Here is a 57,671-nt window from a genome sequence, read left to right as displayed (position 1 = left end):
CCATGACAGGGCATGAATGCTGGATGGCCGGCGCGAGCGAAATCGTATATTCCCTTCTGATGATGAAAGAAGGCTTTGTGGCACCCAATATCAATTTCGAAAATCCGGACGAGGAGTCTGCAAAAATCAACATCATCGCAGAAACCAAAGAACAGAATATCGATTGTTTTCTATCAAATTCTTTCGGTTTTGGAGGTACAAATTCTACATTGATAATAAAAAAAATCTAGTAAGAGGCAGGGGTGAAACGGATAGTTTCGGACAATTGCCCGGAACGCTGTCAGACTATGTGATCATTATAAATACTAATGATTGTAATTGTTACTGACCGGCTCAATGTTACAATGTAAATTTTGACATTTTTGTAGTTATAAAATTGCGTCTTAACGTTTTACGTATTGAAAAATTATAATCTGTGTGAAATTTATATGAATTAATGGATTATATGTTAAAAATTAACGTCAATTTGAAAACTATAACCAAAGAATAAATTAATTTTGTAGTCATGAATGAAACAATTGTTACAATGGGATTGGGAGATATCATCGAGGATACCAGGAGTTTTTTGTCGGAGGAGTTTGAGGTAGATAGAAATCTTATACTTCCCGAGAATAGTTTGAAAGAGACTTTGGATCTGGATAGTCTGGATTATGTCGATCTGGTTGTGCTGATTGAAGAAAATTTGAATATTAAAGTTACCGGGGAAGATTTTAAAGAAATTGAAACTTTCGGAGATTTCTACGCACTTATTCAAAAGAAACTATCGCTGTAACGAATGAGCCGTTGGGATGGTAAAACCAAAGGATCATTATTTGGCTATAAAATTTTCCTTTTTCTGATTAATGCCCTGGGACTTAATTTTGCCTATGGGCTATTAAGGATAGTATCGTATTATTACTATCTGTATGCTGCAAAACCGAAAGAGTCTCTCCTTGATTTTTATAGTAAAACACTACATATTTCGGGCAAACCTGCTCTAAATCTGGTAAGAAAAAACTTTTTTATTCTCGGTCAGACTTTGCTTGACCGGGCCGCTTTTCTTCTGGGAAAGGATAAAAATTTCACCCATACTTTTGAAAACGAGCAATACTTACTCGACATAAGAGATCAGGGAAAAGGCGGAATTTTACTAAGTGCCCATCTGGGAAACTGGGAAACTGCCGGCAATTTGCTCAAAGGAAGAGTTACTCCCACAATCAACATTGTCATGCTGGATGCCGAGGTTGAAAGCATTAAAAAATTCATGGATCTTTCCACGGGCGGTTCCAGATTTAAGATTATTCCTATCAAAAATGATTTATCGCATATTATCTCAATTCGTAATGCTTTGATAAACAACGAGTTTGTGGCCATTCATGCGGACCGGTATCTGGAAGGTGCAAAATTTATCGAACTTGATTTTCTTGGAAGAAAGGCGAAGTTCCCATTTGGTCCTTTTGTTATTGCATCGAAATTTGATGCGCCTGTAACCTTTGTTTTTGCTCCAAAAGATGGGAAGTTTAGTTACCATTTAAGTGCTACAACGCCGATTGAAGGCAAAATGAAGCCAGAAGAGATTGCTAAATTATATGTGGCGGAGTTAGAGCGTAAAGTCCGGCAGTATCCCGAACAGTGGTTTAACTATTTCAATTTTTTTCAGGAATGATCATTACAAAAGAAAATATTACGAATTTCATTCCTCACAGAGCACCATTTTTGATGATCGACAATCTGATTCTGGCAAACGCGGAACGTTTTGAATCAGATTTTTTTATTGAAGAAAATAACATTTTGGTCCGTTCGGGTCAGTTTGAAGAATCCGGACTAATAGAAAATATTGCACAAACATGCGCTGCCGGTTTCGGATTTATAGATCAGGGGAATGGCACGGAACCTAAGATCGGTTTTATTGGCGCTGTGACGAAACTGGAAGTTTTTGAGCTTCCTTTTGTTCATTCAAGAATTGAAACTGTGGTCACGCCCACGCATCAGTTAGGGAATATTTTTCTGGTAAAAGGGGAAAATTACTGTAATGGGCGTAAATTGCTTGAATGTGAAATTAAAATTGTAGTTACTTAAATCGTTTTAGTTAACGTTTTACGTAACTGATTATAAAAAATATGCTTTCTTCTGAAATAGAAATTGATATACGGTTTAGTGAAACAGATGCCATGGGCGTTGTCTGGCATGGTAACTATCTCAAATTTTTCGAAGATGGAAGAGAGGCTTTTGGCAGAGAATTTGGGCTGGAATATTTAACAATTTTTGACAAAGGATATTTTACTCCAATTGTAAAATCGGAAATTGATCACAAGGCTTCGGTTTTTTACGGACAAAAGATTAAAGTAATTACCAAATTTGTTTCTTCCAAAGCAGCCAAGATCATGTTTGAATATCAGGTAATTAACTTGTCAACAAACGAGATTTGCGCTGTTGGAAAAACAATGCAGGTATTCCTGGATCGTGAAACCCGCCTGCTGGAATTGTTGACACCAGAGTTTTACCGGATTTGGAAAGAGGATCATTTAGTCTGAATCAAGCATAATAGTGAATTGCCTTACCGACAGAATTAATAAAGAATGATTTTTATAGGTGCTGAGGAAATAATAAGTCCGTTGGGACAAAACATTGAAGAAAATTTCCAGGCGGTTTGCGAAAACCGGTCAGGTATTTCTTTGATACCCCATGCCGGCTTTAATGATGACTCAATGCACTTATCAAAAATAACCGCAATTTCGGATCGGAATAAATTTGAAATGCTGCTTATTAATATCCTTGAGAAAGTCTTAAAACAGATTGATCCTGAAATCGCTTTATCAAAAAAAACGATCACAATCGTAAGCTCAACGAAGGGTGATTTAGATAGAAATATTTCTAGTCCATTTACGGATTCGATAAATGCTTTTGCCAGGCATTTTCAGTTGGCAAACGAGCCGGTGGTGGTTTCAAATGCCTGTATTTCGGGGGTTTTGGCGATCAATGTTGCAGGTAATTTTATCAAAGCAGGGATGTATGATCACGCCATTGTATTAGGTTGCGATCTCATTTCTAACTTTGTTTTGTTTGGTTTTCAATCCCTTTTCGCTGTGAGCAACGCGCCTTGCGCGCCCTTTGATGCGGACAGAAACGGAATCACTTTGGGAGAGGGTTGTTCGGCGGTTGTATTATCAAATTCAAAAGAAATATTTAAGAAAACTGCCTTTCAGCTCTATACCGGCACATCTGCCAATGATGCAAACCACATTTCCGGTCCTTCCAGAACAGGTGAAGGGTTGTTTAGAAGTGTAAAGAAAACGCTTGAACAAAATCATATTTCAGGGAATGAGATCGATTTTATTTCTGCACATGGGACGGCCACTGTTTTCAATGATGAAATGGAGGCTATCGCCTTTGACCGTTTGGAAATAAATGAAAAGCCGTTGAATAGTCTAAAGGGATATTTTGGACACACCCTGGGAGCTGCCGGCGTCATCGAGACAGCCATTTCAATGCAAATGATGCGAAATAATTTACTGGTCAAGAGCCTTGGGTTTAAAGAATCCGGGACTTCAAAAACCTTAAACATCGCCACAGAAAATAAATCTTCCGAATTAAATACAATTTTAAAAACTGCGTCAGGTTTTGGAGGTTGTAATGCATCCTTAGTTATTCGGAAATTATGAATTCTATTACCGCCTATTGTCATATTAAGGACAACGTTTGTTCTGTAAACGGAGAAATTTTTTTACAGAAAAATGAGGAATCTGCTGACAGCTGGTTCAAGCAATTGTACAAAGAGCTCGCTTTGGAATATCCGAAATTTTACAAAATGGACATGCTTTCCCAGGCTGGTTTTCTGGGATCCGAATTGATAAAAAAAACAAATCCGGGTTTGCTCACGGATTACGCTGATGACGAAATCGCTCTTTTGTTTGCGAACAGTGAATCGAGCGCAGATACAGATATTCGTTTCAGAGAATCTTATCTGGAAAAGAAAACGCCAAGCCCATCCTTGTTTGTTTACACGCTGCCAAACATCGTTCTGGGTGAAATTGCGATCAGAAATAAATGGTTTGGTGAAAATATGTTTGCCGTTTTGCCTAAATTCACACCTGATTTTTTTATTCAATATGGTTCTGTTTTATTAAATACTGGTTCAAAAGCTGTATTAGCAGGATGGCTCGGAATTTTGGAGGGGCGTGTTGAAGTTTTTATGTTTTTAGTTGAAACCGAAAACAAAAACGGCTATCCGTTTGATGCAGAAAACATTAGAAAATATGCCGGTTTTTAACCAGCGTTGGAAAAGATACTCATAGCAAGCTGAATAAACGATTTATCACAAATGGATTCATTAAAAGAAGATTTAAAAAAGCATATTATTGAACAATTAAATCTGGAAGATTTGACGGTTTCGGATATCGATGACGATGCTTTGCTTTTCAGCGCTGATGGCATTGGACTTGATTCCATCGACGCACTGGAACTGATTGTATTGATGGAAAAATATTATGGAATCCAGGTTACTAATCCGGATGAGGGAAAAGTTGCGTTCCTGTCAATCAATACCATGGCTGATTACATAGAGAAAAAAAGAGCATAATTATCATTGACTTCTGTAATTACACTTTCAAATTTCCACTTCAATTTAAAAATGTCCGTTCGAATTACAGGTATTGGGATTGTTTCAGCAATAGGATTAAATGTTGCTGAAAATCTGTTTTCGCTCAAAAACAGCAAATCTGGCATAGGCAGAATACAATATCTTGATCAAAATGGAGATTATCTGGTTGGAGAAGTGAAATCCTCAAATCAGGAACTGGTAAGCAGGGTAGGTGTAAAATCCCAGCCGATTTCCCGGACATCGTTATTGGGATTAGCGGCAGCCAGAGAAGCCTGGGGCGAAAATAAACATTCATCCGGATTAAGAACGGGTATCATTTCTGCCACTTCGGTTGGAGGAATGGATCAAACGGAACATTTTTACCGGGATTTTCTGGATCATAATAATCCCGATTTTCAGGTTTTAAAATGTCATGATAGCGGTAATACTACCGAACGCATTGCGGCTGAATTGGGTATTTCAGGATACATTAACACACTTTCCACCGCTTGTTCGTCTGGCGCCAATGCGATTATGCTGGGTGCACGGTTGATCGAACAGGGCAGACTTGACCGTGTTCTGGTTGGTGGAACAGATGCTTTGACACAATTTACGCTGAATGGTTTCCGCTCTTTAATGATTTACGACGATCAGTGGTGCAGACCTTTTGATGAGTCAAGAAGTGGTTTAAATCTGGGAGAAGGGGCGGCATTTTTGCTCATGGAAAACGATAAAAGCGTTGATTTTTCAGGTAATAAAACACTTTGCTGTTTGACAGGCTGGGCTAATGCGGCCGATGCATATCACCAGACGGCATCTTCTCCTGACGGAAAGGGCGCGACGATGGCAATTCAAAATGCCATACAGGTTTCCGGTTTAAGTGCGCTGGATATTTCTTATATCAATGCGCATGGTACAGGCACTAAAAATAATGATCTTTCCGAATCGGTAGCTTTGCTGAATATTTTCGGGGATAACTGCCCTGATTTTAGCTCTACCAAGCCTTTTACAGGACATACGCTGGCAGCTGCTGGTGCGATTGAAGCGGTTTTTTCTGTGCTTGCTATTCAAAATGGTATAATTTTTCCAAACCTGAATTATAGTGAGGCAATTACTGAAACGGGTCTGGTACCCATTACCGAATTTCAATCTGATCAGCCGGTAACCTCGGTATTATCCAATTCATTTGGATTTGGAGGAAATAATTCTTCACTGGTCTTCTCCGTTAATAATTCATAAACACGGCGTTTTCGCCAACGATTTTTCATAAAAGTCAAATGTATATAACTGCCGCTTCAACGATTTCCCATCAGCCTACATTCAAAAACGCAGGTTTTTCGAAATTGATTGAGCCTTTAAAAACTGATTCAGAACTGATCAGTCCCAATTTTAAAGATTACATTGACGCAGGGTTGCTTCGCCGGATGAGTAAGATTTTACGGATGTCTGTGACTGCGGCAAAGGATTGTTTGCAACAGGCAGGTGTTGACCAGCCCGGTGCCATCATTGTGGGAACAGGCTTGGGTTGTTTGCAGGATACAGAGAAATTTCTCAATAATTTCCTGACCATTGAAGGACTTTTACCGCCAACTTCATTTATTCAATCTACACATAATACCATCGCCGGGCAGATTTCCCTGAGTATTGGGAATCATGGCTACAACATGACGCATACCCAAAATACACTTTCTTTCGAACATGCATTGATCGATGCAGGTTTACTTTTGGTCGAGGGGAATGACAATATTATTGTAGGTGCCGCGGATGAATATATCGAAATTCTAGGCGAAATAGGAGAGAAACTGAGTGCTAATCCAGCTATCAATCTGACTTCCGGTGCCTCGTTTTTTGTAGTATCAAAAGACCAATCGGGTAATTCAATCGCAAAAATTAAAGATGTTGTAACAGTTGGATTGGTTCAGGATATTAATGTATCAATAGAAAATTTTCTAACAAATAACACTTTGGAAGAGTCTGAAATCGATCTGGTACTTTATTCTGATTTTGTGGATTCTGGCTTGGTTTCGGACGTTGTTAAACGTTTTGAAAACAGTTCAGAGGCAATAAATTATACAAATCTTGTTGGTATTTACCCCTCGAATTCCTCGTTCGCGTTACATTATGCGGCTGACAGGATTCAGAATAACAATAAGATAAAAACGGTTTTAATCATTAACGGATTAAATAGAATAAATTTGGGCTTAACATTGATCCAATCCATTGAAGCATAATATTGTCACCACCATATCCGTTATCGCCTTCGTTTTGTGTGGGTTTGCCTTTTGGGAGACAGGTTATGTTGAGATAATTCTCGGTTTGATCCTGATTATTTACCTGGCCAGTACGACCTACGGATCTTTTCAGATCAAGGCCAATTATTTTGTTAAATCCATCCACAAAGGAAAAAAAAAATCAATAGCGCTCACCTTTGACGACGGTCCGGATCCGAAGTTTACACCTCGGATTTTAGCTGTGTTGAAAGAAAAGGGAGTCAAAGCAACTTTTTTTGTAATTGGGAAAAATGCCGAGAAATATCCGGATTTATTAAGGCAGATTGATGAGGCGGGGCATATTGTGGCCAATCATTCATATAGTCACAATCACCTGATCGCATTTTTCTCCCGGAACAGGTTGTATCAGGATTTGACACATTGCAATGAAGTTATCACGGCTGCGTTGGGTAAATCACCCATATTTTTTCGTCCGCCTTTTGGAGTAACAAACCCACGATATGCCAAAGTTTTAAAAGAACTGAAAATGCAGTCAATAGGCTGGTCGCTGCGTAGTTTTGACACCCGCGCTAAGAACAAATATCAGTTGATTGAGAAGGTCATATCAAATTTAAAAAGAAGAGATATCGTTTTGCTGCACGACAACCGCGCCGTAACCGCCGATGCGCTGGAAGATCTTATTGAACATTGTTTCAATAAAAATATTGAAATCCAGCCTCTTTCAGTAATCATTAATAAAGAACCGTATGAAGCCGTTTAGGATATATTTTATCTTGTTTTTTAGTTTATTCAGTGGTCCAATATTCGCACAGGAATTTAAACCGGCAGCTAATCCGGATAAGATACTGGCTGATTTAAAGAAATCTTCGCTTGCCACATCTTCTATACAGGCCGATTTTAAGGAGGAAAAATATTTATCTTTTATGAAAGAACCTGAAAAATCGTCGGGGGTTTTCTATTACAAAAAAGAAGATCAGATGCGCTGGGAACAGCAGTCGCCTTTTAAATATATAATCCTGATCAACGGTGAAAAACTTCGGGTTATGGATGGTGGAAAAGAGAAGAATTTAGGTTCTGCCGGAAAAATGGCAGGACAAATAAAACAGGTCATGCTGGGATTGGTCAACGGTGATTTTCAGCAAAGTAAAGCGTTTACGCAAGTTTGTATGGAGAATGCAGAATATTACCAAGTGACATTGACGCCGACAAACAAGCGGATGAGAAATGTATATGCGAAAATTAATCTTATGTTTTCAAAAAGCACTTTACGTTTGAAGGAAATGACGTTTTTTGAAAAAGGTGGCGATAAAAGTATCATGAAATTCCAGAATGAAAAGTTTAATCAGCCTATTGCCGCAACTGTTTTTACCAATCTATAAGGCGTATTTCATTCCCGGATATACCCAAATCTGACCTCACAAATGTTTCCTGACAGTCTTTATAAAATAACCGGTTTTGATGTTACGCCGGATACTATCTTTGCCACGATTTCTTTAAATCCGGATCATATTATCTTTGAAGGACATTTCCCGGATTCGCCCGTACTACCCGGGGTTGTGCAGCTGCAAATCGTGAAAGAATTGCTGGAAAAGTATTTGGGAAGAACTTTGAAAATGAAAACTATGCGATCTGCTAAATTTCTTCAGGTAATAAATCCAAAAGAAACGCCGGACGTATATATTGACATAAAATTGAAAAGCAGCGAATTTTTAGAAGTTGTTGCCTCCGGAAGTTGGGGAAACGTAACTTTTTTTAAGACTCAGGTTTCGTATACTTAGCGTAATTGCTGAAGCGCAAAATTGTTTCACTTTCAAGAATTTCAGTTTCATCACCCTGACCTAATGACTTTAAAAGACATAAATTGCTGCGTTCTGATTCCTACGTATAATAACCAGAATACGTTAAGACGTGTTATTGACGGAGTTTTGGCTTATAGTGTCGGTGACGATGTGATTGTTATCAATGACGGCTCTACGGATGAAACTGCCAGTATTTTGTCTGAATATGGAAGTCAGATTTTCGTGATCCATAATGACAAAAATCGCGGGAAAGGATTTTCCTTACGTCGTGGATTCAAAGAGGCGCAAAATAAGGGTTACAAAAATGCAATTTCTATTGATTCGGACGGGCAGCATTTGCCATCGGATATTCCTCTTTTTATTGAAAAATCCTATCAAAATCCCGGTTCCCTGATCATGGGCTCCCGTAATATGGAGCAGGAAGGTGTGCCTGGGAAAAGTTCTTTTGGGCATAAGTTTTCTAACTTTTGGTTTAAGGTGGAAACCGGTCTGGTTTTGCCGGATACGCAAACTGGTTTTCGGTTATATCCGCTTGAAGAGGTTGCTAAAATCAGGCTTTTGACCACAAAATTTGAAACAGAAATTGAAGTTATCGTGAAACTTGCCTGGCGGAATGTCAGAATTTTACCGATTGATATTCAGGTGATTTATGATAAAAATGAGCGCGTAACACATTTTCGCCCATTTCAGGATTTTACGAGAATAAGTATCCTAAATACATATTTTGTCATCCTTACTTTGCTGTATTATCTTCCAAAACGACTTTTTCTATTTATAAAAAAAAAAGGACTTTGGAAGATTATAAAAGATGAGGCGGTTAAGCCTGAGGAGAGCAATTACAGCAAGGCGATTTCCATTGCTTTTGGTGTTTTTATGGGAATTATTCCAATCTGGGGATTTCAACTTTTGATAGGTATTCCACTTTCGGTTTATTTCAAAATGAATAAGGTCCTTTTTCTTACAGCGGCCAACATCAGTCTTCCGCCGCTGATTCCCCTGATTATTTTTTTCAGTTACAAATTTGGCGGTTTGTTTTATAAAAATGGCGTTCAGTTAGATACTATTGAAAAACTTACTCTGGATTCTATCAATAAAAACTTCGTCCAGTATTTTCTGGGTGGATGTTTACTGGCCATTTCAGCAGGTTTATTAGCTTTTGGTATCTCTTTAGTTCTTTTTAAAATACTAAGAAAAGATTCTAACTTAACGCATTTGTAATTCAGGACACTCCATAATTAACAGATTTCATAATGAATACACCAATCACTACTGCTGAGGATCTGAAAAATTATTATCAGAATCTTTTCAGAGCCGCGCGTTTAAGGGCTATCGGCTGGGAAATGGGGGTGATGATTTTGTTTGGTTTGCTGGCTTATTTTAGTCACCAAACAATTTTGTATCTGGCTGGTTTTCTGGTGGTGGGCATAATCGCCATTATACATCGCCGGTATCATAACAAGTCGTATAAAAGACTGGCAGTTTTTAAAACGCAATTTCCAGTTGCGTGGTGTCAGATGCTTGAAAAACATTCGGTTTTCTTTAAAAACCTGGATGCTCAGAAGCAGACTTTGTTTGAAAAAAGAGTGCAGTTGTTTATGCTTGGAAAAAGGGTGGAAGGTATTGATACCGAAATTGATGACGAAATACGTGTGCTGGTAGCTGCCAGTGCTATCATCCCGACTTTCGCTTTTCCTGCATTCGATTATCCTGATCTTAATGAAGTTTTGGTTTATCCGGCCTCGTTTAGTGAAAAATTTGAAATCGGTGCCCATAAAAATGATGAAAATATTGAAGGTATGGTGGGTAACCGCTACATGAACCATTCATTGCTTTTGTCGAAGCCGGCATTGTTAAGTGGTTTCAATGGAAAAAAGGGAGAAAATAATGTTGGAATTCATGAGTTTGTTCATCTTTTGGATAGGGAAGATGGCGAAACTGATGGCGTTCCTGAAAGACTGGCTGATCATGCCTATGCTTTGCCATGGCTTCATTTGATCAAAAAAGAAATGCAAAATATCCGGAGCGGGGAGTCAGATATTAATCCTTATGCGATCACAAACAATGCAGAATTCCTGGCCGTTGTCAGCGAATATTTTTTCAATAATCCGGAAGAATTTCAGCAAAAACATCCCGAATTATATGAAATTCTGACCAAATTTTATCACATTGAGCCGGCTCTATAGTTAATAAGTTGACTAATAGTGATATAGGTGTAGTATTTACATAGTTAACTTTGATCAGTTAATTTTTTTATTATTTTACTCATATTTAAATTCTATATTTTTTCACAAAAAAAATACGAATTAAACAAAAATAAGCCGTTTTTGATTTTGTTATGAGGTCGCATTCTCTATATTTACGAGAATTTAAAACCTTTTAACCAATTCATATCGCGCATGAGTAATATTACCTATTTAGTGCCAGTTTTAGGCCTGATTGGCTTGCTGGTTATGTTTTTTAAAAGAGGTTGGGTGATCAGGCAGGATGCCGGTGATGGCAACATGAAAGAAATAGCAGATGCCATCGCAGATGGTGCCCTCGCGTTTCTAAAAGCCGAATGGCGGGTCCTGATCGTCTTCGGTATTATAGTTAGTATTTTATTAGGTTATTCCGGTACACTGGTTGAAAATTCCAGTGTTTTTATTGGTGCCTCCTTCCTGGTGGGTGCCTTCATCTCGGCGTTTGCCGGATACATCGGGATGAATATTGCGACCAAATCCAATGTGCGGACCACACAGGCAGCACGCACAAGTCTTACAAAAGCACTCGAAGTTTCCTTTACCGGCGGTTCTGTGATGGGGATCGGAGTGGCAAGTTTGGCCGTAATCGGTTTGGGCGGTTTGTTTATAATTCTTTACAGTGTATTTGTTGGAAATAGCAGTGATGTCAATGGACTTGGCATGGAGAAAGTGCTCGAAGTGCTTGCCGGTTTTTCTCTTGGAGCAGAATCTATCGCACTTTTTGCACGCGTGGGTGGTGGGATTTACACGAAAGCGGCAGACGTAGGAGCCGATCTGGTAGGAAAAGTTGAAGCCGGAATTCCCGAAGACGATCCAAGAAACCCTGCGACCATCGCTGATAATGTGGGAGATAATGTGGGCGACGTGGCAGGTATGGGAGCCGATTTATTTGGTTCATACGTAGCGACTATTCTGGCCACAATGGTTTTGGGACGAGAAATCATCGCCGAAGGAACTGATAATTTTGGAGGCATAGCCCCGATTTTATTGCCGATGGTCATTGCAGGTTTGGGTCTGATCGCTTCAATTATCAGTATGCTTTTTGTCCGGATCAGTGGAGACCATGGTGATGTGCAGGGAGCTTTGAACCGCGGAAACTGGGGATCGATTGTTCTGACATTGATTGCATGTTATCCTTTGACAATGTGGATGTTGCCGGAAGGCGTGCTTACGATTCGCGGCGTTGAGTTTACCTCCATGCATGTTTTTTATGCGATCTTGTTAGGATCGATTGTCGGCGCAATCATGTCGACAGTGACTGAATATTACACCGCTATGGGCAAACGTCCAGTGCAATCCATTGTAAATCAGTCTTCAACAGGGCATGCAACCAATATTATCGGCGGTCTTTCCGTAGGTATGGAATCAACCGTAATTCCTACATTGGTTTTGGCTGCCGGGATTTTTATCAGTTATGAATTTGCCGGTTTATATGGTGTAGCCATTGCCGCTGCCGGGATGATGGCGACAACGGCCATGCAGCTTGCTATTGACGCATTCGGACCCATTGCAGATAATGCGGGTGGCATTGCAGAAATGGCCCATTTGCCGGAAGAAGTGCGCGGACGCACAGATGTGCTGGATGCGGTTGGAAATACGACTGCCGCTTCCGGAAAAGGTTTTGCGATTGCTTCTGCTGCGCTTACCTCACTTGCACTTTTTGCAGCTTTTTGTGGTGTTGCCGGGATCAGTTCAATTGATATTTACAAAGCCAATGTACTGGCCGGACTTTTCGTTGGTGCGATGATCCCTTTTATATTTTCTTCCCTGGCCATCGCCGCGGTGGGCCGGGCTGCAATGAAAATGGTGGAAGAAGTTCGCCGTCAATTCCGTGAAATTCCGGGAATTATGGAAGGAACGGCCAAACCCGAATACGATAAATGTGTAGCGATATCTACGGAAGCTTCCATCAGAGAAATGGTTGCACCAGGATTAATTGCCCTGCTGGTTCCGGTTATTGTGGGATTTCTTTTCGGACCCGAAGTATTGGGCGGAACGCTGGCTGGAGTGACGGTTTCCGGGGTTTTAATGGGGATTTTTCAAAATAATGCCGGTGGCGCGTGGGATAATGCCAAAAAATCTTTTGAAAAAGGTGCTGTCATTAATGGCAAAACTTACTACAAAGGATCAGACCCGCATAAAGCCGCCGTTACAGGTGACACCGTGGGTGATCCGTTCAAGGATACTTCCGGTCCTTCGATGAATATTTTGATCAAATTAATGTCCATTGTTTCACTGGTTATAGCACCGCACATTGCCGTTATTCCTGCCGGTGTTGAAGTTGTGGAAGAAGAGATAATTGAAATGCCAATGGCAGAGGTTGAAACGACCACACTGGATTTAAATGGGACGAAGCTGAACATTGCGGCGTCTGGAAATGCGGTTGAAACGGCTTTACTGGATTTTATCAAATCAGGAAAAAGTGTGGATAAGGAAACCTGGTTTGACTTTGACCGTTTGTTGTTTAAAACAGGCAGTGATAAGCTGGAACCGAGTTCCAAAGAGCAGCTTGAAAATGTTGCTGAAATACTGAGAGTATTTCCTGAGGTTGATATTAAACTGGGAGGTTATACGGATAATACCGGTGACGCAGCTGCCAACCTGAAACTTTCCAGTGATAGGGCAGAATCGGTTAAAAAAGAGCTGGTAAATTTAGGGATCGACAAATCCCGGCTGGAAGCCGAAGGTTATGGTGAAGAACATCCTGTTGCCTCAAATGAAACGGAAAAAGGCAGAGCCGAAAATCGCCGTATATCAATCAGAGTAACCAAGAAGTAACAATTATTTAATCATGAAAAAGCCAGGTCAAGTTTTGCTTGGCCCGGCTTTTTCATTTTGTTTCCTCAAACTGCGCGATGCGCGAATATGACGTTACTATTTCTCCACATCTGATAACTTTTTACCTGAGTATTTTTAGGTTTAGCTTTTACAAATGTTTCAGTAATTTTTGATTCAATATCTGTATTTTCAATATATTCTTCAAGCAAAGCAATGGAGCTGTTCAAAGATGAAAAGCTGATGCCGGCATCATTAAGCGTGTGGAACAGATCTCTTAGAACAGCAAGATCAGTCTTGGCCATCAATAAGTTTTCAGGATTTGCCCCGTAAGATTCAAGATTCATTTTTTTATTATTAAGCTGGTTATTTAGTTGTATAACTTAATCTTAAAAAAGTGTACCAGTCGAATGAAGAACGAAGTATGTAGAAATAAATATTACCTCATTCTGTACTACATTCAGAATCTGAAAACTTATCTTAGTTGACAAATAGCGACAAGTGTACTAATGTCCTGATCATCAGTTTTTTACAATCCTCAGATTTTTAACTCTTGCTTCTTCCAAAACTTCCGGATTGTGAGAACAAATAAAAATACCGGCAATGATCTTATCAGGAAGATTATCCATTTGATGGGTACCGACAATTTTGAGTGCTTCCCCTTTTTTTGCAGCCCACATGGTATAGTCTTTACCTTTTCGTTGAAGCTGCACGGTTTGCACATCTTTTTCTTTGCTAAAAATTTCATCTTCCGGATCACGCATTTTATCGCCTTTGGCAACACGCCATTGCATCACCGTCAGTCCATCACCATGAACTACTGCGCTGACGTGCGATGCATTATCATAAAGGGATTCTCTTATCATCCAGCCAACTTTTCTATGAGGGTCTTTCCCGGTTCCTACGAATTCAAAATCCGCTGTCATAGTAAAATCTCCTTCAAGTTCTTTGTATAGAAACTGGAATTCGTCTCTTTCAAACCAGATATTATATCCGGATCCTTTCAACGTATAGGTTTTTGTATTTTTATCAAAACTTGATGAACCCACAATTTTAGGATTTCCGATATCAGTGGTCATATCAAACTCACCGATTTTTTTAATCATTACAAAACCGGAAAGCATAGCAGTTGCGACGACAGAGTAAAAGATATTTTTGGGATTCATGTGTTTGGGAAGTATTAGGGTCGGTATAATATCGGTTAAATGTACATTTTTTTAAATAATTAGTGATAGGACCTTGCTACTTTATCTGTATAACTATCGAAAATTCGTTCAGGTCATCAAAGTATTTTACAAAGTCGTCCGGCTTTATTGATAAATGTATTTACTAAACCGGCTTGACCTGCCTGAAACTTATCCTAATGAATCATTTTAATATCAATCGGAGGCAATTTCTATATGGGGCTACGGCCTCCCTTGCGCTGAGTACTTTCGGCGCTCGCGGAATGGACTTAATTAATCCTGCAAAACCATTTCGTGTGGGGCTGATCGGAACAGGATGGTATGGCAAAAGTGATTTATTCCGGCTTATGCAGGTTGCTCCGGTGGAAGTGATTGCTCTATGTGATGTCGATAAAAATCAATTGTCGGAGGCAGCAAAACTCGTTACCCAGCGTCAGAAATCTGGTAAAACGCCACGTTTGTATGGGAATTATCAAAAAATGTTGTCAGAAAATCAACTTGATATTGTGCTCATTGGAACACCAGATCACTGGCATTCGCTTCAAATGATTGATGCTGTAAAAGCCGGTTCGCATGTCTATGTACAAAAACCGATCAGTGTGGATGTGATGGAAGGAGAGGCAATGGTGGCAGCTGCGCGAAAATATAACAAGGTTGTGCAGGTAGGAACGCAACGGAAAAGTACGCCTCATTTAATTGAAGCAAAGAAAAAAATTGTAGATGCCGGTCTGCTTGGGAAAATTTCCCACGTGGAGATGTGCTGTTATTACCATATGAAAGCCAATGGAAATCCACCTGTACAGGCTGTTCCGGATTATCTGGATTATGAAATGTGGACTGGCCCGGCTCCGTTGCGGCCCTATGATGGCTCCCCGCACGTGCGTTGGTGGCGGACTTTTATGGAATATGGAAATGGAATTATGGGTGATATGTGTATCCATATGTTCGATACTGTGCGCTGGATGCTGAAACTTGGCTGGCCAAATAAAATCAGTTCTACGGGTGGAATTTATGTGCAGAAGGAAGGGAAATCCAATATTGCTGATACGCAATCGGCTATTTTTGAATATGATGAACTGAATTGCGTCTGGCAGCACCGGTCCTGGGGAACGCCGGCAGATCCAGAATATCCCTGGTCATTCACACTTTTTGGAGAAAAAGGTACATTAAGAGCCAGTACCATGTCTTATGATTTTACGCCGGAAGGAAAGGGTGAAAAAATCCACGGTGACTGCGTGTTTGAAAAAGAAAAGTATCCGGAAGATCTGAAAGAAGATAAGATCGAATTAAATGCGGCTCCGGCAACACGTTTGCATATGCTCGATTTCATAAGCGCAATCGATAATAGCAGCAGGCCGGTTGCTGACATTCAGGAAGGACATATTTCTACGGCCAGTTGTATTATGGCAAATTTGTCCATGAAAACCGGTCGGCCAATCGTTTATGATCCGAAAAAACGCGAGATTGTTGGAGACAGGGAAGCGAATGCGCTATTGTCGCGTCCATACCGGGATCCTTACAAACATCCGCATCACGACAAGGTTTAACAAAATATTGAGCATATTTCATTACAGCGTTATTGAAAGAATTTCTTTCGATAACGCTGTTTTGGTTTAGATGAATCTGAATTGCCGTTCAAATCTGTCTCCGCTATTTTAACATTATTTTAAAAATTTGCCGGGTAGAAATAACAAGGGTACCGACGCAATGGATTACTTTTATATTAAGTCAACTTTAAATTCATTAATGCAGACAAAAAACTACGATATCATTATTTGTGGGGGAGGAATGGCCGGATTAAGTCTGGTATACCGTGCTTTGAAGGAGAAGGTTTGGGTCGATGAAAAGATATTGATCATTGATAAAGACAGTAAAGATACAAATGACCGGACTTGGTGTTTCTGGCAAAAAGAAGGGGTCAAAAACGAGTTTGAAGATATTGTTTACAGGAGATGGAAAGACCTTTTATTTTTTTCAAATCAAAAAGAAAAATTAAAACTCGACACCGGTTCTTATGTTTATAAAATGATCAGAAGTATTGATTTTTATAAACATGTGCTGGCTTATATCCGCCAGTCTGATCAGGTTGATTTTATTTATCATGACATCATTTCAATCGGAAATCTTGGTAGCAAAGCTGTTGTGAAAACCTCAGAATCTGTCTTTGAATCAAAATATATTTTCAACTCAATCTATAAAAAACCGGAGCTAAAACCTGAGGAGCAATATTTTATCCAGCATTTTAAAGGTATAACAATCCGTACAGATCAATTTAAGACGGATCCGGGCGAAATGTTTTTTATGGATTTCCGGACGACGCAGGAAAACGGTACTACATTTTTTTATACACTGCCTTTCAGTCAGAATGAAATATTTGTTGAATACACGTTATTCTCAAAATCACTGCTAAAACCTGAGGAGTATAATTCCAAAATCAAAATATACCTTTCCGAAATATTACAAATTAATGATTTTCAAATTGTCGAGGAGGAATTTGGTGTTATTCCCATGACAGATTCTTCGTTTGAGAGAAGATCAGGAAATGTAGTGAATATAGGAAGTGCCGGAGGAGATACGCGGGCTTCCACTGGATATACTTTTTTAAACACACAAAAAACAATTTCAAAAATCCTGACTTCCTTTAAAGAAAAGAATCACCCGTTTTTTGACAACGAAAATATCAGCAATAAACACAAAGTGCTGGATGCTACGATTTTGAATGTGCTGGATAATGATATCTATAAAGGGGATGAGATTTTTACAGATCTTTTCCGGCGTGTCAAGGCAAAAACGATTTTCGCTTTTCTTGATGGAGAGAGTACCATCGCTGATGATCTGAAGATCATGTCGAGCCTAAAAGCGAAGTATTTTATTGGTCCGTTTTTGAAAGTAATAACCAGATGAGTTGTTTTGACAACAATCATTTATCAAACTGTTTTATATCATTTCGAGTAAACATTGTAAAATAAGATTATTCTAAGATTTCCGGAACTTACACAACTTACAGATGGTTTACTATACGTAAGTTTCGTTAAAATTGCATGAGTCGGAAACAATATTCATTTATGATCCTGATCCTGGGATCATTGGCAACAATCAGTCCTTTCTCAATTGATATGTATTTACCTGGCTTTCCAAGAATTGCCACGGATTTGAATACAACCATTGATAAAGTTCAATTATCCTTAACCGGTTACCTGATCGGAATTTGTATTGGGCAGATTATTTATGGTCCTTTACTTGACAGATTTGGCAGAAAAACGCCCTTATATGCTGGTCTTGCAATTTACATTATGGCTTCCATCGGCTGTGCCATGACGTCATCTGTTGAAGCACTGGTTGTAATGCGTTTTTTCCAGGCAATTGGTGGTTGTGTGGGGTTGGTTTCTTCGCAAGCCCTTGTTAGTGATTTATTTACAAAAGATAAAAGAGCGGAAGTTTTCTCGATGATTACTTTGGTAATTGCCGTTTCTCCGATGGTTGCGCCAACAATCGGCGGTTATGTTACAGCCGCTTTTGGCTGGCACTGGGTTTTTATCATACTAGCTTTTATAGCTTTGCTAATCATCGGGGCGATCTATTTCTTTCTGCCAACCGGGAAAATGCCTGATAACACCGTTTCTCTGAAACCCCAAGCCGTAATGAACAGCTTTCTTACGGTGCTCAGACAGCCTCAGTTTTTGATTTATACTATGGCAGGTGGTCTGGCTACTGCTGCACCTTTTGCATACATCGCGGGTTCATCAGATGTTTTTATGAATATCTATAAAGTTTCGGAACAGCAATACGGATGGATTTTTGCATTTTTAGCCGTTGCAATGATCGGTTCCACACAGCTGAATCATTTTCTTTTGAAAAAATATAATAGTGAACAGATCATCAAAACAACCTTGCTTTATCAAAGTGTTGTTGGCACGCTGCTCGTTTTAGGTGTTTATAACAATTGGTACAACTTGTATACATTGATCGGTATGATGTTTATTTTCCTGACAGGACAAGGACTGACAGGGCCCAATACTTCTGCACTTTCTCTTGCTCCATTCAAAAAACATACGGGAAGTGCCTCTGCTTTAATGGGTAGCTGGCGGATGGGTGCGGGTGCTATTATTTCAATCATTGTCAGTGTTTTGCATAACAATACTGCAATCCCAATGGTGGGTATGATGGCGGCTTGTTCTCTGGTAAGCCTTGTTATTTTGTTTGTGGGCAACGCAACCGTCAACAATTCTGCACGTAATAGTGATGTAGAAAGTGAAGTTTCCATGCTTCTTTAATTTTATTTAATAACCTAACGACTAAATGTAACCTATGAAAATTTCGAAATTTTATCTGGCCCCGGCTTTTTTATTGATGACAACCATGTCTTTCGCACAGCTACAACCTGTTAACTATGCAGATGGTGCACAGAAACTAAGCGGCTTTGTGGCCAAGCCAAAAACGGCTGCAAAAAAGAAAGCGGGTGTATTGGTTTTACCAGCCTGGATGGGAATTGATGCCCATGCAAAAACAAGTGCAGAAGATCTTTCAGCCATGGGTTATTATGCTTTTGTGGCAGACATTTATGGTGTTGACAAACGGCCAACGGATATGAAAGGTGCCGGTGAACTGGCAGGATATTACAAAAAGAATATTGCTGAGTATCAAAAACGTATCAAACTGGCGCTGGAACAATTGATTAAAGCAGGCGCAGATCCGGCAAATATTGCCGTGATCGGTTATTGTTTTGGCGGGACAGGAGCAGTTGAAGCAGCGCGTGAAAATTTTCCTGTTAAAGGAATCGTTTCTTTTCATGGTGGTTTATCGAAAGATTCTACACGTGCGGTTTCGGCGATCAAACCTAAATTGTTGATTCTGCATGGCGCCGATGATAATTATGTGCCGGCCAAGGAAGTTGCTGCTTTTCAAAACGAAATGAGAAAGGCTAATGCGGATTGGGAAATGAATTATTATGCAAATTCAGTACATAGTTTCACTGATCCTGCCGCAGGAACAGACAACTCAAAAGGTGCTGCCTACAATGAAAAAGCTGCAAAACGCTCATGGAAAGCAATGCAGGATTTCTTTGATGAGATATTCTGATTAATGATTGAATGATTGAGTGATTGAGTGAAAGAATGATTGAATGTCAGTTTCTTATATTATTATCAAAAAGGGCTCTTTGGGAGCCCTTTTTAGTTTTGATATGAAATTAGAATCTTATTAATAATTGCTCAAAATGATGTTTGGCGGGAAATAAAATTAGATTTTTCCGACTCTTTTCCTAATCTTGGGTCTGGAATTTTCATTCGATAAGGGAATTTCTCTTTAACCCATAATCCTAATTTTTAGTGTATGAATAAAAGCCTGATTCTGACTTTTGTGCTTAGCGTTATTTTGTCTGCCTGCCAGCAAAAAGCTTCCGAAGATTTACTACCGCCAGTTGGTGAAATGTTTGATAATTATTATGAAGAAAGGTTGCCGCTTTATCCTTTTGAAGCAACGCAGATCGGAGACAAACGCTATAATGATCTCTTCCCGAACGATTTAACAAAGGATGTCAGACAGCAGCAGGTTGACTTTTATAAAAAATATAAAGCAGAACTTGCAAAGTACAATCGTCAGGAGCTAACTGAGGAGGAAAAAACCAGTTGGGACCTGTTGAATTGGGAATGTAATATCAATCTGGAACTGCTGGCTTTTCCAACGCATTTAATGCCCATCAATCAATTTTCGTCAACACATCTAACCATTGCCACCATGGCCGGTGGGAGCAGTATTCAGCCTTTTCAGACAAATGATGATTATGATGACTGGCTGAAAAGGGTTGATGGTTTTATCGCATGGAGTGATACCGCGATTGTCAATATGCGTGAGGGGATTAAAAAGGGTTACGTTTTACCAATTCCTTTGATCAAAAAAGTAATTCCTCAGTTGGCAGATCTTGACCATGGCCCAACGGAGCAACATTTATTTTATACGCCGGTCACTAAATTCCCTGAGTCTTTTTCTGCTGACGATAAAGCCAGGCTGACCAAAAAGTATAAGGCAATGGTAGAGGAAAAAGTGATACCTGCTTTCAATCGCCTCCATGTTTTTATGGAAAAGGAATATTTGCCAGCCGGTCGCAAAACCAGCGGATATGCTGATCTTCCCAATGGAAAAGCGTTGTATGATACGTATATCAAATTTTATACAACAACTTCGATGACGTCTGACGAAATTCACAAACTGGGTTTAAGTGAGGTTGAACGTATTTCGAAAGAAATGTTGAAGGTGAAAAATGAGGTAGGGTTTAGAGGAGATTTGAAGGCATTCTTTAATGATATCAGATCAAATAAAAAATTAATGCCTTATACCAAGCCGGAAGAAGTTATCGCTCATTTCAATGCCATTCATGAGACGATGAAGCCGAATTTGAAAAAGCTATTTGATCTGACACCAAAGGCAGCTTTTGAAGTTCGTCGTACGGAGGCATTCAGGGAGGCATCGGCTTCGGCAGAATATAGTCCGGCTGCACCGGATGGTTCGCGGCCCGGGATATTTTATGTTCCTATTCCTGACGTTAAAGCATATAATACTGTTTCGGATGAAAGTCTGTTTTTACACGAAGCCATTCCGGGTCATCATTACCAGGGTTCTCTGCAACAGGAAAATAAAGCACTTCCCCCTTTCCGGAAAAACCTGTGGTACAGTGCCTACGGAGAGGGCTGGGCTTTGTACAGTGAATCGTTGGGAAAGGAACTTGGATTATACACGGATCCATATCAGTATTTCGGAATGTTGAGTGCTGAAATGCACCGGGCTATCCGGTTGGTTGTGGACACTGGTATTCATTCCAAGGGCTGGACGCGCGAACAGGCCATTCAATATTCGATGGATCATGAAGCTGAAACGGAAGAAAGCATTGTGGCAGAAGTAGAAAGATATATGACTGCGGCGGGACAGGCTTTGTCTTATAAAATCGGTCAGTTGAAAATCCGTGAATTGCGCACAAAAGCAGAAAAATCGGGCATTGATTTTGATATCAGGAAATTCCATAACAAGGTATTGGAATCAGGCTGTGTTCCGCTTAATATTCTGGAAGATAAAATAAATGTCTGGATAAAAGCAGGAGGGAAGGAGACTAAATAATCCGCCAGGAAGATGATATTGATAAGCGTCAAAGTGTTACAGTTTGTCTGTATTCTTTGACGCTTATTTTATTTTGATGATAGTAAAGAGGGAGTGAATCCAATGTTCCATATCAAAATTCAGGTGTAGATTTCCCTGGAAGCTTTCCTGAACTTCCTTCAAAATGGACAATAAATTTTGAAACATGGCTTGACAATTCAGAAAAGAAATTTCTGATAAATAAGACTCAGTGACGAGTTAACTGGCAATAGCGGTATAGCCTTTTGAATCAGACAGCACATGCCCGTTACTCATTTTTTTCTTCATCGCTTCCAAGCCGATAATTACCAGTTCTTTGTAAAGCTCCTGAAGAGTAATTCTTTGGTCATTTTCTTCCAGTTCCAGTTGAAGCTGTTTTGCTTTCAGATGAACTTTGTCGGGTACGTCAAGATTAACTTTTGCCATCGTAGCGGAGATATTTATATTATTTAGTTAGGTTTTATTACTGGGATACGCAAGAAATATGCAAACTGACTAGAAAATATTAAATATTTTTTTAGTATCAAATTCTGCTGCTGATCTGTTCTTCAACTTCATAGCTCAGAAATGCATAGCTGAAATTGTACTCTAATCTAAATTTACTTTATTAACAGAATATTATTAAACAGGATTGTTAAATGATTTAAAGATTCTTTTAATTATTACATAAGAATTAAAATTAATTACAGTTATTTCTCATTTTCTGCCAAACGTTTCCACATTTCTGCACAGGCACGGGCATTGTGGTACGGGCACTTCCAGAAATCAACCTTATCACCACGAACCGGAGTTCCATCTTCCTTTACCGCGCCAAACCATTCTCCTCTTTCCTTATCGATGAATTTGTTTTCAATATAAGCCCAGCTTCTTTCAGACTTAATTTTAAAATCGTTAATTTTTGTAAGTTGGTATGCGTTATAAAATCCAACGAGTTGTTCGGCGGCTACCCACCAGCTTCTTTCTGATTTAGTATGCTTGGTTTCAGGATCATACTCATAATTGAGCGCACCGTCCGGACTTAAACCAGTACTCACAGCAACGGCCATTTTGATGCAGCGATCCCTGGTTTTTTTTAATAATTTTTCATCTTTTAACACTTCCGCCGTTTCGTACAACAACCAGGATGCCTCAATGTCGTGGCCATATGAAATTATTTTATCCTTTGATTCCCATTTTTCAGTAAAAAACAACTCCATCCGGCTCGTTTCGTTGTTGACAATGTGATCCAGAATAGCTTCGAGCATTGCTGCCGTTTGCTTTTTCAAAGTTTTGTCAGGCCAGACCCGGTAAAGATTTGTATACGCCTCGACAAGATGAAGGTGCGTATTCATGCTTTTGTTATATGGACTTTTACTCAAAATATAATCATTCGTTTCCGACCAGTCTCTTGCAAATGCTTCACGATAACCACCATTGACAGGGTCAAAAGCGTGTTTTTCAAGCACATAAAAAATTTCCTTCGCCCTTTCCAGTGCTGGTGGAAAATTTGTGGTCCGGTAATACTCGCTCAATCCATACATGGCGAAAGCATTGCCATAAACCTGCTTCTTCATTTCAAGCGGTTTTCCATTTGCTTCCGTCGACCAGAATACGCCACCTTCTTTGGCATCAATAAAATGAATCGAAAGATCCTGAAAAGCACGATCCGCAAGTGTCAGATATTTGGGATTGTTCAAAAGGCGTTTGGCCATTGAATAGGTCCATAAGATCCGGCTTGTGATCACAACCGCTTTCGGTGCATCGGCAATTCCTTCGTTGTCATAATTTACTCTTCCATAAAAACCACCATCTTTACGGTTAACTGCGTATTTTTCCCAATAATCCAGGATATTGATCAATTCCTTCTTAAAAGTTTCCGGTGCAAAGTCAGCCATGATAAGTCTTGTTTTATTCCAAAAGAATCAGGATTTGTAAACTTACTTACTCCGGTAATTTCATTGCAATTCAAGCTGAAAATGTCATTTTGTAAAATTTCAGATTTATTTTATCGGGATAAACTGCTCTTTCACATTCCAGCCGTCTATTGATACCATCGGCAATTCTCCGGTCGTCTGGGGATAATCCATAATCACAATTTTCTTTTCTCCCGGTAAAACGGAAACGTAATTGTCATCGTAAAAAACCGGAAGAACACGTTTTTTTGTTTTCTGATCCACGAGTGCCAGTCGGTTAAAAAAAGCTACCGGATTTTTTGCGGGATTTGATAAGGTCACTTCAACTTTTCCTTTTTCAGACTGCCGCACCTGCACATCAATATCCGCTTTTGGCATTTTATTTAGACCACTGTAAGCTCCTGCTGCGTCTGGCAGCCAGTATAAATTATCATTCAGTATTTCCTTTTTTGTATTCGACAAACGTAAAGAAAGGAACATACCTTCTTTTTTGGCAAGCTCACGTATCTCATTTTTAATTGGTAAAATCATACGTGTTGTCGACGGTCCGATTTCAACGAAAACCTGTCCCAGGCTTTTTTCTTTTCCGTTCATATCAACCGCGGTAATATTCAACATCATGTCGTACTGATGTTTGAAGGTATTATTTGTGATCATTACAGTACTGTCGGCCTGATTGTAAATCACATGCAAAGGCGCGCTTCCGTTGTGTAATCCATACAAACAGGCATTCGGATCCAGATAGTAGTCATACATCTGACCGCGAAGTGCCGTCCATGGATTTTGCGTTTTCCAGATGATCACACCCGTGTACCAATCCCACATATGGGCACTGAAACCTTCCATTAAAGCACGGTATTGATCATAATTAATCAACTGCGCCTTTTTCCCAAAATCGCGCAAATCTTTCACTTTCCCATATGGCAACACATAGTTTTCATAGCCAATATATTTATGATAATTCCAAACCGAATCTACGGTTTCCTTACCCGTTTTTTCGGAATAAACAGGGGCAATCATGTTTTCTTTCGGCAAGAATCTTTCCAAAGATTCATAATCTCCAACACCAACTGAACCGATTTCTGAATTGAAAGGCCAGGTTTTGTAATCGAAAAAGCGTTTCAGTGGCTGAATTCCATAAGGTCCGTCGCCATTGCCGCCAATCGAATTGAACGACATATCATCCGAATTGGAATAATCAATAAACCAACGAGTACCATCAAGTTTGGGCAAAATAGTATCACGAAGCGGCAGCATTATATCAACGGGCAAAGTGATTTCATTTCCCCCACACCAGATTGCAAGTGAAGGATAATTACGGATCATTTTGATCTGATCTGCGGCAGATTCAAGGAATAATCCGTGGTCATCCGGATATTGGCGACGCACCCATTGATCGTCCTTTTTCATAGGATCCAGCCATCGACCATTACAATCGCCCGAGCCCCAGAAATCCTGCATCACCAGAATACCATATTTATCGCAAGCCTGGTAAAATTCCGGACGCTCCGTCAAAGCGCCACCCCAGATTCTTAATAAATTCAGATTCATATCCCGGTGAAAACGAACTTCCGCATCATAACGCGAATCCGTAAAACGAAGCATTGCGTCTGAAATAATCCAGTTTCCGCCTTTGATGAAAACGCGTTGCCCGTTCACGGATATCTGTTTGCTTCTGGTTGTTGAATTCCAGTCCGCCTGAATTTCCCGTACGCCAACCTTTATGTTTTCTTCGTCAGAAACAGTTCCGTTAACCAGAAACTGCATTTTCAAATCATACAAATGTTGTGTTCCATAACCTGCCGGCCACCAAAGTTCAGGGTTTTCAAGTTGAAGATCGGGTAGAGCAATTTCCGAAGTGCTGCGCGGTTTGATGGTAACTTCTTTTGAAATTTTCTTTCCATCCAGAACATATTGTAAAACACCTTTCAGTGGAGCTTCTGTCGGGTTTTCCAGTTCTGCGGTTGCTTTTATTGTGGCGGGTTTCTGAGCTCCTTCCGGTTTTCTTTGTCCGGGAACGAGCGTGATGATATGCGGATTTTTAATATTTATTTTTCCTGTTTTTTCAATCAAAACCTTATCCCAGATTCCGGTATTCCGGTCACGGATAGGTTGAATCCAGTCCCAGCCTGCAACATATTGATGCGCAACATTTTTCGCAATAGTACCATCACCGCCCTGCCCGCCGTTTGCATTTCCAACGGCATCAGGAGGGAAAACAATTACTGCCAGTCTGTTTGATCCGGATTTTAAAAGAGAAGTTGTAATATTATATGACTGGCGCAAAAACATGCCGCTGTGTCTTTTTTTGTTAAGTTTTTTACCGTTCAGGTATATGTCAAAACTATAATTGACACCGCGGAAATGAAGCCAGACCTGCTCTCCGGCTTTTGCTGTTTCATTAAAGTCTTTTACAAACCAATAGGTATAGTATTCCGGGCCGGTTTTGAAGATATCAGGTATTTTTTCATTGTTCATCCCGAAAAAAGGATCCGGAATCTGCTTATTTTCAAGCATTGTAGTAAGGACGGTGCCAGGCACAACCGCCGGGATCCAGTTACCCAATGAATAGGAGGGAGTCGATATGGCTGCACCATCTTCTTTAACCTTGGCTATTGGACTGCATTTCCAACCGGAATTTAATTCATATTTATTTTGCGCATAGCTGTTTATGCAGAGAAATTGCAATGAAAGAAGGAAAGAGGTAAAAAGGAATTTCATTAGAATAATATATTAGAAAAATTACTGTTTCAGCAAATATATTCTAACAAAAATATATAAAAAAGAAATATTATTAGTTTAATTAAAATATTGAACAAGATTCATCATATTATTAAATTATTTTAGAAAATGTAATTGTTGTGTACGTTAACGTTTTTGTGTCGGAGCAGATCCCGGGGTATCCGGATAAAAAAATATCCCGGCTTTGGGCCAGGATAATAATTTCTGTACGAGCGAGAGTAACGTTATTCTAGTCTCCCTGATTTTCTTCAAGGTCATTGTGGTTGTCACCACCCAGGCTATAATAATTATTCTCTTCGTCTTCGTTACCTTCTATTTCATCTTCGTCATCAAGGTCAGAGCCTGGAACATCCAGATCGTCCCCAACCAGATCTTCATCAAAACTTTTCTCGTTCCATTCGTCCGTTTCAAGTCCTAACTCTTCCTTGATTTTGCTTATATCTTCAGGATCAATATCTTCTTCAATCAGTCCACGGCTAAAAACATCATCAGACGCAGGATAAAGTGGGTATCCCGGCAAATCATCATCCTCATCATCGAGTGGGAAATCGTCATCAATAATCATATCAATTGTTTTTAAGGTTAGCTGAAGTTTTAATAAGTTGTTTGCTCAAAAATATTACTGCCATACTGTAAACTGATTTTTCAAAAAATCATTCCATCAAAATTCGAAATTTCTTCAAATTTTAAATTTGATACTCCACGTCTGAGTATTAAAACGCTATTTTAATGCTTTATTATTTTAAGTCAACCTTATTGGCTCAAACATTTTTATAAAGTTAAACTTATAATTAACCTATTGATGGATCGCATGCAAAGAAGATTTTTAAAAACTGCCGTAATGTTTGCCGGTTTTGCAGGAATTGGAGCACTACTGGCTTACAGGGGCCTCCCGGAACCTGATAATAAAAGTGGAAAAAAGATTAATGAAGTCGCGAAAGACATAAAGCTTCCTGCCGGTTTTTCGGCAACCATTCTGGCTTCTGACCTCGGAGTTACGCGTCACATCGCCATTGGGAAAAGCGGAGATATTTATGTGAAATTGTCGAAATTGAAAGACGGCAAGGGGATTTATATTTTGCGTGATACCAATAAGGATGGTGTTATTGATGACAAAAAAATGTTTGGCAATTATCCGGGAACGGGAATACGGATTCATGGCGGATTTTTGTATTCGTCCTCAAATACAGGAGTTTATCGTTATAAACTGAATGAAAAGGAGGAAATAATAGACACAGAAAATCCCGAGAAAGTATTGGATGGTCTTGTCGACAAAGGACGGGATAATGCAAAACCGATTGCTTTGGACAAAAACGGAAATATCTATGTTACCGTTGGCTCATACAGCGATGATTGCCGGGTGAAAGGAACCGGAAAAGGCATGTCGCCATGTACTGTTCTTGATTCGGCCGGTGGAATATGGAAATTTGAGGCTGGTAAATTGAACCAGACTTTTGCAGATGGAAAACGGTATACTACCGGTCTGAAAAATGCGGTTGGAATTGATTGGGACACAAAAACGAATACTTTATTCGCAACCCAGCACGGAAGAGGGAAATTTGACGACTTCTATCCGCAATATTATACAGCAAAACAAAGTGCAGAGTTACCGGCCGAAACGATGTTTCAACTGAGTGAAGGTGCGGATGCAGGCTGGCCTTATGTTTACTTTGATCATATTCAGAATAAAAAAATCCTTTCTCCTGAATATGGCGGTGACGGGAAAAAAACGGGTGGTGAAAAGGCTTTGACGCCGGTTGCCGCATTCCCTGCTCATTTGGGGCCTAACGCCCTGATGTTTTACACTGGAAATATGTTTCCGGCCAGGTATAAAAACGGAGCGTTTATTGCTTTTCACAATCAATCCGTACCGCTTCACAAAGGTTATATGGTTGCATTTGTACCATTTGTGAATGGTAAGGCGGGGAAATGGGAGATTTTTGCAGATAATTTCGCTGGTGTGAATCTTGCTGCGCCTGAGGGGCCAATTCAGCACAGACCATGCGGACTTGCCCAGGGGCCGGATGGAGCTTTGTATGTTACCGACGATCTCAACGGTACGATTTTTAAAATCGACTACAAGAAAAAGTGAGCTAAATTAAAAAAGGGAAATCATCAGCAAACTTTGGCTGATGATTTCCCTTTTTAATAATCCGAAATAAACCGGTTAGGTCATTGTGGAGGTAATTATAATAATCCCGTTGAGTAGTTACTGTTTTACGATCTTCGCGGATGCAATATTTCCTGTATTGTTTGTAATTCTAACAATATACATTCCCGAAGGCAGGTTTTTAACATCAACCTTTGATGATAAATCGGAAGCCGCTTTGGTGATGTCATAAACGTTTACACCAAGAATATTACTGATCTGAATACGTTGGATCATACTGATATCGTCAACGTTAAGTGTCAGATAATCAACCGCCGGATTAGGATACAAAACTGTTTTAGCCAGCATCTTAAATTCTGTGCTTTCAATGCGGCTATATGCAAATGTCTCGTCCTTATCAATCATTTTCAGACGATACAGGTTAGTCCCGTTCTCCGGTTTTGTATCCGAGTATTGATATGACGAAAGTGATGTGCTTTCGCCTTTTGCCAATATTGTTGTGATTGGATTCCAGACTTTGCCATTATTGCTGCGTTGTATTTCAAAACGATCACTGTTTGTTTCAGCAGTTGTTGTCCATTTTAATAATGTAGTTTGCAATTCGCCTTTTTTCGCAGTGAAGCTGGTCAAAGTCACCGGTAGAGGCGTTTCTGCTGCATAAATAGTATTTCCCTGCAAATTAATTGCTCCGGCACCTGATAAAAGCCGACCCTGAACGCGTGATCCTGACGACAAACTTATTACCCCGCTTGTGATTGCAGTACCTCTGAAAATTGAAGTTGCCGGTGATGTATTTTGATTAAGATTAAATGCACCGTTTACAATAAAATATACATTGTTCCAGGTCGCCGAGCCGGTCAGTATAATATTGGCATCAGTTGCAGTAAGTTCGCCGCCAATGTTGAAAACAAAGATAGAACTGGCATCTCCTCCGCCATCAAGTGTAAGATCACCCGTTAATACGCCGGCAGTTCCAAGGCAATAATTACCAGCAGTCAAAGTAGCCCCGTTTCCGAAGGTAGCACCAAGCGTCTGACAGGTACCTCCGCTGGCACTAAATGACGCCAGAACATTAGTAATTTCAGTTTCCGCATTTATGGAAGTTTGATCATTAATGTGAGATTGCCCTGAATAAGATATGGCGGAACCTGTAATACTTCCTGTTCGTGTCCCAAGAGCTCCTTTTACTGTGGTTGCGCCGCTATTTGTTATAGCGCCGCTACCAGTAAATACGCCAAATTCTGATGCAACAGGAATTGCTGGGGCTTGTGCAGAAATCTTTCCGGCCATGCATAAAATTAATGCGGCACATCGAAGTAATGTAGTAGTTTTTGTCATAATAGTTTTATGTATGTAGATGAATTAGTTTTACATATTCAAATTACGAACTATTACAAAGCTATTATCTTATAAAATTTTCGATTTTAGTTATATTATTCACACATTTTCAAGGGCCTTTCTCTGATTGATTTGTAGATGCTTGTAGACGGATGGCGATAACCCGGTGACTTTTTTAAACTGGCTGGATAAGTGAGCTACACTGCTGTAATTCAGCTTGTAAGAAATTTCGGTTAGATTTAATTCACCATAAAGTAACAACTCCTTAACCCGTTCCACTTTATGCGCAATGATATAATGCTCTATCGTCATCCCTTCTGATTCCGAAAAGACATTGGCCAGGTATGTATAATCATGACTTAGTTTTTCACTGATGTATTCCGAATTTTTAATTTTCGGTGTCTGGTCCGAGTAATGGACCAGTTCAACAATGACAATTTTAATTCTTTCGATAAGTAAAGTCTTTTTATCATCGATCAGTTCTAGTCCTGATTTCGACAGCAAAAGTTTCAATTTATCACGTTGTTGGGGGGTGAGACTCTCCTCTATTTCTACTTCACCTAAATCAACTGTAAAGTTTTGTAATCCTAGTTGATTCAATTTTTGCTGCACAGTCATTTTGCAGCGGGTGCTGACCATGTTTTTAATAAATAATTTCAATTCATACGGTTATAACTATGAAATTTTTCTGTTGAGTAATGAAGTCAGGGATGCAAGGATCGTGCCACAAGTTACTGGCACAATACTTGCAACCGAAATCTTCTGTTTTGAAAGAAATCTTTCAAAAACCCGCTTGAAGTGTCAATAAATCAATGAATTGTGATAAAGTATAATATCCCGATTAATCCCATTACGGGATTAATCGGGATATTATACTTTACATTTAAGTTTTTATTCAAAAACCGGATGATTCAATATGGCAGTGTTGCGAAAGCTCTTACGGGAAATGTTCCGGCACCTTTGAATTTTGGCGGAACCGCACTGAATTGATAATTTGTTTGAGGCAATTTGTCAAGATTACATAAATGTTCTACTATTAAAATCTCTGAACCTAACAGGGTGGTATGGACCGGACGGCTTTTTCCTCTTGTGTCATCAATATTATGGCTATCAATGCCGACCAGCATTACGTTGCAATCCCTCAGGTATTCCGCAGCGTCCCGGGTCAGGAATGGGTGGTTTTCAAAATATTGATCCGAATTCCAGTGTATTGACCAGTCGGTCCTGACCATAACGGCCTTATTTCTTAATTCGAGATTCTGGAAATATGATGCATCGATTGAAAGGACGTCAGGGACAAAAACCGTAATAGCATCCAGATTTGCGAATGCCCCAAGCTCCACTTCGGATAGATCTTTTCCATTTTCAAAACGATGAAATGGGCAGTCGATATAAGTTCCGGTGTTGGTTACCATTTCTATTTTTACAATCTGGAATTCAGTTCCTTCCTCATAATTGGATTTTGATTTTTCGCGACTCAGATAGTCACAAATTATTGGCGCCGGCAAACCTTTGTAGGTTATTAATCCGTCAAAAATGACATGGCTAAGATCTATAAACCGGGGATCGGAGAACTCACGTTTTATCGTTCGTTTATGCTTTTCTTCGATATACTTCTTATTTAGGATATTGACCTTTCCTACCATAAGGAGACGTAAATCTGCAATTATAAAATCAGCCAGCTCGGTATCAGAAATTGTGTCTGAATTAATATCAAGACGAAAATCCTGTCCCTGGATACCGCCGCCATTTGTAAATTCTATTTCGAAATCAAACACAACTCTTTTATCCATTACTGAAATTTTGGTTTGGCGGAATCTTTATTTCGATGAAAATTTTAATTGGTCAATCTTTATAAATAACGCCGTTTTTCATAACCAGTTTTACCTTGCGGATTGCGTTAATATTAACTTCCGGTTTTCCTTCTACAACAACCAGATCTGCCAGAAATCCTGGTTTAATCTGACCGAGATTGTCCTGATGAAAAACTTTTGCATTAACGTATGTCGCCGAACGCAGTACCTCAATTGGCTTCATTCCATATTCCACCATCATTTCCAGTTCTCTTGCGTTATCTCCGTGTGAGAAAACACCTACATCGCCGCCAGCGCAAATGGTAACCCCGGCATCCATGGCATTTTTAAATGTGATCCGTTTATTTTTGATTCTTTCCGGCTCAGGATCGGTCCCTTTTTTCCACCCTCTGTACTGGCTCGTCGCATCGCCGGCGGCAAGGGTAGGGCATAAGGCGACGCCATGTTCGCGCATCATTTTAAAAATTTCGGGTGTCCCGCCATCGCCATGTTCTATTGTCTCAACACCTCCCAAAACGGCTCTTTTCATTCCTTCCGCGCTGCTTGCGTGAGCCACAACAGGCCTTCCGCTGCTTTTCGCAGTTTCAACAATTAGTTTGATTTCATCTATCGAAAATGTGGGTCGCGTTTCTCCATTAACTCCCCAACGGTAATCTGCATAGATTTTGATTACATCCGCACCTTTCCCAATCTGACTTCTGACAGCTTTAATAAGATCCTGTCCATCAGCCTCTTCTGCGCCCTGCGGAGTGGTGATATCACTGCTGAAACCTTTCGGTCCATAACTTCCGGAGGCGATCAATGCTTTTGTAGCAATGATCATGCGCGGGCCGGGAATTATTCCGTTGTTAATAGCTTGTTTCAAACCAAAATCATCATATTCAGCGCCTTCGGTTCCCAGGTCACGCACGGTTGTGAATCCGGCCATTAAAGTGTTTCTGGCATGTGTGGTAGCCCGGGCGGTTCTGTAAGATCTTGATTCTTTCAAAACCTGATCGTCCCAGGATGTTTCATTATAAGGATGTAAAAAAAGATGGGAGTGTCCTTCAATAAATCCTGGTAACAAGGTGCATCCTTTTAAATCAATAACTTCTGCGTTTTGGGAATCTGATGTTAATTGATTTGCCAGTCCGGCTGAAATAATTTTTTCATTTTTTACCAAAACAACCCAGTTTTCATGTATTTCCTGCCCGTCAAAAACCCGGTCGGGACGAAGAAGATATGTTTTTTGAGCAAACAGATTATTTGTCAAAAATGACAGGAAAATGATAGAAAAAAGGAAGTTGGTTCTCATCTGACAAAAATAGCGAAACCAACTTTAAATCGGCTATCCTTCGTGAAGTTTAGATGACACGGCGGGCACAGACAAAAAAAGAGGGACACAGTGTTTTTTTGTTTAGTAAAAAACGCTGTGTCCCTCTTTTTAAACCGCACTGCGGCCGCTTATATTTTCGCTGTGATATAACACAAGAAGTGAGATTGATATGGTTTGGCTGTTAAAAATCAGTATTTGCTTCTTTGATCACTTCCGGTTTAATCCAGATATTTCTGAAATAGACATTGTGTCCTTCTGATTGTAATTTCAATCCGCCTGGCACGTCTGTGATTCCTTTTCCACCATCATTACCACCATCAATTCCGGAATTTGGTCCACCCCATACCTGGCTGATCGAATGGTTGGTATGTACTTTTTTTCCATTGAAATATAATGTTACCAAAGGTTTTTCAACCAGTTTTCCATCTTTGAAACGTGCCGCCCGAAACTGGATGTCATAAGCATTCCACTTTCCGACGCCGTTGTATGCGTAGTAAGGAGACTTTGTTTCGTTAATAATCGCAGCCATACCGTGGGAAGTAGTATCTCCGTCGAGTACCTGAATTTCATAACGGTTTTGTAGGTAAACACCGCTGTTGCCACCTTCTTTGGTGATGAAAAACTCAACATGCGCGCGAAAGTCACGGAATTCTTTTTTCGTTACAATATCAGCTGAGCCGTATAATCCGCCGGCCGCAGCGGCATCGAAACAATTGATAACTGTACCTTTATCTGTTGGATCCGCAACAACAGTCCATTTTATAGGCAATTCAGCTTTTAAACGTGGCCCTTTCCAATATGTCCATTTCTCATCCAGCATTTTACGTGAGCCATCCATGAAAACTTCCGCACCTTTTTCAGGTTTTGTACCAACGCCAACTTGTGCGTAAACTGACACGGTAAGACAAACATTACTAAGCAAGACAAAAAGAATCGCGTTAAAGTTAAAAGCAGAGATATTGTTTTTCATTATTTTAGTGTTACGAGGTGAAAATTGATTAATTCATGATATAAGTCAAATTACTTTTTAAATTACTCGGGGTAAGGAGAATGTACCTGCTTGTCAATATTATAGCAGAATTTGTATTTTATTCAATAATTTAGTGGTAATTAAGATTTTACTGACGCAGTTTATCATTCAGAAAATATATAGCTATGAAATTTCAGGTAATACAAGATGGCGCGGGAAATAGTGCGGGTGTATTCATTACTATTGAGGACTGGACTTTAATAAAGGCAAATTATCCTGATATTGAAACTTTGGGAAGTCAAATTCCTGATTGGCAAAAAGAACTGCTGGACCTTCGAATAAATGCAATCAATAAAAATCCTCAACAACTGAGACCTATTGATGAGCTTTTTGATGAACTGGATAGAGAAATATAATTATGGAATTCTCAATTGTTTTCTTTGAGCAGGCTAAATTTGATGTTCATGAAGCAAAAATCTGGTATAAACAACAAAAACCAGGTCTGGAAAAACGGTTCGCAAAAGTTATCAAGACTTCAATTATTACAATTCAAAAGAATCCTTTCATTTACGCAATTCAATACCAAAATGTAAGAATTGCTCATTCCGCATTATTTCCATACGGTATTCATTTTTACATAGATGCCATTAAATCTGAAATTGTAATTATTGCTATTTTACATCATAAACGAAATCCAGCGATTACGCATAAAAGATCATAACAATAATTTACTTCACCTTAACATAAAAATGTGAAATATTATTTTTCCCCGTATGACGTTCTTCCACCTGAATCGTTTTTATTGACCGGATCAGATCAAGCAATTTTTTATGACCATAATTCCTGGGGTCAAATTCCGGCCTTTTCTTCAAAATCATATTGCCTAAAACACCCAGAAAAATCCAGCCATCTTCGTCTGCTATATCATTAATACTTTCTGAAATCAATTTTATCAGTCCTTTATCAATTTTTGCAACCGGTGGCGTTTCTTCTTTAATAACGGTTCCCGATTTGGATGTTTCAGGAGCTGGTGTTTCCGGTTTTACTTCCTTTTTCAGAATTTCAATGTAAATGAATTTATTACAGGCAGCTATAAAAGCAGATGGTGTTTTCTTTTCGCCTATTCCAAAAACTTTCATACCTGCCTCGCGAAGCCGGGTGGCTAATCTTGTAAAATCACTATCGCTGGAAACAATGCAAAACCCATCCACGTTTCCGGTGTACAGAATGTCCATCGCATCAATGATCAACGCAGAGTCAGAGGAATTTTTTCCGGAAGTATAGCTGTATTGTTGAATCGGCGTTATGGCATTTTCAAGCAAAACCGTTTTCCAGCCGGATAAAGTAGGTTTTGTCCAGTCGCCATAAATGCGTTTGAAAGTTGGTGTGCCATAAATCGCAATTTCTTCCAGCATACCTTTAACATTTGCATAAGGTACATTGTCGGCATCAATTAATACGGCAAGTCTTAATTCCCGGGTCGTTTCCATGTGTGGTAAGGTAAATAAATTAGGATGGGCCAAAGATAACCCCAATCCCTGTGTTTATCTTATTTCAACTTTTCATTAAACAGCTTTAAAATCCTTTTGTACTCGTCTGTCCATGAAGACGCTTCAACAAAACCATGATCCTCCATGGGGTAAGAAGCCAGTTCCCAGTTGTTTTTCCCAAGCTCGATCAATCGCTGGGATAATCTTACAACGTCCTGATAATGAACGTTTACATCCACCATACCGTGACAGATTAATAAATTATTTTTCAAACCAGCCGCATGATAGATCGGCGAACTTCTATGGTAAGCGATACTGTCGGCTTGTGGTTCATTTAAAATGTTTGCCGTGTAGCCATGATTATAAGCAGCCCAGTCGGTAACGGGCCGTAAGGCAGCTCCGGCTTTGAAGACATCAGGCGTTGTGAAAAGTCCCATCAGGGTAATAAATCCGCCATAAGATCCTCCGTAAATACCAATTTTTTTAGCGTCTACGCCGTATTTTTTTATTAGGTATTTTGCACCGTCAATATGGTCCGTCAGATCCTTTCCACCCATAAAACGGTAGATTCCGGTACGCCAGTCGCGGCCATAACCTGCACTTCCGCGGTAATCCATATCGAGCACAGTATACCCCTGATCCGTCAGGAGATTATGAAACATATATTCACGAAAATAACTGCTCCACCATTTATGCGCATTTTGTAAGTATCCAGCACCATGAACAAAAATCACAGCGCGTCCATTTGACTTTTTGGGTTCATAAATGCGGGCATAAACATCTGCTCCGTCAGTAGCCTTAAATGTGATCAGCTTTGCTTCCCGCCATGGATAAGACTGAAACTCTGCGGAGGTTGATTTTGTAATCTGTTCCGGTTTTTCCAATGGTTTATTTTCCATAAGGAAAAGCTCCCAGGGTTTGTTACCCGATGAATAACGTATAGCCAGTTTTGTTTCGTCAGGGGATAAGGTTACCTCATTAGCTCCCGTTTCCTGGGTAATCCGGGTTCTTTTTCCACCCGCTGACGGCATACTGTAAAATTGCTGCTCTCCTAAATTCACTTCGTTGGTACTCAGATAAATCGTCTTTTTGTCTTTTGAAAACTGAAATTTCTGAATTTCAAATTTTCCGCTTGTGAGCTGCGTTTTCTTACCTGAAACGATATCAATTGAATACAGATGGGAATATCCTGACGCTTCGCTCTGGAAACAAATTGTCCGGTCGTCAATCCATCCGATTTCACCCGAGCTCATTGCATAACCACCAACACCAGGGCCGCCAACCCATGCCTCGTCACGTTGTCTGTCAAGCAGACGAAGCGATAATGAATCCGGATTGAACGCCATGATCCAGCGGTCCTTGTTATCCGTCGACCTGACCACCACCACAGCATTTTTTCCGTCATCAGACCAGAAAGGACTATGGACAATCACGGGCCGGTCTTTGGCTTTTGCAGTATCCTGTTTTGGATAATCTTTCAGATAGTCAGGTTTGTCACGTATGCCCGGAATTTTCTCTACGCTTAATTTTCGTGTCGTATCTTTTTTGATATCATAAACCCAAAACTCATAACTGGTGGCCGGGGCACCTACTTTTGTGCGACCGGATATATCTTCGGTAAATCCGGATTCTGTTACGTAATTTGGAATGATAGTTGTTTTTGCTGATTTGTCGGGTTGGCCAAGTTGGTAAGTGACAAAGCGGTTGTCCGGACTGAGCTTTTGATTCTGAATGCGTTTTTCACCAATGTATATTTCCTTCGGATAAGTAGGTTTTTCTCCCTTTTCCAGTTTCTTTCCGGCGTCTTTTTTTTCATTCCGTTCCTTCAAAATCTGAAACATAGCAAGCTGTTCCTCTTTTAAAATCTTTTCCTCAGGGCTTAATTTAGCGTCCGCTTTTTTACTTCCACCTTTAAAATCAGTATACTGGGTAAGTAATCCGGTTTCCAGATCAACACCGAACAAGTTGTTATCCCGTTCAAAAACAATACTTTTTTCATTGCCGCTAAACAATGGATCTGATTCTTTCTCAACGGTATTGGTAATTTGGCGAATGGTAAAGTCTTTATAGTTTAACACAAAAATATCACCGTCTTTTTCATAGGTTTTCAAGGAATGGTCACGGTTGAATTTGCCATCCTTTGCCGGGAGTTTTTTTCGGTCAGAAAGTGAAACTTTAACGATTTTTTTATCAGAAAGAGAATAGCTGTAAAGTGAATCAGACAGATTTTTATCCGGGTTCCAGTTAAAATAAATGGTCCTGGAATCACTTGACCAGAATATATCAGTCGGCGAAGTGCCAAGCCAGATCCTGGGTTCACGCATGATTTTTTCAACGGTAAGTGGACCCAGTTTTTGTGCTTTTGATGGGATTAATGTAATGATTAGCAGGAGTGATGTAAGTTGCAAAAAGTGTTTCATAGATAGCAGGCAGGTCGGTTAATTGTCTTGACATGCAATTTATGAGATTTATTAACTTCTTGCTGATAATTCCCAAATGTCTGCCTTATCTGTGCTATTTTTGTCTGCGCCCCAATCAAAGTGTTTTTAAGATGAAGAAATTATTTTTAGTTGTTTTTTCGTGTTTATGTTTTCAAAACTTAAAGGCGCAATCGCTTACGTTCGGACTGTCTGACTATACCATTCTGGCTAAAAAACCGGCAGGCATTTTACACGGAATTTCAGGAATTGAATATATCACAGCAAAGAAGCAGTGGCATCTGGCGAGCGACAGGGGCAATTATTTCATTTTTGACAGCATTAGTAACATCCGGGATTTTGAAAATAGACAGAATCTTGCCATTTCGAAAAAGACAGGATACTGGTTTGAAGCGATACGGTTTGATCCCAAATATTCCACTTTTTTATACGCTGTTGAAAACGAATACAAGCCAAATAACGAGACAAATGATACCACAACATACGTCAGTTATTACGATTCTTTTCCACCTGCATATCTGATTCCGCCCATGCATCTGCCCGCCGATAATAAGGGGATTGAGGCGATTGCCGTTACCGATAGCGGAGCGGTATGGATTGCTCCGGAAGCAGGTTGGCAGGGTGAAACAGAATTTGGAAATGATACCATTCATTTTTGGAAATTTGATAGAAAAAATTCTGGTTATAGTGAGGCAATTCCTTATACCTACGTCATAGACAGAAGCGGTTGTCCGTTAAGTACAACTGAAAAAAGAGGAGGGATTTCTGAAATTCTGGCGGTTAAGGAAAATCAATTATTGGTTTTGGAAAGATGTTATGATGAAAAAGTGTCCAAGAAAATAAAGGCAAAACTTTGGCAGGTTACTGTTGACGGGGCGACTTTGAAGAAAGATCCTGCACCCGCTTTTGACTTCAATGATAACTTCCCATTTGTGGTTGACAATCTGGAAGGTATGGCCTGGTGGCCGGGTGACAATGAAAAACGGCAGATACTATTGGTGACCGATGATAACCCGGGATTGAAAAACAGCCAAAGAACACAGTTGATTTTGTTAAAGGAAAAGTAAGATTCTGATTGAGTATTTCCTGTTTTTAAAGATATTGATCTAATGCATACCCGCTTTCTATTTTTGTTTTTCATCAGTATTATACTGATCAGTCAAAGTTGTAAAAATGCAAAAAATGAAATGCCTGAAAAAGGTGTTTCTTTTGCGTTGAATGAATACCGGAAGAAGACCCTTGACAGTATTCAATATAACATTGAACTGGAAATTCCTTCGCAGAAAACACAGGTTATTAAAGGAAAACAAATCGTAACGTTTAATCTTAAATCTTTGGATTCGGCGCTTGTGATGGATTTTAATGCGGATAGCAGTTTTCTACATGCCGTAAAATCCAGCGGAAAAGAAATCGCTTACGACTTTGTTAATGAGCATATTGTGATCAGTGCTGATCAATTGGTTAAGGGGAAAAATGAGATTGAAATTACATTTACTGCGGGAGATCTTTCTTTGAACAGGAACGAAGAATATTTATATACGCTTTTTGTACCGGATCGTGCCTCCACCTGTTTTCCGCTTTTTGATCAGCCTGATTTAAAAGCTTCTTATAACCTTACCTTAAAAACTCCGAAAGATTGGGAAGCCGTATCGAACGGTATTTTGAAAGAAAAAAAATCTGCCGGAGATCAGAATATTTATCAGTTTGAAAAAACAAAACCGATCAGTTCTTACCTGTTTGCCTTTGCTGCGGGTAAATTTTTCAAGACTGAAAAAACGGTAGGTGGAAGAGCAATGACGATGTATTATCGTGAAACAGATCGCAAGAAAGTTGAGCGCAATAGTGATGAAGTTTTTAATCTTCATGCTAAATCTGTTGCCTGGCTCGAAGAGTACACAGCCATAAAGTATCCATTTGGGAAATTTGATTTTGTCCTGATTCCATCATTTCAATATGGTGGAATGGAACATCCGGGTTCTATTTTTTACAATGAATCTTCTCTGTTTCTGGATGAAAATGCGCCTGTTAACCGAAAACTGGCGCGTGCGAGTGTCATTGCTCATGAGTCTGCGCATATGTGGTTTGGCGATCTGGTGACGATGGATTGGTTTAACGATGTCTGGCTTAAAGAAGTTTTTGCCAATTTCATGGCTGCCAAAATCGTGCATCCGAGCTTCCCGGAAATCAATCATGATCTGCGTTTTCTGCTCGCACATTATCCCGGCGCATATGAAGTTGACCGCAGCATTGGTACCAATCCAATCCTTCAAAAACTGGGGAATCTGAAAAATGCAGGAACACTTTATGGCGGTATTATCTACCAGAAAGCACCGATTGTGATGCGTCAGTTGGAAAAGAAAATCGGTGAAGGTTTGATGCGCGAAAGCTTACAGGAATACTTGAAAACTTTTTCTTTCAGCAACGCCAAATGGGATGATCTGATCAAAATAATTGATAAGAAAAGTCCGGAAGATATAGCAACCTGGAGTAATGTCTGGGTGAAAACGGCAGGCATGCCGGAATATGAATTTGTTGGTGATAAAGATGAAATACTGATCAAGCAGAAAAATGACTCACTTTCCGATCGTATCTGGCAGCAGCCGGTTGTGACATTTTGGAAAGAATTGTTTGCGCAGGGAAGCGTCATGGTTCATATCGACAACAAACCTCAAAGTATCAGAAAGCCGGATTTGCCCGCTATGGTTTTTCCTAATGCTAACGGGCAAGGTTATGGTTACTTTAAAATGGATTCTGTCTCTGAGGACTATTTTCTGAAAAATTATAATTCCAATAAAGATACCATGTTAACAGATCCTGTTTTCCGGGGTGCGATGCTGGTCAATATCTGGGAAGGATTTCTGCGTGGCGATGGAGCCGAGCCAGAACTCTTTGTTAATACATTGCTAAATATCTTACCAAAAGAAAACAATGCGCTTATTTCAGATAATTTGTTGGGCGATCTGCAAACCATCTGGTGGACATTTCTGACGGCATCACAAAGAACCAGACAACAGGAAAGAATAGAAAAAGTTTTATGGACGCTCCTGGAAACTACTCAGGACAAGGGTATGAAAAATTCGTATTTCCGGGCTTTCAGAAATGTCGCCATGACGGAAGACGGACTGAAAAAAGTGGAATCTTTATGGAATGAAAAATTGAAAGTAAAGGATCTGATTTTGTCAGAGGACGATAAGATTGGTTTGGCATATGAACTGGTTTTGAAAGGTCAGGGGGATGGAAATGCTGTTTTTGAAAAACAATTAAATGATACTAAAAACCCGGACCGCAAGTCACGGATGAAATTTGTAATACCCGCTTTGAGTCCGGATCAAAATGTCCGGGATGCTTTTTTTGAATCATTAAAGAAACCTGAAAACCGGGAGCACGAAGCATGGGTTCTGGAAGCGTTGGGATATTTGCACCATCCAATCAGGGCTAAAAATGCCAACAAATATTTGAAACCTTCGCTGGATCTTTTGCAGGAAATTCAGTTAACCGGTGATATTTTCTTTCCGCAACGATGGCTGGGAGTTACTTTTTCCGGTCATTCGGATAAGGAGTCGGCGGAAATTGCCAATTCATTTCTGAAATCAAATCCGGATTATCCCTATTATCTGAAAAACAAGATTTTGCAGTCGACAGATATGCTGGACAGAGCTGTGAGATTGAAAAAATAGATTTTTTTGCATCAGTCATAAATTAAAAAAATGCCTCAGAATCCAGTCATTCCGCTTCACAATCTTAGCGCCCGGACAAGTCTTGGTCTGGAAATTCACAGGATCGATGCAAAAAAATCGTCGGAGGTAGCCGGATACGGAGCGCATCGGGACGATCATTATATCTTCATTTTTCAGCAAAGCGGCAGCAGTAAAATGATGGTCGACTTTCAGGAAGTTAGCTTTGATGGCTGTGTTATTTTTTGTATTCTGCCGGGTCAGGTTCATCATTCCAATACAGCTATAAATTCAATAGGCTGGTTTATTGCCACAGATCTGGCTTCACTTGATGATACTCACCGGTCTGTTTTTGAAGATTACATGGCTCATCCTGAACCTGTTCCAATAAGTATTAAAACGGCAGACATTTTGGATAAATCAATATCGTTGCTTTCTGAAATGCTGCATAATCAGGAAGATCTGCCATTTCAGCAGCCGGCACTTCGTTCCATGGTTCAGGTCTGTGCAGGAAGTTTCGCTGCCGTTTTTCAGCAGCATAAGCAACAGTCTTCGCATGGTAATTCAAGACCGGTAATAATAAGCAATACATTTAAAAAAATGGTTTTGGAAAATTTCAAAACCCTGAAAAGTCCTGCGGAATATGCTGAGGCTTTAAATATTACGCCTTCCTATCTTAATGAAGTTGTAAAAAATACAACCGGTTTTTCGGTAAGTTACTGGATTCAGCGGGAAGTAATGATGGAGGCAAAAAGGCTTCTGTATTACACTGACCTGAATATTAAAGAAATATCTTTTCAGATCGGGTATACAGATCCAACCTATTTTTCTCGTTTATTTCAAAAAGTAACCGGAACCTATCCCGTGGCCTTTCGAAAAGAATACCGCAAATAGTCCAGCTTTTCCCGTTCTTTCTCTCTTTCCGTTTCTGTATTTCATGTGTTGTTTTGTAATGTCGATTGACTACGGCGGTCAATCAATCCGGAAATTTTATATCCTGATTAAAGTAAAAACAAAAGTTGATCCGTCTCCACGTTTATACCTGACCGCCAGGAAGTCATTTTATTAACACCAAATAGCCATAATCATGAATATTCTTAAACAAACAGCGCTTAATTTATTTGAAAACGCATTAGCGAAAGAGGGAACGATACTGGCCATCAGAGCCTGGAATCCTGCTACCTTTTTCGAATTGGACGTACACTTTCCTGCGCTGGATATGTCGGGATGGGACCGTGTGCAGCATATGAAAGTTAAAGTTGCACCCGGCGTTTACCGCGATTATACACCTGCCGGTTGGGATGTGGAAACCCGTACTTGTACACTGTATATCAATGCCATGCAGGAGGGGCCTGGAAGTGACTGGGTAAGATCATTGAAAGCGGGCGATAAAATTACTTACGTAGGCGTTGGGCCAACCATGCACCGGCCTGTTGAGGGAGGTGATATGATAGCTCTTGGCGATATGACAACAATTGGACATTACCTTGCTTTGCAGCAACTGGCCGGTACAAAAAATATTACAGGAGCGATTGCGATTGAAGAAGAAAATCACCGCGCAGAATTTGTGGAATATTTTAACTGGAATATTCAGCCAGTCGCGCAAACGGATCAGGGAGGTTTTCATGCTTTAACCGACTGGGCCAGAAAAAGGGATTTTAATCACGCCACCATTTATGTAGCCGGACACATTCCCAGCTGTGGACATTTAAGAAAGGAATTGAAGAAAAGCGATTGTGATACAGTCCGGGTGCAGGGTTTCTGGTCGTGAGTATTCGTTTGTTAATTTAAGATTTGACGCATTTTTGTTAAATATATTGAGAGAAATATCCTGAACTGGAAAGTGGCTGATAGCTGTTCAAGATAAATGATAAGGAACAGAACAGGAATATACCAGAAACGATTATTGAAAAAATAGAGGCGATTTTAAGATTACTTATGGATTTACCAAAGTTAGCATTGTAGCTTTTCCTGTTGTTCAATAACTTAATACCATATTTTTGCACACTGCAACGGTTCTGACTTACTTAGCGTAATGCTAAAATGAAGCCAAAACTCGTTTTTTATGAAAACAATTTATACCCTTCTTGTTTTTACGTTTTGTGCCAGCGTTGTTTTTGCACAAAACGAAGATTATTATAATCCGGTTACAAAGCCGGTTAAAGAATCCTATGAGCCGGTAACTCCTTTGGTCAATACTTTTAAGACTAAAAGAGAAAAAGCGATTTTTGCTAAATACTCAACGGAAAAGATCCGCAATCGCTGGTATATCGGTTTTGACGGATTTATTGGTACGGATAAAAGTACGCTCAATAACAATTTTGATGGTTTGGTAGACACAAAATCCGCCAGCCGTTCAGGATATAGTGCTTCCATTGGTTGGGTGAACCAGGAAAAGTGGGGGGTAGAAGTGGAATATGCCCGCTCGCCAATTCATAATACGCTTATTATCAACAATTCTTATCCATTGGAATACAAAATGGATAATGATAAAAACAATATTGCCTTCCGAGCCAAGCGCAGGATTTTATTCGGAAAATCAAATGCACTGGTTCGCCGCTCTGCTTTCTGGATCGGTGCAGGCGCAGGTATTGTACCAAATTCTGGTAAACAAAAGGATTTTATGGAGTTTGAAGGGTACTTACGACGTACAAGATTTACCAATGATACTTTATATTTAAGCAGCGATACGCGGACCAACTCAAAAATAACTGGTTTTGCCGATGCCACTGCTGAATATGTTATAAGAGTAGCCAAGGCATTTGATCTTAGTTTTTATGCGAGAAAACGTTGGGGGCTGGGAAATTCATTATCCACCCAACTCGATTATTACGTCAATAAAGTGCAAACCCAAACCGCAATGATCAAAGCAGATGGAAGCGGATTGGCATTTGGGATATCCCTCCGTTACATGCTGCACATTGGTTATGATGACGGAGGCAAGCACGAACTGGAATAAATGTGTGAAATACTGAAATAAAAAACCAGCGATCATTATTTTTAAATAGTGATCGCTGGAATATTTGTTTAAAATTTTATTTATTAAAAATCAGTGCATTGGCTTTCTCAATCTCATCATGACTGATGGTATGTCCCATATTTGGATATATTTTTTCAAAAACCTCAGCATGCATTGATTCCAAAATTGCCGTTGTTTCCTGTACTCTCGAAACCGGTACGTGCGGATCCGGATTACTGGTTCCAATAAAGATTGGAGTTCCGTCAAAATCTCCGGAATAGTTTTCAGCATAAATCCTGTCACCAATCAAACCACCGGTAAAGGCAGCAACGCCACCGTATTTCGCTGCATTGCGCGTCACATATTCAAGCGTCAGACAAGCACCTTGTGAAAATCCCAGAAAGAAAATGTTCTCTTTTAAAATTCCTCTGGCGACTGCGTCAGCAACTACTTCATCAATCACATCAATTGCCGATGATAGCCAGGGCTCATTAATGGACGGTTCCGCCAGAAATGATGTCGGATACCATGTATTATTTGAAGCCTGGGGAGCAAGAAGCGCGTAATCATTAGTATTCAGATGTGCAGCCAGCGACAAAATATCCTGTGCGCTTCCGCCCCGGCCATGAATCATGATCAAAACTTTGTCCGTTTCATCAATGGCTTTTCCGGCTGTTATTACTTTTTTGGTATGCATGATCGTGGTAAATCTAAATTGAGTTTGGAAAACATTGCAAGTCAGGAGTGGAAGGGGGTAAGAGATAATTAATTCCAACCCTTATCCCTTCCAAATCACTTAAACCAGTTTTGGCAATATTTTTTCAATTTCAGCACGTGAACTTTCGTACTGTTTTGGTAATCTCAAACTGCTTCCTAAATTTTCAACGGTTTCATCAATTGCAAAGCCTGGATTTTCAGAAGCAAGTTCGAATAAAACGCCACCTGGTTCTCTGAAATAAAGAGAGAAGAAATAATCACGATCGATTTTTGGTGTGATATTCAAACCTTTGCCCGCAATTTTATCACGGAACTCCATCAAAACCTGATCATTTTTTACACGGAATGCAACGTGGTGATTGGTCCCACCGGCATTATATCCGCGCTCCTCATTTGGTGATTCGATCAAATCTACAATTGCTGCATTTTCAACTGCATCAGTGATAAACCGGTAACGATTTCCTTCCTGTTCCAAAAGTTTATATCCGAAAATATCGGTCAAAATTTCAGCGGTTGGTTTTATATTTTTAAGTGTCAAAACAATACTGTGAAATCCTTTGGTAGCAACGTCGGCTTTGACGTCAGCTGTTTCCCATGGCTTTCTGTTGTCTTCGGTTTTTGATTCTATCAGGTTGATTTTCAATCCATCCGGATCCTGGAAAGGAAGATATAACTCACCGAATTTTTCATCTTTATTTCCTTGTTTTACTTTGAATTCGGTAAAACGGTCTGCCCAGAAACCCAGACTTCCTTTTGGTACTGAATACCCGATATCGGTAGCCAGACCAGTTCCGGTACGGCCTTGTGCAGTTCCTTCCCAAGGGAAAAATGTCAGAATAGTACCAGCCGATCCAACCTCGTCACCATAATAAAAATGGTAGGTACCTGGATCGTCAAAATTGACGGTTTTTTTCACTAATCTCAGGCCAAGAACTTTGGTGTAAAAGTCGTGATTGCGTTTTGCGTTTCCTGCGATGGCAGTGATATGATGCAGGCCTAAGATTTGATTTTCCATGATTGTTTTTGTTTTTTGTTATGCAAATTTCCGAAGATTGGAGCCCCTGGACATTGAACTGGGACAAGAAAAATCAGGAATTCAAATTTTTTAAATCATTACGTTGTGAAAGCGCATATATGATTTCATTACTCAAAAGACCGCTTCCTCCACCGTAATGCTGAATGACAATAATTTCAGGATCTTTTTCTGTAAAAGTTTTGCGGAGTACTGCTTCGCTGGCTTCTTCAATACCACCACATAAAAGGATGATATCAAACTTTTCTTCTTCAAACAATGCAATTGCTTCTTCATCTGTCAGCGCCCCCCTGGCAGTCCAGTTTTCGCTTTTATTGATGATGCGCAAAACGGTTTCCAGTATTTCCTCATGTCTGCCAATCGCCAGAATATTTACTTTCACAGTTTCCATAATCTTATGCGTTTTTTGAAAAAACAAACTCACTCAAAGGTTTGCGGACACGTGGCGCAAGTTCTCGTGACTTAAATGGTTCTTCCAATTTCTCAGCTTCATCCAGATAACCCAAAGCAATAACAGCAACCGGCAATTGGTTTTCGGTCAAACCAAGGGTTTCTGAAATTTTAGTATTGTCAAAGCCACCCATCATATGACTGTAAATATTCAATGCGGATGCCTGCAAAAGCAAATGTGCATTGGCCATACCTAAATCGTGCAGAGCAGTTACGTTTTCGGCCTGGTTTGCTTCATAAGTTTTTCTGGCTACCGCAACAATTAAAATATCTGCATGTTGTGCCCAGGGCTTATTTCCGGCAGCCAGACTTTCTGCGATTTGTGCAAATCCATCGTTTCCTTTGGATGCGTAATAATATTGCCATGGTTGTTCATTATTGGCGCTTGCAGCCCATCCGGCAGCTTCCAGGATTGTATGAAGATCCTTTTCAGAAATTACCTTATCAGAAAAAGAACGTGGACTCCATCTGTTTTTAATCAAATCAAGCACATCGTGCTTTGTGTTTGCAATTTTAATATGACTCATAGATTTGGCTATTAGCGGTTAGGCGTTAGCGGTTAGTTTTGTGATTCCGACCTTAATAGGCGGATAAATTATTTATAATATTGATTGATCGGGAATTAGCGTTGGACTATTACTTACACTTCTAAATTAGCCAGATCACATAACCAAGCTATTTAGCCAATAGCTAACGCTAAAAGCCAATCCCTAAACAGACATGGGTACTTCCATTAAAAGCACCTCCGCATCCTGCGAGTTTGATTTGATTGAAATGCTGTTTGTATCCCAGATTCCAAGTCCGTCACGTTGATTCAGATCGTTGTCTTCAATCGTGATATCACCTTTTAATACAAAAGCGTAAACACCATTTGCAGGATTTTTTAATTTGTATTCAATGCTGAAATCTTTATCAAATTTGCCCATATGAAACCAGGCATCCTGATTAATCCACACACCTGCATCATCCGCATTTGGTGACAAAATCTGTTGTAAATTGTTATGTCTGTCTTCTACATTCAGCGTCAGCTGATCATATCTTGGCGTAACATTTTTGGTTTTTGGGAAAAGCCAGATCTGTAAGAATTTAGCATCCAGATCTTCATTTTTGTTGTATTCACTATGGAAAATTCCGGTTCCCGCGCTCATCACCTGTATATCCCCATGTTTGATTACGGCCACATTATCCATGCTGTCTTTGTGTTCGAGATCGCCTTCCAATGGAATTGAGATAATTTCCATATTATCATGTGGATGTCTGCCAAAACCTTTTCCACCATCAACACGGTCATCATTCAAAACACGCAGCACACCAAAATGCATACGATCAGGGTTATAATAATTGGCAAAACTGAAAGTATGATGACTATCCAGCCAGCCATGACTTGCATGTCCGCGGGTATCTGCTTTATGAAGTACCGTATTTGCTTTCACTTTTGATTCAGTATTTGGTAAATGATTAAAACCAATCACGTCCAGTTCTTTCAATTCGTCAATATCGTTTTTGATAACATTTCCAACAGAAGCCGACGCAACGAACATTCCAGTTCCCATCAGGCCTTTACGGATAAAATCTTTTCTTTCCATGATTTATAGTCGTTTACCGATTTAATGATACAAATTTCGCTATTCGGAGAGCGGCCTGCATTGAACCAGGACAAGAAAATCAAAATCTGAAAACTTTTTGATCTGTTAAAATTTCCGTTCCTTGTCAATGTGATCCTCTCGTTTTCTGCAATAAATTAATAATACAAAGGAACAGCTCCCGCGATGCGGAAACATTGAACTGGGACAAGAAAGAGGAAAATGTAAGTTATTTTTTGGCAAGTTTGGTTCTTACCTTACTCAGAAATTCGGCGGAAATGCCCAGATAGGAAGCTATATAATGTTGCGGAACACGCTGAGGTATGGTGGGATAACGTTTGATGAAATCAAGATATTTATCCTGTGCACTAGTAGCAATGGTTTTGAAAAGTCGTCCCTGCAAACTGGAAAGATTCCGTTGTACCAGAATCCGGAACATTCTTTCAAGTTGTGGGACATGAGACAGCAGCGACTCTTTGGTTTGTGGTGTCAGAATTAAAAGTTCACATTCTTCCAAAGTTTCGATGAACATATTACTTGGTTTCTGATCATGGAAACTGGCAATATCACTAACCCACCAGTCTTCAATTGCAAATTGCAAAGTAACTTCAAAGCCGTTTTCATCAATATAATACATGCGGATGCAGCCCTTATTAATGAATGCTTCAAAGTTACAGATTTCGCCTTCGTGCAGCAAAATCGTCTTTTTGGGATATTTTTTATATTGAAGGATTGAATTGAAATAGGCTAATTCTTCGACCGTCAGGTTCGCGTGATTGATGATATACGTATTGATGCGGTCGAACATTGGGCTCATAAATAATGTATGCAAATGATTTTTCAAAATGCCAGGCAAGGGTTGAAATCCGGCCTGGCATTGGTATTGTTTTAATATGTCATGTCAAAAAATTGATCAGCCTTTTTTTGGCGCGCAAATTCTTACTTCAAATGTATAAGCCCATACAACTTCTTTTGCAAATTGTTCTCCAAACAATTCAGGAGTTCTGTGGTCAACCTCAGCTTTTAAATCAAAATTGACGCCGAGATTTTTAAATGGCTCAACAAAATATGGTTCGTTGGTAACGATATAGGAAACCGGGATTTTATCTTTTGGTCCTTCGAAATCTTCGATCAGAGCCTCTCCGTCTTGTTTTTCAACTAGCCAGGCATAAAAAGCATCATACAATTTCTCTGCAAGATCTTCCGCCGGGTTGCCCACAGCAGCTTTGCAGGTGATTATCTCAAATGATTTAGTCAGAACATTATCCGGCATTTCGTATAATTCGTAACCAACAGGGCCATCCGAAATTTTACCGTTTGACTCTGCACCCGCACTTTTGTTATATAAAATCCCAACAGCCTGATCCAATACTTCTATAAGCTCTGCATTGGTTGCATTACTTTCAAAACCTTTCAAATAGCGACTCATAATCAATATATTTTTTATCTTAATAATTTCCAGGGCTCGATTCTCATTTTTATTTCCAAGTCAAAAGTAAGTGCCTAATCACTGCTGTGCAACCCTGATGCTGTGTTTGGATTATTTGGTACAAGAAACAAGTTGTTTTGGTAACCGACAATTGTGGGTTTTGGGTTCCTGTTATCTACGTTAAAAAGGTGGAAATGTAAAAAGCTAATCATAATTTAATTTTCCGCGGGTTAAAACCTATGGGCAGAAAATTGGTTTTGTTTTCGGTATTAAACAGGTGCAGAGCACAGAAATATTTATAGAAATTGAAGTAAGGCAATTATCGTCCAAGGTGCGGGGCACCGCAATAATTGACGTCAAACAACATAATAACTTATGACTTAATTAATCGTTACATTTGTCTCATTCAAATGTCATTGTAAAATATCGAAACCAACAGAAGCAGGTCATAAGACTTCTTCAAATCCGTGTTTTCAACGTGAAAATCATGGTGAGACCTTGTATTTCATATTTTACAAAAACAAAATGAATCAACATATAAAAATAGCCGTGCTTGGCGGCGGGGGGAGAACAGGGCAATATCTTGTTAATCACTTACTCGAAAAGGGGTATAGCTTAAAAATCCTTTTAAGAAACCTTCCTATTTCGGATGAATCTTCTGATCCATTTATTTTAAACCTTTCCAATCCGCTTGTTGAAATAGTCACAGGAGATGCTGTATGTTTTGATGATATTAAAAGATTACTTTTTGATTGTCAGGCCATTATAAGCACAGTCGGGCAAAGACCTGGTGAGCCAATGGTAGCAAGTTCAGCCACTGAGAATATTCTGAAAGCGATGAATGAGTATGGAATCCATCGGTACATTTTGGTAGCTGGCATCAATATCGACACCCCTTTTGACAAAAAAGGTAGTCAGACAAAGGCGGCAACGGAATGGATGAAAAATACTTTTCCGGAAATTCATACAGACAGAGCAAAGTCATATGATTTATTGACCAAAAGTGATGTCGAATGGACTTTGGTTCGTCTTCCGATGATCGAATATTCCGATGAGATATTGGCAGCGCAAGCAAGCATAGTGGATTGTCCCGGTGCCGGGATCAGTACTAAAAATATTGCTATTTTTCTTGAAGAACAGCTTTCTGATAAAACTTACATCAGAAAAGCTCCGTTTTTATATAATATTTAAAGTTTAGCCAATGACGGGATTGTTTGATCCACTTAAACAATCCCGTCATAATTTTGAATATAAGAAGTACTTATTGCATTTATTTGAGCTGATAATTGACTTGGAGTAAAAAAATATATCTTTGATTATTGGTAAGACAAGTATAATCCCACATTTGCCTTGATACGTATCTTCGCCTGTTTATTAAGTTTTCACATTTTGCTTGGCAGCTTTCTACCTTCAATGGAATGCTGGGAGGAATTGAGCCGCCTTCCGCAGCTCATGAAGCACTTTGAAAAACACAAGCAGGAAAGTCAGGGGCAGATATCATTCTGGGGTTTTATGCAGATGCACTATGCAACCGCTTCACAGCATGCGCAGAATGCTCCTGATTCGGAAAAAAATCAGCATGAATCACTTCCTTCTTTGAGTGGCCATTCGCTGCATTCCTACGTAATTACCCAATTTCATTTCATAGCTTTTTCAGAGCCTTTGGTTACTGAATTTCAGGAAAAAGATGCCTTTTGGTGGAATAATCTCTATTCATTTCAACACCAGTCTTCATTATTAAATCCGCCCAACTTCGGCTGATCCGGCTTCCATTCCATTATTCCTGTTTTTTATTTTATTGTCTGATGACAGCAATGAGCTGCCACAGAAACCAGCTTTAATAAGTTTTTGACATAATTGATATCTAAAAAGGAAAGTCGTTAAAACGATCAATTTTCAAGATTGAAATTATTGAAACCGCTTAATTCAAGCCTGTTTTTGTTGGTATTTGAAAATTGTCACCATCAGTGATTAATACCAATTTTTTATGTTTGACTCAATAATCCGTTTTAGTATACGGAACAAATTGATCGTAGGCCTTATGGTTTTAGGCCTGATCAGTTGGGGGATTTATGCGCTTTCAAAACTTCCGATTGATGCCGTCCCCGATATTACCACCAATCAGGTTGTGGTTTTGACACAAACACCCGCACTTGCGGCTCAGGAAGTTGAACAATATATCACGGCACCGATAGAGCTCAGTCTTACCAATGTACAGGGCGTGGAGGAAATTCGTTCGGTTTCCAGACTGGGATTGTCTGTGATAACGGTCGTTTTCGACGATAAGATGGATATTTTAAAAGCCAGACAGCTCGTAGGCGAACAAATTTCGCTTGCCGCACAGGATATTCCCAAAGAATTCGGATCACCCTATCTGGCGCCGATTACTACCGGACTTGGTGAAATTTATCAGTATACACTTGTTCCTCAGCCGGGATATGAAAGTCGCTACGATCTTTCGGAGCTACGGACTATGCAGGACTGGATTGTCAAACGGCAACTCACCGGAATCCCTGGTGTGGTAGAAGTCAGCAGTTTTGGTGGATTTGTTAAAGAATATGAAGTCAGTATCAATCCTGAGAAACTTCGTGCGGCAGGTGTTACAATTGGCGATGTATTTACTGCGGTAGAAAAAAATAACAGCAATACGGGCGGTAGTTATCTCGAAAAGGATAGCCAGTCATATTTTATTCGCGGGGAAGGGACGGTAAAAAGTCTGGATGATATTGGCAATATTGTTATTAAAAGTGTGAATGGCGTTCCGTTGAAAGTCAGTAATGTGGCAAGTGTCCAGTTTGGTCACGCGGTGCGATATGGCGCCATGACGCGAGATGGGAAAAGTGAGGCAGTTGGTGCTGTGGTGTTGATGTTGAAAGGTGCCGATGCTGACCGGACTGTAAAAGCGATTAAAGAAAGAATGGCGCGGATTCAGAAATCTTTACCTGAAGGCGTCAAGATAGAATCGTTTATTGACAGGGCAAAACTGATTGATAAAGCCATCAAAACCGTCCGAAATAACCTGCTAGAAGGCGGACTGATCGTTGTTTTTGTTTTGGTTTTACTGTTGGGAAGTCTCAGAGCAGGCCTGATTGTCGCGTCCGTCATTCCGCTGGCTATGCTTTTTACTTTTGGTATGATGCATACTTTTGGTGTTTCGGCCAATTTAATGAGTCTCGGCGCAATCGATTTTGGGCTTTTGGTGGACGGTTCCGTGATTGTTGTGGAAGGCGTTATGCATTACTTACAAACCCATTTTAAAACCGGAGACAAGCTTTCACAACGACAAATGGACGATACCGTTCAGGTAAATGCGTCCAAAATCCTTACGTCTGCGGTTTTTGGACAAATCATTATTCTCATCGTTTATCTTCCAATTCTTTCACTTTCAGGTATTGAAGGGAAAATGTTCCAGCCGATGGCACTTGCGGTGAGTTTTGCAATTCTGGGTGCGTTGATTCTGTCATTTACTTATGTTCCGATGGCATCATCATTATTCCTTTCTTCAAAAATCAATAATGAAAGGAATTTTTCGGATCGTCTGGTTAACAAATTATACAGTTTTTATCAACCCTTGATTCAGGGTGCTTTGTCTTACAGAAAAGCTATCGTTGGTGCTTCGCTAATTCTATTGGTGGGGAGTGTTATGCTTTTCGGTGCACTTGGAGGAGAATTTATTCCTCAGCTGGATGAAGGTGATATTGCCATTGATTTACGCATGCCGACCGGAACATCTTTAACCGAAACAATTCAGGCTTCCTTAAAAGCGGAACGTGCTTTGTTGAAAAATTTTCCTGAAATCCGTCAGATCGTGGGCCGTATCGGCGCATCAGAAGTGCCCACAGATCCAATGCCGGTAGAAATGACAGATCAGATGATCAATCTTAAAGATCGTTCGGAGTGGACTTCTGCACATACCCGTGAAGAACTTTCCGAGAAAATGAATAAGGTTTTGGAAAGGGAAGTGCCTGGTGTGATGGCGGAATTTACACAGCCGATCCAGATGCGTTCCAATGAAATGATCACAGGTGCACGCTCAGATGTTGTTGTGAAAATTTATGGTGATGATCTGAATAAATTGTTTGAACATGCCAATGACTGTGCCGCATTAATCCAACCCATCGCGGGCGTCGCGAGTTGTCGGGTTGAACCTATTGTTGGTTTGCCGCAAATTAAAGCGTCATACCACAGAGATCGTCTGGCTCAGTATGGCCTTGACGTTGCTTCCATTAATCAACTGATAAAAACTTCTTTTGCCGGAGAAACTGCCGGTGTTGTTTTTGAAGGAGAGCGTCGGTTTGATCTGGTAATTCGTCTGGATACTTTGCACCGGACGGACTTGAAGGATATAAGAAATTTGTATGTAACAGTTCCAAACGGAGGTTCAGTTCCGCTGGGCGAACTTGCGGATATTACCTATGAAGAAGCACCTGCACAGATATCCCGCGACAATACAAAACGCAGAATTACAATCGGTATCAATGTTTTAAACCGTGATGTTGAAAGTGTTGTAAATGATATCAAAGCAAAAATTGAAAAAGGTGTAATACTGACTCCGGGTTATTATTACTCTTATGGCGGACAATTTGAAAATCTTCAACAGGCACGCCAGCGGCTTTCCATCGCCGTTCCGATTTCACTATTACTGATTTTTGTACTGCTTTATTTTACGTTCAAAAGATTAACCGAAGCACTGATCATTTTTACAGCTGTTCCACTTTCTGCAATTGGCGGGATCTGGGCATTGTGGGTTCGGGATATGCCGTTCAGTATTTCGGCAGGTGTAGGTTTTATCGCACTTTTTGGGGTAGCAGTTCTGAATGGAATTGTTCTGATCAGTTATTTTGATCAGCTTGAAAAAGAAGGAATTGGCTCCCTCCGTGAACGAATTATTTCTGGCGTTAAAGCCCGTTTCCGTCCGGTTATTATGACCGCAGGCGTGGCTTCGCTGGGATTTTTGCCGATGGCATTGTCAACATCGGCAGGAGCGGAGGTGCAGCGGCCATTGGCAACCGTCGTTATTGGGGGTTTAATTACAGCCACTTTGTTGACACTCATTGTACTTCCTGTTTTATATAGTCTGGTTAAAGAACGGGTTGAGAAAAGAAAAAGAGCAAATCATGCGGTCGTGATTGGCATGATCACACTTTGCTTTCTATTTGCCAATATTCCCACGCGGGCTCAGCGAATTATTTCTATGGACCAGGCGGTTCAGGAAGCCACAAGCCAGAACTTATTGGTGAAATCCGGAGAACTGATTATTAACAGGCAACAGGCGCTGGTTGGTGCTTCTTTTAATCCTGCCAAAACGGATGTTGATGTTCAGTATGGACAAACTCAGGCAAGAAATAATGATTATACTGCGACGGCTATTCAGTCCTTTGCTCCGATCAGTGTATATAAAACCCAGAAAAAACTTTCGGAAGCCAATGTGCAAAGTGCCCGTTATCAACTGGATGCTGACAAATGGCGGTTAGGTAATGAAGTCAGACGCGCTTATTATCAGCTTGTTTATGATCAGAAATTGCTGAAATTCCTGACAGAGCAAAGTGAGCTTTACCGACAGTCGGCTCGTGCGGCAGATGTCCGTTTCAAAACTGGTGAAACCAATCGTCTCGAACAGGTTACAGCTGAAAGCAGGTATCAGAATTTGTTACAGCGCATCAGGAGTTCACAGCGTGAACAGCAGATCCACTATGCTTCACTGCGCCTTTTGCTTCATACAAAGGATAGTATCCAAATTGATTCCGGTACAGTTTTTAAGAAAATTTCAAGTCGTCTGATCGCGAAGAGTCTTAGTCCCGACTTGAACCCTTCCCTGGGCATTTTGCAGCAAAATATTACAAATAGTCAGCTGCAAACACGTCTGGAACAGCGCAATACTTTGCCCGACTGGCGGGTTGGTATTATCAATCAGTCTATTGCAAAAGATAACAACTATAATGTGGTGCATGCCGGACTGTCTTTTCACATATTTACAAAAGCACAAAAGGCAAAAATTCAATCGGCGAAAATTCAGGAGCAGGTGAACGAAACACAGCTCGCAGCTGCCAAAGAACAGCTAAGTACGGAACTGGATGTGATGGAAACACGTCAGCGAAACCTGGCTGCAACTTTACAATATTATGAAGAGCATGCACTCCCACAGGCTGATCTTATAAGGCAGACTGCCTTGTCTACTTTTAGAGGCGGAGAAATCGGTTATCTGGAATTTTTCGCGGCCATTCAGCAAGCTTATCAATTACAGGAAGAATATCTGATCAACGTGCTTGACTATGATTTTAACCTGATCAGGATTGAAGAGATTACCGGAGAAGAGAAGTAGTTGAAAATTATGTATCGCATTGCTGGTCAATAAATAAACCTTAGTTATTCACGCATTGAAATGAAAAAAATAAAAAATATTACCAGAAAAGGACTTCTATATACTGGATTAATTTCTACTATCTGTTTTGGCGGAATTTCCTGTGAATCAAAAACGGAGGAGGCGGAAGTTGATAAGAAAAAAACCGTCGTTGATACCTCCCGGATTGATCTGATCACTTTAACCCCGCAGCAATATTCATCCATCGGAATTCAGCTCGGAACCGTTAAAAACGAAACGGTAAGCGACGAGGTGAAAGCCAACGGAATAGTTGAACTTCCTCCTGAAAATCAGGCGACACTAAGTTTGCCGGTAAGCGGGAAAATAAGTTATATGAAAGGGATTCCCGGTCAGGCAGTTCATAAAGGTGAGCTTCTGGCGACGCTAGAAAGTTTTGAATTTATTCAGTTGCAGCAGGATTATCTTCAAAATGCCAGTCAGCTTGCTTACCAGGAAAAAGAACTGGAACGCCAGCGCACTTTAAGTACTGAAAATGTAGGTGCAAGAAAGAATTTTGAGCTTGCCCAGGCAAATCAACGCTCGACCAAAGCTTTATTGCAATCATTGGAAGCAAAATTGAAAATTCTCGGACTTTCGATTGCCACCCTGAATACGAAGGGAATTACGCCATCAGTTCGTGTGGTTTCTTCTGTGAATGGTTACATCACTGCCGCAGACGTAAATCTGGGAAAGGAAGTAGCAGCGGGACAGCCAATTTTTGAAGTGGTTGACAAAAGTGATATGCATATTTCACTGACTGTTTTTGAACAGGATGCTTCAAAAATAAAGAAAGATCAGGTTGTTATGGTTCAATTTAATGACGGTACTAAACCGGTGCAGGCTAATGTGATGATGGTTGGAAAAGTACTGGAAGGAGAAACGAGAACGTTGAACGTTCATGCCCATATCAAAGACAGAATTCAGGAAGCCAGACTTGTTCCGGGTGCTTATGTAAATGCAAGAATTCAGACCGGAAACCGTCCTGCTATTATGGTTCCGGCGGCCTCTATTGTCAGAAAAGGTGCAACTGGTTTTATTTATATTGAAGAAAAATCAAAAGAATTTCGCCGGATCCCGGTTCAGATTGGCACAGCCGCAAAAGAAGATCTGGTAGAAATTATTACCGACAAAAACCTGGACGGACAGCAGCTGGTTGTAAAGGGCGCGTATTTAATTGATGCTGAATTTGCGAAAAGGAGCGAGCCGGTGTCGGAATAATTTTTTGATCAGATTAAATAAATTAAAGATTCCCAAAAGATATAACGCTAATGCAAGCTTTGTTTCGCTCGTATGCATTGGAATTGTAGAAAAAATTATCCTAATGACAAGAAATTTTAAATAGCCGGAACTTATCTCCATCGGAGATTCCTGTTTATAGAAATTTGAATCTATGCGAATGGTATGGCTCCTTCGGAGCCTCCTGTTCAGCATAGATCGAGAA

53 protein-coding genes (1 of these 53 only partly in view) are annotated in these 57,671 nt (G+C 40.0%); 33 read left to right on the top strand and 20 right to left on the bottom strand.

Annotated elements, in window-relative coordinates:
• From LXL81_RS11720 to LXL81_RS11645, 16 genes are all read left to right on the top strand, one after another.
• Positions 1 to 230, top strand: partial view of a beta-ketoacyl synthase gene (locus LXL81_RS11720; RefSeq protein WP_234646970.1) — the 3' portion only. Its footprint begins 988 nt before the window's first position; only the last 230 of its 1,218 coding nucleotides appear in the window; its start codon lies off the left edge, out of view; it ends in the stop codon at positions 228 to 230.
• A gap of 275 nt (positions 231 to 505) precedes the next feature.
• Positions 506 to 772, top strand: a complete 267-nt coding sequence (locus tag LXL81_RS11715) for a phosphopantetheine-binding protein (protein WP_234646969.1) — start codon at positions 506 to 508, stop codon at positions 770 to 772.
• A gap of 3 nt (positions 773 to 775) precedes the next feature.
• Positions 776 to 1,645: a lysophospholipid acyltransferase family protein gene (locus LXL81_RS11710; RefSeq protein ID WP_234646968.1), complete on the top strand. Its 870-nt coding sequence runs from the start codon at positions 776 to 778 to the stop codon at positions 1,643 to 1,645.
• Positions 1,642 to 2,058, top strand: a complete 417-nt coding sequence (locus LXL81_RS11705) for a hypothetical protein (protein WP_234646967.1) — start codon at positions 1,642 to 1,644, stop codon at positions 2,056 to 2,058. Before LXL81_RS11710 ends, LXL81_RS11705 begins: the two co-directional genes overlap by 4 nt.
• 41 nt (positions 2,059 to 2,099) lie before the next feature.
• Entirely contained in the window at positions 2,100 to 2,513 is a 414-nt protein-coding gene (locus tag LXL81_RS11700) for a thioesterase family protein (protein WP_234646966.1), read from the top strand.
• Positions 2,514 to 2,558: 45 nt separating this feature from the next.
• Positions 2,559 to 3,641, top strand: a complete 1,083-nt coding sequence (locus LXL81_RS11695; RefSeq protein WP_234646965.1) for a beta-ketoacyl synthase N-terminal-like domain-containing protein — start codon at positions 2,559 to 2,561, stop codon at positions 3,639 to 3,641.
• Positions 3,638 to 4,249 carry a hypothetical protein gene (locus tag LXL81_RS11690; protein WP_234646964.1) on the top strand — a complete coding sequence of 204 codons (612 nt, stop codon included), beginning with the start codon at positions 3,638 to 3,640 and terminating at the stop codon, positions 4,247 to 4,249. The genes LXL81_RS11695 and LXL81_RS11690 overlap by 4 nt, the downstream gene beginning before the upstream one ends.
• A gap of 51 nt (positions 4,250 to 4,300) precedes the next feature.
• The gene (locus LXL81_RS11685) at positions 4,301 to 4,558 is read left to right on the top strand and encodes a phosphopantetheine-binding protein (RefSeq protein WP_234646963.1); all 258 of its coding nucleotides are present in this window, start codon (positions 4,301 to 4,303) and stop codon (positions 4,556 to 4,558) included.
• A 51-nt stretch (positions 4,559 to 4,609) separates the two neighbouring features.
• Positions 4,610 to 5,797 carry a beta-ketoacyl synthase gene (locus LXL81_RS11680; protein ID WP_234646962.1) on the top strand — a complete coding sequence of 396 codons (1,188 nt, stop codon included), beginning with the start codon at positions 4,610 to 4,612 and terminating at the stop codon, positions 5,795 to 5,797.
• 38 nt (positions 5,798 to 5,835) lie between these two features.
• On the top strand, positions 5,836 to 6,789 hold the full coding sequence (locus LXL81_RS11675; RefSeq protein ID WP_234646961.1) for a beta-ketoacyl synthase chain length factor: 954 nt from the start codon (positions 5,836 to 5,838) through the stop codon (positions 6,787 to 6,789).
• Positions 6,779 to 7,549 carry a polysaccharide deacetylase family protein gene (locus LXL81_RS11670; RefSeq protein ID WP_234646960.1) on the top strand — a complete coding sequence of 257 codons (771 nt, stop codon included), beginning with the start codon at positions 6,779 to 6,781 and terminating at the stop codon, positions 7,547 to 7,549. The genes LXL81_RS11675 and LXL81_RS11670 overlap by 11 nt, the downstream gene beginning before the upstream one ends.
• A complete protein-coding gene (locus tag LXL81_RS11665; protein ID WP_234646959.1) occupies positions 7,536 to 8,168 on the top strand; it encodes an outer membrane lipoprotein carrier protein LolA in 633 nt (210 codons plus the stop codon). Before LXL81_RS11670 ends, LXL81_RS11665 begins: the two co-directional genes overlap by 14 nt.
• Positions 8,169 to 8,210: 42 nt before the next feature.
• A complete protein-coding gene (locus LXL81_RS11660; RefSeq protein ID WP_234646958.1) occupies positions 8,211 to 8,567 on the top strand; it encodes a 3-hydroxyacyl-ACP dehydratase in 357 nt (118 codons plus the stop codon).
• Positions 8,568 to 8,630: 63 nt separating this feature from the next.
• On the top strand, positions 8,631 to 9,806 hold the full coding sequence (locus LXL81_RS11655; RefSeq protein ID WP_234646957.1) for a DUF2062 domain-containing protein: 1,176 nt from the start codon (positions 8,631 to 8,633) through the stop codon (positions 9,804 to 9,806).
• Positions 9,807 to 9,838: 32 nt separating this feature from the next.
• Complete coding sequence (locus LXL81_RS11650) at positions 9,839 to 10,771, top strand: zinc-dependent peptidase (protein ID WP_234646956.1); 933 nt, start codon at positions 9,839 to 9,841, stop codon at positions 10,769 to 10,771.
• A 213-nt stretch (positions 10,772 to 10,984) separates the two neighbouring features.
• Positions 10,985 to 13,606 (top strand): sodium-translocating pyrophosphatase, encoded by a 2,622-nt coding sequence (locus LXL81_RS11645; RefSeq protein WP_234646955.1) that lies wholly within the window; start codon positions 10,985 to 10,987, stop codon positions 13,604 to 13,606.
• 65 nt (positions 13,607 to 13,671) lie between these two features.
• On the opposite strand, the gene LXL81_RS11640 is transcribed toward LXL81_RS11645, so the two are convergent.
• Together LXL81_RS11640 and LXL81_RS11635 are read right to left on the bottom strand one after the other, a co-directional pair.
• Positions 13,672 to 13,950, bottom strand: coding sequence for a hypothetical protein (locus LXL81_RS11640; RefSeq protein WP_234646954.1), 279 nt, complete (start codon positions 13,948 to 13,950; stop codon positions 13,672 to 13,674).
• 174 nt (positions 13,951 to 14,124) lie between these two features.
• Positions 14,125 to 14,769, bottom strand: coding sequence for a hypothetical protein (locus LXL81_RS11635; protein ID WP_234646953.1), 645 nt, complete (start codon positions 14,767 to 14,769; stop codon positions 14,125 to 14,127).
• A 197-nt stretch (positions 14,770 to 14,966) separates the two neighbouring features.
• On the opposite strand from LXL81_RS11635, the gene LXL81_RS11630 reads away from it, so the two are divergent.
• From LXL81_RS11630 to LXL81_RS11610, 5 genes are all read left to right on the top strand, one after another.
• A complete protein-coding gene (locus LXL81_RS11630) occupies positions 14,967 to 16,334 on the top strand; it encodes a Gfo/Idh/MocA family protein (RefSeq protein WP_234646952.1) in 1,368 nt (455 codons plus the stop codon).
• A 199-nt stretch (positions 16,335 to 16,533) separates the two neighbouring features.
• Positions 16,534 to 17,691 carry a lycopene cyclase family protein gene (locus LXL81_RS11625; RefSeq protein WP_234646951.1) on the top strand — a complete coding sequence of 386 codons (1,158 nt, stop codon included), beginning with the start codon at positions 16,534 to 16,536 and terminating at the stop codon, positions 17,689 to 17,691.
• 137 nt (positions 17,692 to 17,828) lie between these two features.
• Positions 17,829 to 19,061, top strand: coding sequence for a multidrug effflux MFS transporter (locus LXL81_RS11620; protein ID WP_234646950.1), 1,233 nt, complete (start codon positions 17,829 to 17,831; stop codon positions 19,059 to 19,061).
• Between the two features lie 34 nt (positions 19,062 to 19,095).
• Positions 19,096 to 19,866: a dienelactone hydrolase family protein gene (locus LXL81_RS11615; protein ID WP_234646949.1), complete on the top strand. Its 771-nt coding sequence runs from the start codon at positions 19,096 to 19,098 to the stop codon at positions 19,864 to 19,866.
• A 252-nt stretch (positions 19,867 to 20,118) separates the two neighbouring features.
• On the top strand, positions 20,119 to 21,897 hold the full coding sequence (locus tag LXL81_RS11610; RefSeq protein WP_234646948.1) for a DUF885 family protein: 1,779 nt from the start codon (positions 20,119 to 20,121) through the stop codon (positions 21,895 to 21,897).
• A 237-nt stretch (positions 21,898 to 22,134) separates the two neighbouring features.
• Here LXL81_RS11610 and LXL81_RS11605 read toward each other — a convergent pair whose 3' ends face one another.
• The 4 genes from LXL81_RS11605 to LXL81_RS11590 form a co-directional block, all read right to left on the bottom strand.
• Positions 22,135 to 22,341 (bottom strand): hypothetical protein, encoded by a 207-nt coding sequence (locus LXL81_RS11605; RefSeq protein WP_159470070.1) that lies wholly within the window; start codon positions 22,339 to 22,341, stop codon positions 22,135 to 22,137.
• Between the two features lie 263 nt (positions 22,342 to 22,604).
• On the bottom strand, positions 22,605 to 23,789 hold the full coding sequence (locus LXL81_RS11600; protein WP_234646947.1) for an AGE family epimerase/isomerase: 1,185 nt from the start codon (positions 23,787 to 23,789) through the stop codon (positions 22,605 to 22,607).
• Between the two features lie 105 nt (positions 23,790 to 23,894).
• Complete coding sequence (locus tag LXL81_RS11595; RefSeq protein WP_234646946.1) at positions 23,895 to 26,528, bottom strand: glycosyl hydrolase 2 galactose-binding domain-containing protein; 2,634 nt, start codon at positions 26,526 to 26,528, stop codon at positions 23,895 to 23,897.
• 250 nt (positions 26,529 to 26,778) lie between these two features.
• On the bottom strand, positions 26,779 to 27,114 hold the full coding sequence (locus tag LXL81_RS11590) for a hypothetical protein (protein WP_234646945.1): 336 nt from the start codon (positions 27,112 to 27,114) through the stop codon (positions 26,779 to 26,781).
• A gap of 246 nt (positions 27,115 to 27,360) precedes the next feature.
• On the opposite strand from LXL81_RS11590, the gene LXL81_RS11585 reads away from it, so the two are divergent.
• On the top strand, positions 27,361 to 28,641 hold the full coding sequence (locus LXL81_RS11585) for a sorbosone dehydrogenase family protein (RefSeq protein ID WP_234646944.1): 1,281 nt from the start codon (positions 27,361 to 27,363) through the stop codon (positions 28,639 to 28,641).
• 117 nt (positions 28,642 to 28,758) lie between these two features.
• Here LXL81_RS11585 and LXL81_RS11580 read toward each other — a convergent pair whose 3' ends face one another.
• From LXL81_RS11580 to LXL81_RS11560, 5 genes are all read right to left on the bottom strand, one after another.
• A complete protein-coding gene (locus LXL81_RS11580; protein WP_234646943.1) occupies positions 28,759 to 29,997 on the bottom strand; it encodes an ice-binding family protein in 1,239 nt (412 codons plus the stop codon).
• A gap of 99 nt (positions 29,998 to 30,096) precedes the next feature.
• Entirely contained in the window at positions 30,097 to 30,597 is a 501-nt protein-coding gene (locus LXL81_RS11575) for an AraC family transcriptional regulator (protein WP_310589564.1), read from the bottom strand.
• 311 nt (positions 30,598 to 30,908) lie between these two features.
• A complete protein-coding gene (locus LXL81_RS11570; protein ID WP_234646941.1) occupies positions 30,909 to 31,790 on the bottom strand; it encodes a cyclase family protein in 882 nt (293 codons plus the stop codon).
• A gap of 52 nt (positions 31,791 to 31,842) precedes the next feature.
• Entirely contained in the window at positions 31,843 to 33,105 is a 1,263-nt protein-coding gene (locus tag LXL81_RS11565) for an amidohydrolase family protein (protein ID WP_234646940.1), read from the bottom strand.
• 202 nt (positions 33,106 to 33,307) lie between these two features.
• Positions 33,308 to 34,096 carry a DUF1080 domain-containing protein gene (locus LXL81_RS11560; RefSeq protein WP_234646939.1) on the bottom strand — a complete coding sequence of 263 codons (789 nt, stop codon included), beginning with the start codon at positions 34,094 to 34,096 and terminating at the stop codon, positions 33,308 to 33,310.
• A gap of 185 nt (positions 34,097 to 34,281) precedes the next feature.
• Between LXL81_RS11560 and LXL81_RS11555 the strand changes: the two genes are divergently transcribed.
• Together LXL81_RS11555 and LXL81_RS11550 are read left to right on the top strand one after the other, a co-directional pair.
• Complete coding sequence (locus tag LXL81_RS11555; RefSeq protein WP_234646938.1) at positions 34,282 to 34,512, top strand: addiction module component CHP02574 family protein; 231 nt, start codon at positions 34,282 to 34,284, stop codon at positions 34,510 to 34,512.
• A 2-nt stretch (positions 34,513 to 34,514) separates the two neighbouring features.
• A complete protein-coding gene (locus LXL81_RS11550; RefSeq protein WP_234646937.1) occupies positions 34,515 to 34,817 on the top strand; it encodes a type II toxin-antitoxin system RelE/ParE family toxin in 303 nt (100 codons plus the stop codon).
• Positions 34,818 to 34,824: 7 nt separating this feature from the next.
• Here LXL81_RS11550 and LXL81_RS11545 read toward each other — a convergent pair whose 3' ends face one another.
• Positions 34,825 to 35,586, bottom strand: a complete 762-nt coding sequence (locus tag LXL81_RS11545) for an NYN domain-containing protein (RefSeq protein WP_234646936.1) — start codon at positions 35,584 to 35,586, stop codon at positions 34,825 to 34,827.
• Positions 35,587 to 35,645: 59 nt separating this feature from the next.
• Positions 35,646 to 38,006, bottom strand: a complete 2,361-nt coding sequence (locus tag LXL81_RS11540) for a prolyl oligopeptidase family serine peptidase (protein WP_234646935.1) — start codon at positions 38,004 to 38,006, stop codon at positions 35,646 to 35,648.
• A gap of 131 nt (positions 38,007 to 38,137) precedes the next feature.
• On the opposite strand from LXL81_RS11540, the gene LXL81_RS11535 reads away from it, so the two are divergent.
• The 5 genes from LXL81_RS11535 (at position 38,138) to LXL81_RS11515 (ending at position 44,657) form a co-directional block, all read left to right on the top strand.
• Positions 38,138 to 39,091, top strand: coding sequence for an esterase-like activity of phytase family protein (locus LXL81_RS11535; protein ID WP_234646934.1), 954 nt, complete (start codon positions 38,138 to 38,140; stop codon positions 39,089 to 39,091).
• A 42-nt stretch (positions 39,092 to 39,133) separates the two neighbouring features.
• A complete protein-coding gene (locus tag LXL81_RS11530) occupies positions 39,134 to 41,701 on the top strand; it encodes a M1 family aminopeptidase (protein ID WP_234646933.1) in 2,568 nt (855 codons plus the stop codon).
• A gap of 30 nt (positions 41,702 to 41,731) precedes the next feature.
• A complete protein-coding gene (locus LXL81_RS11525) occupies positions 41,732 to 42,592 on the top strand; it encodes an AraC family transcriptional regulator (RefSeq protein WP_234646932.1) in 861 nt (286 codons plus the stop codon).
• A gap of 193 nt (positions 42,593 to 42,785) precedes the next feature.
• Positions 42,786 to 43,469: a hypothetical protein gene (locus LXL81_RS11520; RefSeq protein ID WP_234646931.1), complete on the top strand. Its 684-nt coding sequence runs from the start codon at positions 42,786 to 42,788 to the stop codon at positions 43,467 to 43,469.
• A 294-nt stretch (positions 43,470 to 43,763) separates the two neighbouring features.
• Positions 43,764 to 44,657, top strand: coding sequence for a hypothetical protein (locus LXL81_RS11515; RefSeq protein WP_234646930.1), 894 nt, complete (start codon positions 43,764 to 43,766; stop codon positions 44,655 to 44,657).
• Positions 44,658 to 44,733: 76 nt separating this feature from the next.
• Here the strand turns inward: LXL81_RS11515 and LXL81_RS11510 are convergent, their stop codons facing one another.
• From LXL81_RS11510 to LXL81_RS11480, 7 genes are all read right to left on the bottom strand, one after another.
• On the bottom strand, positions 44,734 to 45,354 hold the full coding sequence (locus LXL81_RS11510; RefSeq protein ID WP_234646929.1) for an alpha/beta hydrolase: 621 nt from the start codon (positions 45,352 to 45,354) through the stop codon (positions 44,734 to 44,736).
• Between the two features lie 99 nt (positions 45,355 to 45,453).
• Entirely contained in the window at positions 45,454 to 46,389 is a 936-nt protein-coding gene (locus LXL81_RS11505; RefSeq protein WP_234646928.1) for a ring-cleaving dioxygenase, read from the bottom strand.
• 73 nt (positions 46,390 to 46,462) lie between these two features.
• Complete coding sequence (locus LXL81_RS11500) at positions 46,463 to 46,798, bottom strand: response regulator receiver protein (protein WP_234646927.1); 336 nt, start codon at positions 46,796 to 46,798, stop codon at positions 46,463 to 46,465.
• A 4-nt stretch (positions 46,799 to 46,802) separates the two neighbouring features.
• The gene (locus LXL81_RS11495) at positions 46,803 to 47,384 is read right to left on the bottom strand and encodes a nitroreductase family protein (RefSeq protein ID WP_234646926.1); all 582 of its coding nucleotides are present in this window, start codon (positions 47,382 to 47,384) and stop codon (positions 46,803 to 46,805) included.
• A gap of 183 nt (positions 47,385 to 47,567) precedes the next feature.
• On the bottom strand, positions 47,568 to 48,443 hold the full coding sequence (locus tag LXL81_RS11490; RefSeq protein WP_234646925.1) for a pirin family protein: 876 nt from the start codon (positions 48,441 to 48,443) through the stop codon (positions 47,568 to 47,570).
• A 226-nt stretch (positions 48,444 to 48,669) separates the two neighbouring features.
• Complete coding sequence (locus tag LXL81_RS11485; RefSeq protein WP_234646924.1) at positions 48,670 to 49,248, bottom strand: Crp/Fnr family transcriptional regulator; 579 nt, start codon at positions 49,246 to 49,248, stop codon at positions 48,670 to 48,672.
• A 105-nt stretch (positions 49,249 to 49,353) separates the two neighbouring features.
• Positions 49,354 to 49,869, bottom strand: coding sequence for a hypothetical protein (locus LXL81_RS11480; RefSeq protein ID WP_234646923.1), 516 nt, complete (start codon positions 49,867 to 49,869; stop codon positions 49,354 to 49,356).
• Between the two features lie 525 nt (positions 49,870 to 50,394).
• Between LXL81_RS11480 and LXL81_RS11475 the strand changes: the two genes are divergently transcribed.
• The 4 genes from LXL81_RS11475 (at position 50,395) to LXL81_RS11460 (ending at position 57,448) form a co-directional block, all read left to right on the top strand.
• On the top strand, positions 50,395 to 51,060 hold the full coding sequence (locus LXL81_RS11475; protein ID WP_234646922.1) for an NAD(P)-dependent oxidoreductase: 666 nt from the start codon (positions 50,395 to 50,397) through the stop codon (positions 51,058 to 51,060).
• A gap of 159 nt (positions 51,061 to 51,219) precedes the next feature.
• Positions 51,220 to 51,630 (top strand): hypothetical protein, encoded by a 411-nt coding sequence (locus LXL81_RS11470; protein ID WP_234646921.1) that lies wholly within the window; start codon positions 51,220 to 51,222, stop codon positions 51,628 to 51,630.
• 226 nt (positions 51,631 to 51,856) lie between these two features.
• Positions 51,857 to 56,191: a CusA/CzcA family heavy metal efflux RND transporter gene (locus tag LXL81_RS11465; protein WP_234646920.1), complete on the top strand. Its 4,335-nt coding sequence runs from the start codon at positions 51,857 to 51,859 to the stop codon at positions 56,189 to 56,191.
• 60 nt (positions 56,192 to 56,251) lie between these two features.
• Positions 56,252 to 57,448, top strand: a complete 1,197-nt coding sequence (locus LXL81_RS11460; protein ID WP_234646919.1) for an efflux RND transporter periplasmic adaptor subunit — start codon at positions 56,252 to 56,254, stop codon at positions 57,446 to 57,448.
• Positions 57,449 to 57,671 lie beyond the last annotated feature (223 nt).

Source organism: Dyadobacter sp. CY356 (assembly GCF_021440195.1).
Classification (GTDB): Bacteria; Bacteroidota; Bacteroidia; order Cytophagales; family Spirosomataceae; genus Dyadobacter.
The sequence above is the reverse complement of the archived record's forward strand: the minus strand, read 5'-3'. Positions and strand labels throughout refer to the sequence as shown.

Coding starts and splice junctions, on each gene's coding strand:
- LXL81_RS11530 (WP_234646933.1), top strand. CDS start 39,134: ATGCATACCCGCTTTCTATTTTTGTTTTTCATCAGTATTATACTGATC.
- LXL81_RS11620 (WP_234646950.1), top strand. CDS start 17,829: ATGAGTCGGAAACAATATTCATTTATGATCCTGATCCTGGGATCATTG.
- LXL81_RS11665 (WP_234646959.1), top strand. CDS start 7,536: ATGAAGCCGTTTAGGATATATTTTATCTTGTTTTTTAGTTTATTCAGT.
- LXL81_RS11570 (WP_234646941.1), bottom strand. CDS start 31,790: ATGGATAAAAGAGTTGTGTTTGATTTCGAAATAGAATTTACAAATGGC.
- LXL81_RS11475 (WP_234646922.1), top strand. CDS start 50,395: ATGAATCAACATATAAAAATAGCCGTGCTTGGCGGCGGGGGGAGAACA.
- LXL81_RS11630 (WP_234646952.1), top strand. CDS start 14,967: ATGAATCATTTTAATATCAATCGGAGGCAATTTCTATATGGGGCTACG.
- LXL81_RS11685 (WP_234646963.1), top strand. CDS start 4,301: ATGGATTCATTAAAAGAAGATTTAAAAAAGCATATTATTGAACAATTA.
- LXL81_RS11485 (WP_234646924.1), bottom strand. CDS start 49,248: ATGTTCGACCGCATCAATACGTATATCATCAATCACGCGAACCTGACG.
- LXL81_RS11710 (WP_234646968.1), top strand. CDS start 776: ATGAGCCGTTGGGATGGTAAAACCAAAGGATCATTATTTGGCTATAAA.
- LXL81_RS11590 (WP_234646945.1), bottom strand. CDS start 27,114: ATGATTATTGATGACGATTTCCCACTCGATGATGAGGATGATGATTTG.
- LXL81_RS11565 (WP_234646940.1), bottom strand. CDS start 33,105: ATGAGAACCAACTTCCTTTTTTCTATCATTTTCCTGTCATTTTTGACA.
- LXL81_RS11610 (WP_234646948.1), top strand. CDS start 20,119: ATGAATAAAAGCCTGATTCTGACTTTTGTGCTTAGCGTTATTTTGTCT.
- LXL81_RS11490 (WP_234646925.1), bottom strand. CDS start 48,443: ATGGAAAGAAAAGATTTTATCCGTAAAGGCCTGATGGGAACTGGAATG.
- LXL81_RS11560 (WP_234646939.1), bottom strand. CDS start 34,096: ATGAAAAACAATATCTCTGCTTTTAACTTTAACGCGATTCTTTTTGTC.
- LXL81_RS11510 (WP_234646929.1), bottom strand. CDS start 45,354: ATGCATACCAAAAAAGTAATAACAGCCGGAAAAGCCATTGATGAAACG.
- LXL81_RS11540 (WP_234646935.1), bottom strand. CDS start 38,006: ATGAAACACTTTTTGCAACTTACATCACTCCTGCTAATCATTACATTA.
- LXL81_RS11660 (WP_234646958.1), top strand. CDS start 8,211: ATGTTTCCTGACAGTCTTTATAAAATAACCGGTTTTGATGTTACGCCG.
- LXL81_RS11655 (WP_234646957.1), top strand. CDS start 8,631: ATGACTTTAAAAGACATAAATTGCTGCGTTCTGATTCCTACGTATAAT.
- LXL81_RS11625 (WP_234646951.1), top strand. CDS start 16,534: ATGCAGACAAAAAACTACGATATCATTATTTGTGGGGGAGGAATGGCC.
- LXL81_RS11520 (WP_234646931.1), top strand. CDS start 42,786: ATGAATATTCTTAAACAAACAGCGCTTAATTTATTTGAAAACGCATTA.
- LXL81_RS11515 (WP_234646930.1), top strand. CDS start 43,764: ATGAAAACAATTTATACCCTTCTTGTTTTTACGTTTTGTGCCAGCGTT.
- LXL81_RS11505 (WP_234646928.1), bottom strand. CDS start 46,389: ATGGAAAATCAAATCTTAGGCCTGCATCATATCACTGCCATCGCAGGA.
- LXL81_RS11545 (WP_234646936.1), bottom strand. CDS start 35,586: ATGGAAACGACCCGGGAATTAAGACTTGCCGTATTAATTGATGCCGAC.
- LXL81_RS11600 (WP_234646947.1), bottom strand. CDS start 23,789: ATGGCTGACTTTGCACCGGAAACTTTTAAGAAGGAATTGATCAATATC.
- LXL81_RS11645 (WP_234646955.1), top strand. CDS start 10,985: ATGAGTAATATTACCTATTTAGTGCCAGTTTTAGGCCTGATTGGCTTG.
- LXL81_RS11695 (WP_234646965.1), top strand. CDS start 2,559: ATGATTTTTATAGGTGCTGAGGAAATAATAAGTCCGTTGGGACAAAAC.
- LXL81_RS11480 (WP_234646923.1), bottom strand. CDS start 49,869: ATGAGTCGCTATTTGAAAGGTTTTGAAAGTAATGCAACCAATGCAGAG.
- LXL81_RS11690 (WP_234646964.1), top strand. CDS start 3,638: ATGAATTCTATTACCGCCTATTGTCATATTAAGGACAACGTTTGTTCT.
- LXL81_RS11635 (WP_234646953.1), bottom strand. CDS start 14,769: ATGAATCCCAAAAATATCTTTTACTCTGTCGTCGCAACTGCTATGCTT.
- LXL81_RS11460 (WP_234646919.1), top strand. CDS start 56,252: ATGAAAAAAATAAAAAATATTACCAGAAAAGGACTTCTATATACTGGA.
- LXL81_RS11605 (WP_159470070.1), bottom strand. CDS start 22,341: ATGGCAAAAGTTAATCTTGACGTACCCGACAAAGTTCATCTGAAAGCA.
- LXL81_RS11465 (WP_234646920.1), top strand. CDS start 51,857: ATGTTTGACTCAATAATCCGTTTTAGTATACGGAACAAATTGATCGTA.
- LXL81_RS11550 (WP_234646937.1), top strand. CDS start 34,515: ATGGAATTCTCAATTGTTTTCTTTGAGCAGGCTAAATTTGATGTTCAT.
- LXL81_RS11680 (WP_234646962.1), top strand. CDS start 4,610: ATGTCCGTTCGAATTACAGGTATTGGGATTGTTTCAGCAATAGGATTA.
- LXL81_RS11715 (WP_234646969.1), top strand. CDS start 506: ATGAATGAAACAATTGTTACAATGGGATTGGGAGATATCATCGAGGAT.
- LXL81_RS11640 (WP_234646954.1), bottom strand. CDS start 13,950: ATGAATCTTGAATCTTACGGGGCAAATCCTGAAAACTTATTGATGGCC.
- LXL81_RS11700 (WP_234646966.1), top strand. CDS start 2,100: ATGCTTTCTTCTGAAATAGAAATTGATATACGGTTTAGTGAAACAGAT.
- LXL81_RS11650 (WP_234646956.1), top strand. CDS start 9,839: ATGAATACACCAATCACTACTGCTGAGGATCTGAAAAATTATTATCAG.
- LXL81_RS11525 (WP_234646932.1), top strand. CDS start 41,732: ATGCCTCAGAATCCAGTCATTCCGCTTCACAATCTTAGCGCCCGGACA.
- LXL81_RS11595 (WP_234646946.1), bottom strand. CDS start 26,528: ATGAAATTCCTTTTTACCTCTTTCCTTCTTTCATTGCAATTTCTCTGC.
- LXL81_RS11585 (WP_234646944.1), top strand. CDS start 27,361: ATGCAAAGAAGATTTTTAAAAACTGCCGTAATGTTTGCCGGTTTTGCA.
- LXL81_RS11675 (WP_234646961.1), top strand. CDS start 5,836: ATGTATATAACTGCCGCTTCAACGATTTCCCATCAGCCTACATTCAAA.
- LXL81_RS11500 (WP_234646927.1), bottom strand. CDS start 46,798: ATGGAAACTGTGAAAGTAAATATTCTGGCGATTGGCAGACATGAGGAA.
- LXL81_RS11580 (WP_234646943.1), bottom strand. CDS start 29,997: ATGACAAAAACTACTACATTACTTCGATGTGCCGCATTAATTTTATGC.
- LXL81_RS11705 (WP_234646967.1), top strand. CDS start 1,642: ATGATCATTACAAAAGAAAATATTACGAATTTCATTCCTCACAGAGCA.
- LXL81_RS11495 (WP_234646926.1), bottom strand. CDS start 47,384: ATGAGTCATATTAAAATTGCAAACACAAAGCACGATGTGCTTGATTTG.
- LXL81_RS11555 (WP_234646938.1), top strand. CDS start 34,282: ATGAAATTTCAGGTAATACAAGATGGCGCGGGAAATAGTGCGGGTGTA.
- LXL81_RS11535 (WP_234646934.1), top strand. CDS start 38,138: ATGAAGAAATTATTTTTAGTTGTTTTTTCGTGTTTATGTTTTCAAAAC.
- LXL81_RS11615 (WP_234646949.1), top strand. CDS start 19,096: ATGAAAATTTCGAAATTTTATCTGGCCCCGGCTTTTTTATTGATGACA.